Below are 57,671 nucleotides of genomic sequence, written 5' to 3' on the forward strand. Positions count from 1 at the left end.
CCGCCATACTGCCCGCAAAAACGGCACTACCACATCCCATAAGGACAAGTACCATTGTCCCGATCATTTCTGAAATGTACTTCTTCATAGTAAATCAAGATTGTTATTTGTTTATTTTTCAAAAATAAGCAATTAAGTCTGAAAATCAAAGTATATCTATACAATTATAGCTATCTTTGCAACATTTTTTAAACAAAGGAATTATTTCAAATGAAAAAAGGACTCTTTTATGCTATATTGGCCTCTGTTCTATGGGCTATCGTCAATCCCTTTATCAAACAAGGGCTGAGCTACGATTTCACTCCCATGAATTTTGCCGGACTCCGTTTCACGACTGTGGGGATTATCTTATTCGCATATACCTGGCACAAAGGAATGTGGCAGGAAATACGGCAACACAGCAAACTATTTCTGAACCTGGTGCTTATCAATATGTTTATGGGATACACGGCCTTTTATTTTGGCGTGGACTTTGTAAGCGGGGCCATCTCGTCTATCATCATGGGAATGACTCCCCTTATCAATGTATTGTTGGCTCATCTGCTCGCAAGCGATGACCGCCTAAACGCGCATAAGATTATCAGTCTCATTGTCAGCCTTATCGGACTGTTCCTTATCATCGGAATGGGAAGTGACGGCGAGCCGCTCGACTGGAAAGGAATTACGGGTATCGTGCTTCTGCTGCTTAGTATCATTTTTCAAGGCTATTCCGCCATCTCCGTTTCGGAAGATAAGGGAAAGGTGAATCCTATTTTCCTGAATGCCGTACAGATGTTTTTCGGAGGACTGCTTATATATATGGTAGGATTGGGCACGGAAGGTTATCATTCTTTCATCGGAAAGCCAAGCGGATTCTATATCAGTCTCGGCATTCTCGTATTTATCTCGGTCTTCGCCTTCAGCTTCTGGTTTATCGCCTTGCAAAGCAAAGGAGCGAAAGTCAGCGATATCAATATGTGCAGGCTGATCAATCCCATTCTCGGTGCAGTACTGAGTTGGGTTATGCTGCCGGACGAATATCCCACATTCAGTACAGTGGCAGGAATGATTATTATTGTCAGCTCCTTGATTATCTATTTCAAAGGAGCTGAAATAAGCCAATGGCTCAAGAATAAAACGGCGAAAGTAAGTTGATACGGCAAACACTGAGTTGACAGACTACAGTAAACACTGAACGGACTGCAACGTCAGCATTTCTTTAGGGACCGCTGATTTTATCTCTTCCTTGAGGACGCAAAGCAAAGTGTGGCGAACGAAATCTTTGCTTGTAGCCAACACAACCTGGCGTGTAGGACGCGGGATGGCGAACGGCCGCACTAGTTTACGTTGTTCTTCCGTCAACTGCACGACAGCCAGTTCGGGGATAAACGTGATTCCTTTTCCGTTTTCCACCATCCGCATGAAGGTTTCCATACTACCCAGACGATAGGCCATCTGACTGACTTTCACCGCTTCCATCTGGCAGAAGCGAACGAGTTGGTCGCGAAAGCAATGTCCCTCATCCAACAGCCAAAGCCGTTCACCGGTTATATCGGAGGTGCGGATAACATCATGTTTGAAGGAGGGTTCTTTCTTGGATACATACGCATAAAATTGCTCGTAAAACAATGTTTCTTCCGTCAGAAAACTATCCTCCAGCTTGCTGGCGATAATTCCCGCATCCAGATCTCCGGCGTGCAAGGCCTGCTGAATATCCTGCGTCTTCATTTCCGTCACCCGAATATCCAACTCCGGATACTTCTCCATCAATTGGGGGAAGAAACGCGGAAGCAGGTAAGGAGCTACCGTCGGCAATACTCCTAAACGGAATATGCCGGACAATGATTGTTTCTCTTCACTGATTATCTCTTTTACCTGAGCTGCCTGAGCTAAAATCACCCGTGCCTGATCAATCACTTTTTGCCCGATAGTAGTAGGGCAAACGGGTTGCACGGTTCGGTCGAACAGCTTCACACCCAGCTCGTCTTCCAACTTCTGAATCATGGCACTCAATGTAGGCTGCGTCACCCGGCAATATTCAGCCGCCCGGGCAAAATGCCGGAACTGATCTACCGCTAATATGTATTCCAATTGTTGTATTGTCATCTATCAAATTATTTAAAGTTATAGATTTCATCTATGCAAAGATAGAAATTTTCAGTTTGACAGCAAGCATTTTACGCCTTATCTTTGCAGTACAGAAAAAAATAAAACGAGTATAAATCATTAAAAATAAAATGAATATGAAAACTTTAGAATTTATCAAACTGAATGAATCGGGAGCAAACAACGTAGTAGCATCTTTGCAACAACTATTAGCGGACTTCCAAGTATATTACACGAATCTTCGCGGTTTCCACTGGAACATCAAAGGACATAATTTCTTCGTTCTCCATAGCCAGTTCGAGAAGATGTATGACGACACAGCCGAAAAGGTGGACGAAATAGCAGAACGAATCCTAATGTTGGGCGGAACTCCTGCCAACAAATTCAGTGATTATCTGAAAGTGGCTAATATCAATGAAGTGGACAAGGTGAGCAATGGTGACGAGGCTCTGAACAGCATTCTCCAGTCTATCAGCTATCTGATCGGTGAGGAACGCAAGATTCTGTCTATCGCTTCTCAAGCCGGAGACGAAGTAACCGTTTCGATGATGAGCGATTATCTGAAAGAACAGGAAAAACTGGTTTGGATGTTGGTGGCTTATAATAGTAAGTAATTGAAAATAAAAAAACTCTCGCTACAAATATTTGTGACGAGAGTTTTTTATTAGTATACATTTAAACAAATGATTATAAAATGTCCAATATACTAAATTATAATTGTTCAATTTCTTCGATCGCAAGTCCTGTATATTTAATAATACTGTTAACAGGCACTCCGTCATTCTTCATTTGACGAGCGATATTATACTGTTCTTCTTTTCTTCCTTCTTTTATGCCTTCTTTTCTTCCTTCTTTTATGCCTTTTTCAATCCCTTTTCTTGTCCCCTCCTCTAAAGCAATCCGGCACCTTTCTTCAGCCGCCCGACGTTCGTCTTCTTCCACAATCTGACTCACACTATAGCGGTCTACCGCTTTATCATAAGCGATACGATTCTCCTCCGACAGATTTGCTACTGCCGCCAATTTTGCCAAATGTTCAAACACCTGGTCTTTCAATGCATCAGGCATTCTACTCCAATTACTCATGTTCTTCAATGCATAAATTAATTTATCATATAAAGTATTACAATCCGCCAATTCTTTTGTAAAATAGGGAAACTGCAAATAGATTTGGCGAAAATGGGGATTTACCACAGCTCCCGAATCCTTATCCGAGACAACCGTATCCGTACGGAACTTTTCCTCCAATCCCGCTTCCTTGAAATTCATTAAGAAAACACCATAAACAGTAGAAAGTTGATAACGTTTTCCATAAGGAACAAATTCTTCTTTCACCAACATTCCATTTTCATCCCGATTCTCGGGTATCGGAATATGTTTGGGAAGAGGATTCTCTATCTGACGGCTCACGGCACGGCAAACATAATAAAGTGTACGGTCCAGAAAATGGCTATGCCAACGATTCTGCATTTCCACAATTATAAATTCACCGCTATCAGTACGACAATATAGATCATAAATAATTCCCTTGTCATGAACATTATCCGCACGATCCTCCTTATCCAGAAAAACAAGGTCCTCAATATGATGCTCTCCGGCAAGCAATTCATTCAGTAGAATTATAAGAAGCTCCTTACTGGCAGGCTGACCGAAAATTATCTTAAACCCTATATCTGTAAAAGGATTGACGTATCTAGACATATTACATAACTTTTGTATATGACAAAAATAGCACATATATTTGGATATCCATACATTGGGAGACTTTATTTTTCCGAAATACCTCCTGTTAGTATATAAACCAACATCGATTAAAATTAAAAAGAAGCCTAAAAGTCCCTTTATCTAACTTTTAGGCTTCACACTATTGTTTAAATATCTTCATTATAACTATTCAGCAGTATTATCAGGACAACGCACTCCTTCTACAAACCTAAGATTTCCCCAACCAGCAAAAGTAGCATTGTATCCATTACCAGTAAGATCGGTTACAACCTTAGCATTATCCTCAGCAGGTTCATTGAATCTCCAATAAGCAACCAACCCATCAGTTAAAGGATCCACCCAACATACGTTATTCTTCAAATCAGCAGCTGAACGGGCGACAGCCCATACACGTGCCTCGCTGACATACCCATTCATATAACGGTCATCAGCAGCTGATTGTCCAATATAGAATGCAGCATTTGCATCCTGCCCGTAAGCGTAGGTTAAATCAACAGTACCTCGTGTATCCGGAAGTTCTCCTTGTAATTCGCCATTAACATAAATAAACTTTTTACCTTGTGAACCATCATAAACACAAGCTAAGTGCACCCACTTATCATTAGGCAAAACATCTCTGGAATCGATAGCTGGACTTCCACCACTCAATTGCAGCTTCCAACCCTCTGTATTACTGCCTGCCGTACGCAAACAGAAGTTCTCTTCCAATCCCATAACAGAGAAGCACCATTTTCCACTTGTAGGTATCATCTTCTTAAAACGTACCCGAGCTTCAAACGTTACATTTGTCAATGCCGCGGTATTATATTTTGATTCTTTCCTAAAATCAACCTTAAAATATTCCCTACTATTAGACAAATCAGCCGCTTGTGTTATGATAACTTGATTAATAACGATGTATATAGTACGCGAGCCTTCTATGACAGAAAGATTCTTATCAGACACTCCCACAATACTTACCGGGAGCACATAAGTCGTACCCTCTTTCAATAGTTCGCGACTGATAATACTTAAACGTACACCTTCTGAAGAAATGCTTTTTCCATTTTCAATTATCAAGCTTGTATTTTCCAACTTATAAGATTTTTCAGGAAGTAATTCATAATTCTTCTTATACTCCTTATTAAACGATTCTACCAATTCCGGAGTAGACTTCATCATTACTTCCACATTATTCTCTATTGCATTAGATGAAGCAACCTTAATACCAATCACTGCCGGTAAATCATCAATCGTCAAATTAGCAACCGGAGATAATTTATCTGCTCCTACAATATACACTCCTTCATAATATTCCTGACTTTTCTGGCAAGACATCATTAAAAAGGAGAACAGAGTCAATAGTGCATATTTTATATTCTGTTTCATTTTTTTCAAATATTAATGTTCATTCATTATTCTGATAGCCTCACGTGTCCATTTGTAATTAGGATTAGAGCGGTAGTCATTTTCCATGTGATATGTACCACAACCTCCTTTACGAGTAGCCAATTTACCTTCATACATAGGAAGAAAACGTGCCATACCTTCCAGTGACGGTACTGTACCTCCCTCTCTTAAAGTATGCAAAACCCCTCCATTCACATATTTTCCACCTTCAAATGTCTCTGCAAAGATATACTGTTCTGGTTTCCAACCATTCCGAGCAGCATTATCAAAGCGACTCTGTAAATCAGAATACGATGGAGAATTATATGACTGCACAACACCATAATTAAAGTACTCAGCCAGTCCTTGTTTCAAATGATAAGGCACACCATCGATAATCAACAAGTTACGAGTTCCGGATTTTGGCCCAATATGCTTACCCAATGCTTTTACAAAAATTTCCATATTGTCCATATAGTCAGGCCACATAGATGAAGGTCCAACCAAAGGGCCATTGAACGGAACTCCCGGGAATTCTTGATATCCAGGCTCATAATCAAGGTCAATACCTTGATAACCATACTTATACATTGTATCAACTAATGCCTTGGCATATTCTTCTATTCCCTCCGAAGTTGCAATTTCATGATTCTCTCCAGACATAAATTCATCAGGAATTTTGTGAGCGAAGATCGTATATGTCACCCGAGTTCCTTTCACATCCTGCACATAACGCAAATCTTCTATTTGAGCCGGACTTAAATTCTTATAATCACCCCATATAGAAATAATATCCACACTATCAGGTACACTGCTCAAGAAGTTTATCATATCAGCAGAGTTAGCTGTCCATCCGCCAAACCAGCCAAAAAAGACTTCATGATCATTCCTAGCTTTATATGCTCTCAAATTTTCCCAATATTCTTCAGACATATTATCAGGAACTACTATATCCAAAGCTTCTATATCCGTATTGCACGATATAATCCCCGTGCCAATCATCACAGAAACAATTATATACATTAATAATTTCTTCATATCGTTTATTATAAATAATACTTATTACTATTTGTCTGCTAAATCCCACCATAAACGAGTTGCTCCGGTATCCGGACCGTTCAATAGTTTTATAGCCTTTTCTACTTCATCCTTATTCCCCAGATATTCAGAATAAGGGAAAGGAACACGGCGGATCTGTATAGAAGTACTAATAACACCGCCACTTTCGTTATTGACAATCTCATATATTTTAGGATATCCTGTACGACGGAATTCGCTCCATGCTTCCTGTCCTAATGGATACATTGCAATCCATTTCTGGGTAATAATCTGTTCTAACTGTTTTTTTGTACTGTTCGTATTCCAAACAACCGTAATATCAGATGGCGCAGGCGCGGAAGGGCTAGCCTTAAATCCAGGATATCTTGCCGGGACTTTAGTACTGACCAGATAATTTTCCACATTTTTGACTCCATGCTGTTCAAAAGAAGCACGTATTCCGGATTTATAAAGAGCCTCCGGAGTACCTTTCATATCCCATTGCTTTAAGGCTCCTTCCGCCCGTAAAAAGAAAACTTCAGCCGCAGTCATCCAGATGTAAGGTGTTCCTTGTTGTATATTAGGTTTAGACAACCCCTCGTCACCTTTAAAAATATCTCCATTCTTATGTCCATTACGCAACCCTCGATAATTGCCATTAGAAGACAACGCAAAAAACACAGCTCTACGAGGATCCTCAAAACCATTCAAATAAGCATCCATAGTGGCACCCATTACATCCTCTTCGTAACCTTCGGCACTACTAATACTGTGAATAGGATTGTTATAGGTAAACGAAAGGTTAGAATTGGACTGCATTGTCGGATTGTTGTCATTACTTTCAATCACCCCATACGGATGAGCAACTGCTGCTTCAGCTATTTTCTGAGCATCCTCATAAACAGCACTTATACGCATCGCCAAACGTAATTTCAGAGAATTTGCAAAACGAATCCAATTCGGGATATTACTATTAAAAATCAGGTCAAATTTAACAAGGGCTTTAGAACTCGGATTAGCCTGATCAAATTTAACCAAGATATCAATGGCATGATCAAGTTCCTTAAAGAATGATTCATAGATAGCCTGTTGTGAATCATAAGGGACGGGATTTGTCAATCCAAATTTCAAGTAGGGTAATGGACCATACATATCCGTAGCTTTATGCATAGCTTCCACCTTTACAATTTCACCAACAGCAAAAAGAACAGATGTAGAATCCACTTTCTGACGCAGAATATTCCAAGAAGACAAAAATTCCACAAACGCACTTTTAAAAGGAGCATCCTTCCATTCATCAGAAATAGCGTAAGTAGTACCATTTGCTCCCCCTCCCCAGTTCTGCGTTCCTGCAAAATATCCAGAATACATATTACCAAAAAGGTCCTCCGAGCGCTGAAACAAGTTAACATCTTCAGGAACTACCCTACGCTGCATCGTCGTGAGATAACTACCCCATAAATTGTCTTTGTCTAATTCTTCTTCCTGAATTTTATCAGGATCCAGATTAATCGTATCAGACATACAGCTTCCTAACAAAAAACAGGAAATAAGCATCAGGAAACAAATATGTGAGATATTATAGATTTTGTTTTTCATTTTCTTCTTTTTAAAAAATTAAAATCAAAAGTTAACTTTTACACCAAAACCGAAACTACGCAAACTAGGAGGCATAAAATAATCGAAACCTTGATAATAAGTCCCTGTATTAGCCGTAAGTTCCGGATCGAATGGAGCTTTATTGTAGAACATCAACAGGTTATGTCCCGTCAAAGAAAGAGAAATATTTAACTTTTCTCCAAACCATTTTGATGGAAGCATATATGATAATGACATTTCACGTAAACGAACATTGGTTGCACTATATACATAATGTGCCAGCAAACCGGTCTTACCTGAAGCAACAGTTCCATAATACTGTTCCGCATCCAGTTTTCCTTTATTCACCACTACACCTTTATTATCACGTGCATCTGCTGTTTGCTGAGACACTCCAAACTGATCCATCAGAGCCTGTGTAGCCGAGATAACTTCACCGCCAACACGTGCGTCAATCAAGAAATCAAGTTCCAGCCCCTTCCAAGAAAAGCTGTTTCTAAAACCTAAATTATATTTTGGAGCCGCAGAACCTACTTTGATGAAAGTATTTTCTTCTGCCGACACGCCCCCATTAGTAATAAGAATGTTTCCATGCAAGTCCTGTTTCAGTTTAGTCGCATAAATGTCAGACATACTACCACCTTCTTTCAAAATCATTCTATATGAATCAGCAGTGGCCACAGAAAACTCTGTCGGTGACTTTACGGTCATACCCGTAGTGCGGTCGGTTACATATTCAGGAAGTAATTCTTTAATCTCATTACGGTTCATTGAATAAATCAAGTTTGAATTCCACTGTACAGGTCCCAGATCTTGATTAAAACCAACACTCAATTCAATACCCCAGTTATTTACCTTACCGGCATTTTCATAAGCAAAAGCATACCCTGTACTAGGCGGTAGCTCATATTTAAACAATTGGTTATAAGTGTTTGAATTATAATATGTTGCTGCGATATTCAATTTATTTTGGAACAAGCGCAGGTCCATACCGAACTCGAATGCCTTGGTCATCTCCGGTTTTAAATGACTGGCAGGCGTAAAATTGGCACTTGTTGCATTACCATTCTCCAATGCTACCGTAGCATAAGGAAGGTATGCGCTTGGAGGATTACCAACTTGTGCATATGATCCACGAATCTTCCAGAAAGAAATGATTTTTTCCGGCAAAGGAAGTATTTCTGACAATATGACTGAAAGACCAGCTGAAGGATAACATACATATTCTTTAGATGTACCTACCAATGTAGAAAACCAGTCTATACGTCCTGTGACATCTGCATAAAGAAAGTTCCGATAACCGATTTCAGCTTTACCATAGATGGACTGTGTCTGGGTATGTAATTCGGATTTGTTATAATTACTTTCCGTAGAAGGTATATTACTCGGGTGAAAGAAATTAGGCACCCCTACTAAATTGCCTTCAAACGTATCCGATTTATATTTCTCATCATAAAAGCTCCCTCCCAAATTTACCAACAGATGATAATTTTCACCGAACTTCTTATCTACATTCACTAAGAAATCAAGATAAGTTGAAGTATTCTTATCTTCTTGATTCATATAATTTCCTTGAGATTTAGAGAATAACCCATCTGTAGATGCATACAGTTTACGTTCGAAATCAGTATAAGCATTATCAATACGGGCACGTCCGATAATATTAAGCCAATTGGTTATATTCCATTTCATTGACAATGAAATGATATAACGATCTCTGTCGGTATTGAACATATTACGGTTGATAATCCAATACGGATTTTGCATACCCAATCCCTGATTACCATAAGGCCAATATTGAGTCTTGAAATTTCTATCGGCATCATATCTTTCATAAACAGCATATTTATTTATATCGTCACTTGGTGGAAACAAATAAATTGGTACCAAAGGATTATAATACATACCCTGCCCATTACTGTTCTGATTATTCTGTTTAATATAGAATAATCCCATATCCATACTCAAAACATTCTTCACAATATCCCAAGAATTACGGAATGTAAAGTTGTAACGGTTGTATTTATTATTGTCAATAATACCCTCTGAGTTTACAGCTCCAAAAGATATATGAGTCTGATTAGTTTCCGTTCCGGTCGATACGGCAATAGAATTCATCGTATTGAAACCTGTCTGGAAGAAGTCCAATGGATTATATGTAGAAGGTTTCTCCAATTTATCTCCCCAACTCTTGAATTCACCTTCCTTACGTCCGTATGTATTCTGAAATTCAGGAGTAACGAAAGGTCTTGAGAAACTAGTGCTGTTAGAGTAACTTATTCTAGGCTTTCCAATTGCACCTTTTTTGGTTGTAATCAATATCACACCGTTAGCTCCTCTGTTACCATACAAAGCCGCTGCAGAAGCTCCAGTCAAAACTGACATACTTTCTATATCTTCCGGATTGATATTAGATATACCGTCACCATCGGCTACTTCAACAGACTCATAAAAATTATCGGATTGTTTGGTCCTTAACCCCTGCATTGGAATACCATCCAAAACATATAATGCATTATTTTCACCAAACAAAGATTTCGTTCCACGCATGACAACACGGGAAGAACCACCGGTTCCCGATGAACTCTGATTGATAGTCACACCTGCAATCTTACCGGAAAGACTATTTACAAAATTAGCATCTTTCACTTTTGTAATACCGGCTGCTTTTATTTCCTGCACATTGTACGTCAAAGCCTTAGCTTCTCTCTTGATACCCAATGCAGTTACTACCACCTCGTCCAGAGCTTGCGCATCTTCACTCAACACAATATCCAACGGGGTCGCATTTTTTACCGTTACCGACTGAGCTGCATAACCAACATACGAGAATTCAAGAATATCTCCAACGGAAACATTCAAAGAAAATCTCCCGTCCAAATCAGTCACCGTACCGTTAGAAGTACCTTTCACCAATACACTGACACCAATTAACGGCTCTCCCAAGGCATCTTTTACCGTACCTTTTATCTGAATAGCCTTAGCAGTCTGGTTAACTTTATTTGATTTAGACAATATTATTTGTTTATCAATCACAGTATACGATATATCCGTTCCTTTGAATATATCATCCAGAATATCAGTAATTTTTCCGGATTTACTTCTTACAGACACAATACGACTCTTTTGAATCGTCTCATCATTATAGAGGAATACGTAGTCAGAAGTCTCCTCGATTTTGTTCAGTACCTGTTCTACAGATACATTACTCATAGAAATGGCAATACGCATTCGTTGGGCGTAGCTATTTTCAGCAGAAAGCTGTAATACCACTAGGAAAAGTAGTGTAAGACTGATCCTCATAATTAAAGGAAGTTTTAGATTTAAAGCATATTTAGAACATAATGCAATAAATGAATGATTTTTTTTCATACATTTGCGGCTAACTAAAGTTTATTACTAAATGAACTATGGTTTGATTCCGGTTAGTGTTTGCAAGACCCCATACCGTGAATCTGTTTTCTGAGGAAGACAGTTGTTGGTAGCAACTTTCTTCCTTTTTTCATCTTTAATGCGTGTATCTCATAGGCTATTCTATTTTTAAAGGTTACTACTAATACAAATCCACTATAATTTTTTTCTTTGTAAACGTATCATCAGCTTGTTGCTGAGATTCTTCAATTTTCCATTTCATTTTTGCAGATTTAGCCATATAATCCAATATCTGCGACAAAGTCTCATCCCGGAAAGTAGCCCGATATCTATATTCTTTTTCACACCTATTATTATATTGAATATCCACATTGAAATGTCGTTCCAATCTCTTGAAGATTTCCTCTAACGGCGTATTTCTAAAAACTAACTTTCCATCTTTCCAAGCTATCTTTCCATAAACATCTACTTTATTCTTTACCGATTTCTGACTCTGTTTATCGTAAAGCAATTGTTCTCCGGGAGTCAAAACTATTGTTTCCCGATTGGGGGTTATCACATTTACTTTACCTTTCTCCAACACTGTTTCTATATAATCGTCATTTTCATAAGCGTTTACATTGAATCTTGTACCATAAACATAGACACTCAATCCATTCCGGGTATTTACATAAAAAGGACGTTCTTGATCTGCCTGTATCTCAAAATAGGCCTCCCCTTTCAGTTCTACACTCCGATTATCTTTTTTGAAGACCGTAGGATAACGTAAAGTCGTACCAGCATTCAGCCACACCACAGAACCATCCGGAAGCTCATAACGTATCACCGAACCGGTAGCAGCCGTAATTTCGGCATACTTTACTTCTTCTTCCGCTCCATCAAAATATAAATATCCCAGAACCAAAGATGTCATTAAAAGAGGAATAGCCAATAATGCCGCATATCGCATCAACTGACTATAAACAGTCTTTTTTCTTTCTATCTTATTTATATCAAATTTCGCTTTATGATAGGCCGCCAATGTATCGATGGACTCCATTTCTCTAATATCATCTCCCAATGCCTGTGCTTTGCGAAACAATGATTCCGGATTCATATTTTCCATATTTTCTTTTAAAATCTTTATCTGTTAATTGCAATTACATTTATAATACAATCAAAGCTTCCCAAAAGGGACAGGAAAAACGGATTTTTTTTATTTTATTTCCAAATTTCCCATCAAAAGAATAAAAAAAGAAATAGAAAAATTAAGGTTTAGCGATTATCTTATTATATATTTGCAGCGAAATGAAAAACAACAGAATCTCAAAATAATGAAAATATCTTTTCAAAAACAGCCTAAAGAACAGACCTTCAAGCAACTTTATGAAGAGTTTTATGCTCCATTCGTCCTATATGCAAAAAAATTTATTGATGATAAAGAGACACGGGAAGATATTGTTTCTGATGTATTTACTTCACTATGGGATAAAATAGATTCTTTTGATTTTCAATCGGACACAGCATTGGGATATATCAAAATGTGTGTAAAAAACAGCTGCCTGAATTATCTGAAACATCAAGAGTATGAATGGAACTATGCAGAAGTTGTTCAAAAGAAAGCTCCCATTTACGAAGTGGAACCGGACAGCGTATATACCCTTGACGAATTATACAGAATGCTGTACGAAACACTGAATAAACTCCCGGAAAGTTATCGCACGGTATTTATAAAAAGTTTCTATGAAGGAAAGACCCATACGGAAATTGCGGAAGAAATGAATCTTAGCGTAAAGTCCATCAATCGGTACAAACAAAAAACAATGGAGCTTATGCGAAATGAATTGAAAGATTATCTGCCCTTATTTCTGCTATTATTTGCAAAAATCTAATTCTTCATTGTTGTCCACCCCTACAACTTACACACTTTTTCCTGTCTCAAATGCCCTTCACCTTTTCGCTGAAACGCTTTGTTTATCAATATTTGCGGGTGAAGAGCAGCTCTTTCACCTTCTCCTCACCCATACAATCCGATAATATACTAACTCTCTATGTTTCTATTATAGTAGAACTTACTTTTCAATCCAACTAAACTTACTTTTGTTACAACCTAACTTGCTTTCTACTACAAACAATCTATAAACGAAGGTTCCGTTTTTATAAATGAAGGCTTCGTTTATATAAACCAAACCTTTGTTTTCACAAACGAAGCCTTTGTTTATAGAACACGTCTAATGAAATACAACTTTGTCTATACTAACAAGGAGTTTCTCTAATAAGGCACACGAAGTTATCCATTAGTCTCCCAGCAGTCTATTACCAATACAATAGACTAAAGCGACCGCATATTTGATTCGGATTCAAGGAAGGTGAAACAGCAAGTGAAAAGATTGCCCTTCACCCGCTAATTCCGATAAACAGGTCGATACAGAGAAAAGGTGAAGATCTTTTTTTATTTCATTCATCCTTGTGAGCATAACAATATCCACAGGAAAGTCTTTTCCCAAATACAAATTTCCGGCTTCATTTGTCTCATTTACACAAATAAAAACTATCTTTGCGTTTCAGAATCCCGAAAGACAAAAGAAATGAAGCAAATAGAAAACCTAAAAGAGCTTATCAATCAGGGGGATGTGGACACAGCGATTGAGCAATTGAACCAACTTCTCCTAGACACTTCTGTCGAAAACGAGAAAGATATTCTTTACTATTTACGGGGAAATGCCTACCGGAAAAAAGGAGACTGGAAGCAAGCGCTGGACAATTACCAATACGCTATCGACCTTAATCCTGACAGCCCCGCTGTTCAGGCCCGGAAAATGGCGATAGATATTCTAAACTTCTATCACAAAGATATGTATAATCAATAACCGTACTCAAAGATAACGTAATAAAATAAAGATTATGGCAAAAATCAAAGGAGCAATCGTAGTCGACACAGAGCGTTGCAAAGGATGTAACCTGTGCGTAGTGGCGTGTCCGCTCGATGTAATCGCCCTCAACAAAGAGGTAAACATGAAAGGCTATAACTATGCCTGGCAAGTGAAAGAAGATACCTGTAACGGATGCAGCTCGTGCGCAACAGTTTGTCCGGACGGATGTATCTCAGTGTATAAAGTAAAAGTAGAATAAAAGAAAAGAATATGGCAGAAGAAGTTGTATTAATGAAAGGAAACGAAGCCATCGCCCACGCAGCTATCCGTTGCGGTGCGGACGGATACTTCGGTTATCCTATTACTCCCCAATCGGAAGTGTTGGAAACACTTGCTGAACTGAAACCGTGGGAAACAACCGGCATGGTAGTACTCCAGGCAGAAAGTGAAGTGGCAGCTATCAATATGGTATATGGAGGCGCAGGCAGCGGAAAGATGGTAATGACATCGTCTTCAAGTCCCGGCGTCAGTCTGAAACAGGAAGGTATATCTTACATCGCAGGTGCCGAACTTCCTTGTCTGATTGTAAACGTGATGCGTGGCGGTCCCGGATTAGGAACCATCCAACCGAGTCAGGCCGACTATTTCCAGACTGTGAAAGGCGGTGGTCATGGCGACTACAAGCTAATCGCTCTTGCTCCGGCATCTGTACAGGAAATGGCAGATTTCGTGGCATTGGGATTCGAACTGGCTTTCAAATATCGTAATCCAGCCATTATTCTTGCTGACGGTGTGATCGGACAGATGATGGAAAAGGTTGTTCTTCCTGCACAAAAGCCACGCCGCACAGAAGCGGAAGTGATTGAGCAATGTCCGTGGGCTGCTACCGGAAAGGCTAAAGATCGCAAACCGAACATCATCACTTCTTTGGAACTGAAACCGGAAGCAATGGAAATCAACAACCTCCGCTTCCAGGCTAAGTATCGCCAAATCGAAGAAAACGAAGTACGTTTTGAAGAAATAAACTGTGAAGATGCAGAATATCTGATTATTGCTTTTGGCTCAATGGCACGTATCGGTCAGAAAGCCATGGAGCTGGCTCGTGAGAAAGGTATCAAGGTAGGTATCCTTCGTCCGATTACTTTGTGGCCGTTCCCTACAAAGGCCATTGCCGCTTATGCTGACAAAGTAAAAGGTATGCTTGTTACGGAGCTGAATGCCGGACAGATGATTGAAGATGTCCGCCTGGCTGTTAACGGTAAAATAAAGGTAGAGCATTTCGGACGTCTCGGCGGTATCGTCCCCGATCCGGATGAAATTGTAACTGCTTTGGAAGAAAAAATAATCAAATAACGAAACGATGAATCCCGATAAAATAAGAAACGTACTGAACATCCTTTTCATGATTCTGGCTGTTGCAGCCATTATCACCTATTTCGTTGTAGGAAAGGAAGATTTCAAAATGTTTATCTACGTATGCGGCGCGGCAATCTTTGTCAAGCTGATGGAGTTTTTTATACGGTTCACCAACAGATAAGGAGAAGAAGTTATGACTAAAGAAGAAATAATCAAACCCGAGAATCTGGTTTACAAAAAACCGACTCTGATGAACGACAACGCCATGCACTACTGTCCGGGCTGCAGTCACGGTGTGGTACACAAGCTCATTGCCGAAGTAATAGAGGAGATGGGTATGGAAGATAAAACGGTGGGAATCTCTCCGGTAGGATGTGCAGTTTTCGCCTATAACTATTTGGATATTGACTGGCAGGAAGCTGCACACGGACGTGCTCCTGCTGTGGCAACTGCTGTGAAGCGTCTGTGGCCGGATCGCCTCGTATTTACTTACCAGGGTGACGGTGATTTGGCTTGTATCGGTACAGCCGAAACTATACACGCTTTGAACCGTGGCGAAAACATCACGATTATCTTTATCAACAATGCCATTTACGGTATGACAGGCGGCCAGATGGCCCCGACTACACTAGTAGGTATGAAGAGCTCGACTTGTCCTTACGGACGTGACGTTGAACTTCACGGCTATCCATTGAAAATCACAGAAATCGCCGCCCAACTGGAAGGAACAGCTTACGTAAGCCGCCAGTCCGTACAATCGGTACCGGCCATCCGTAAAGCGAAGAAAGCTATTCGCAAGGCTTTCGAGAACTCGATGAACGGTAAAGGTTCCAATTTGGTAGAAATCGTTTCCACTTGTAGTTCCGGTTGGAAGATGACCCCGGAAAAAGCAAACAAATGGATGGAAGAACATATGTTCCCGTTCTATCCGCTGGGTGATTTAAAAGATAAAGAATAACGCTAAAAGTCAACAGAACAATGAAAGAAGAAATAATTATAGCAGGATTCGGTGGACAAGGCGTATTGTCTATGGGTAAGATTCTGGCTTATTCCGGTTTGATGGAAGGCAAGGAAGTGAGCTGGATGCCGGCATACGGTCCAGAACAACGGGGTGGTACTGCCAACGTTACAGTAATCGTTAGCGATGACAAGATATCTTCACCGATTCTTAGTAAATACGATGCCGCCATCATCTTGAACCAGCCTTCACTCGAAAAGTTTGAAAGTAAGGTGAAACCCGGTGGTGTCTTGATCTATGACGGTTACGGAATAATCAACCCTCCTACCCGCAAAGACATCAAAGTATACCGTATCGACGCAATGGATGCAGCCAACGAAATGAACAACGCTAAAGCGTTCAACATGATCGTATTAGGCGGTCTGCTGAAACTTCGTCCGATTGTAACTTTAGAAAATGTCATCAAAGGCTTGAAAAAGACTTTGCCAGAACGCCACCACCACTTGATTCCTATGAACGAGGAAGCTATCAAGAAAGGTATGGAGCTAATCCGCGAAGTTTAATTAATGGATAGTGAACAATGGATAATTGATAATTATTAGCTACGTGTTGTACGTATGCAACATAATTTTCAATTATCCATTATCATTAAATCAATTAAAGTAAGTATCTTTGCCTCCAATTATGAGACGAATCTTACTATTATATATATTACTTACCGTTATAGGTCTGACAAGTGTTCATGCACAGTTCGACAATGGTCGCCAGGTAATCGACGAAAACGGCTATGACCAATACGGCAACCAGGTAGACCCTGCTATGATTCCGGACAAGCTGGACAGTGCAAATGTTGAGATACAGGGATTGCCTCCTAAATTATATATGTGGCGTATCAAAAACCAGTTGGGCGACCGGACTATGATTCCGGCGGATACTGCATATCATCATTTCCAGAACACGAACCTGACTGACGGGCTGACCGGACATTACAATTATCTGGCCAATATGGGTTCTCCCCGTATGTCACGTATTTTCTTCGACCGTCGTGACCCTGAGCCAACTATTTTCATGGAGCCTTTCTCCAGTTTCTTTATCCGTCCTACGGAATTCAACTTTACGAACAGTAACGTACCTTATACCAACCTGACATATCACAAAGCCGGTAACAAGGTGAACGGGGAAGAACGTTTCAAATCATACTTCTCTGTCAATGTAAACAAACGTCTGGCTTTCGGCTTCAACATAGACTATCTGTACGGACGGGGATATTACAATAATCAAAGCACATCACATTTCAATGCAGCTTTTTTCGGTAGTTATATCGGCGACCGCTACCAAATGCAAGCCATATACAGCAATAACTATCTGAAAACAAACGAGAACGGAGGTATTACCGATGACAGATTTATCACTGCCCCAGAAGAAATGTCACAAGGAGGAAGGGAATATGAATCAACCAATATGGAAACGGTATTAAATGCCACAACCAATCGAAATCATGACTTTTACGTATTCCTGACCCAACGTTACAATCTGGGATTCAGACGCAACATACCACAGGCCGAAAATGACACTACTCCCGCCAAACAAGAATTCGTTCCGGTCACCAGTTTTATACATACCGTTCAAGTGGAACGTGCACGGCATAGTTTCCATTCTGAAGATGACGTGAAAGATTACTATCAGAACACTTATTTAGAACCTGATAATCCATTAGTAAAAGACAGTACGACCTATATAGGAATCAAAAACACCGTAGGTATTGCTCTGTTGGAAGGGTTCAATAAATATGCCAAAGCCGGACTGACGGCATTTGCCTCCTATAAAATCAGCAAATATACACTGATGAACCTGGAAGGCATAGGTAATGACAAATACAATGAGAATGAGATATTCGTAGGAGGCGAATTGTCCAAACGTGAAGGTAATGTACTCCATTATCATGCCATCGGTGAAGTGGGACTGGGAGGAAAAGCAATCGGACAGTTTAATGTAAAAGGCGATATAGACCTGAACTTTCCTCTGTGGAAAGATACGGTCAGTCTTATAGCCCGTGGAGAGGTCAGCAATAAACTGGCTCCGTTCTATATGCGCCACTATCACTCCAAGCATTTCTGGTGGGACAATGATATGGACAAGGAGTTTCGCACCCGCATTGAAGGAGAGTTGAGCATTGCCCGCTGGAGGACAAAATTGAAAGCAGGAGTCGAGAATATAAAGAACTATACTTATTTCAATCAACAAGCATTGCCCGAACAAAAAAGCGGAAGTCTGCAAGTGTTGTCAGCAAGTCTTAATCAGGACTTCAAATTGGGTATCTTCCACTTGGACAATGAGGTGACCTGGCAGAAGTCCAGCGACCAGACCGTGCTTCCCTTGCCGGACCTCTCGCTATATCATAACTTTTATATGCAGTTCAAACTGGCAAAAAAAGTGCTCAGCGTACAATTAGGTGCCGATTTGAGATACTTTACCAAATACAATGCCCCTGCATATATGCCCGCCATTCAGAACTTCCATCTGCAACCGACAGACGACCAGGTAGAGATAGGCGGCTATCCTATTGTAAATGTTTACGCGAACTTACATTTAAAGCGTACACGTTTCTATGTAATGATGTATCACGTGAATCAAGGAATGAGCAGACCGAATTATTTCCTGTCTCCTCATTACCCTATCAACCCACGTGTGCTGAAATTCGGCCTTTCATGGAACTTCTATGATTGATAAAACTTCTGCAGCTTATGGTGACACGCCCCAAAATAAGATTGCTCAGATATCTGATACCTGTAATTATCGTACTGGCACTACTCTTCTGTTTCCGTCGATGCGACAATCAGCAAAAACAACCGCTTCCCCCACACGACTATGCAGATATTATCAGAGAAGGTGTATTACGTGTAGCGACAGAGTATAATTCCATCAGTTTTTATGTAGACGGGGATACGGTTGCAGGGTTTAATTATGAACTGATACAGGCATTCGGCCGAGATAAAGGACTAAGAGTTGACATCAGCCCTTATATGAGTTTTGAGGATCGTCTGAGAGGATTGAGCGAGGACCGTTATGACGTAATAGCATACGGTATATTAGCAACCAGCAAATTGAAGGATTCCTTACTGCTCACCTCTCCCATCGTGCTTAACAAACAAGTGCTGGTACAACGGAAAGCAACCGTAGAAAACGATTCCCTTTACATACGCAGTCAATTGGATTTAGCGCAAAAAACACTCCATGTTATAAAGGGTTCCCCGTCAATCTTGCGTATTCAGAACTTGGGAAATGAGATTGGAGATACCATTTATATAAAGGAAATAGAAAAATACGGCCCGGAACAATTGATTTCGCTTGTGGCACATGGAGACATCGACTATGCCGTATGTGATGAAAGTATCGCACAGGCTGCCGCTGATTCTTTGCCGCAAATAGATATCAATACGGCAATCAGTTTCACACAATTCTACTCATGGGCAGTCAGCAAACAATCACCTGTCTTACTCGACAGTTTGAATGCATGGCTGGATAGATTCCAGAAGGAAGAAGAATATCAAAAGATTTACAAGAAATACTATGATAAAAAATAACCTTATCAATCTACTTACTAAACGAAAACAATCCTATACTTTTTTCCCCATTGGCATATTGTCCTTCATCCCCGGGCTTATCTCTACTCACCTGCCTTTATACTGCAAATAGGATATGCTTTCACAAGAGCAAAGGTCCTATCCACCCGAAACGGAAAATCTATTCCATACAAACAACATCTCCATTTTAGCAAAATAGAGGCTTTATTTTCCAAATTCCTCCACTAAGTTAATAATCAATAAAGTTGCTCTTGACAAAAAATTGCTTTATCTTTGGAGTTTATTAGAATAAGCAAATAGGTAATTGTATTATGAGTGAAAAGATAATCAAGTGGGGATTCATCGGTTGCGGAGAAGTGACGAAAACTAAAAGCGGCCCTGCTTTCCAAAAAGTAGAACATTCGGAAGTAGTAGCCGTGATGAGCCGTGACGGTGCGAAAGCAAAAGCATACGCCAAAGAGAGAGGTATCAAGAGATGGTATGACGATGCACAAGAACTTATAGATGATCCGGAAGTGAATGCTATCTATATCGCTACTCCTCCCTCATCCCATGCTACATACGCCATCATGTCGATGAAAGCAGGTAAGCCTGCCTATATTGAGAAACCGATGGCCGTCACATACGAAGAATGTACGCGCATTAACCGCATATCCAAAGAAACGGGAGTTCCCTGTTTCGTTGCATACTACCGCCGTTATCTTCCCTACTTCCAGAAAGTAAAAGAATTGGTAGAAAACGGAACTATCGGTAACGTAATCAATGTACAGATCCGTTTTGCCCAACCGCCACGTGACTTGGATTATAACCGTGAAAATCTTCCCTGGCGTGTACAGGCTGACATTGCAGGCGGTGGTTATTTCTACGACCTTGCTCCGCATCAGATTGATTTATTACAGGATATGTTCGGATGTATCCTCGAAGCAAACGGCTACAAGAGCAATCGCGGCGGGCTTTATCCTGCCGAAGATACGTTGAGCGCTTGTTTCCAGTTCGATAACGGATTGGTAGGCAGTGGTTCCTGGTGCTTTGTAGCTCATGATTCAGCTCGCGAAGACCGTATAGAGATTATTGGGGACAAAGGAATGATTTGTTTTTCTGTCTTCACTTACGAACCTATCGGCCTGCACACAGAAAAAGGAAGGGAAGAAATCTGTATCGGCAACCCGGAACATGTACAGCAACCTCTTATCCAAGCGGTAGTAGACCATTTATTGGGCAAATCTATCTGTTCTTGCGACGGTGAAAGTGCGACACTGACCAACTGGGTAATGGATAAGATTCTTGGAAAGATATAATCCTCATATTAAACTAACAATCTATTTTATACCATGACTAAAGAAGAATTGATGCGGAAAGCCATCGAGCTTTCAAAGGAGAATGTCGAGAACGGTGGAGGTCCTTTCGGTGCTGTGATTGCCACTAAAGAGGGAGAGATAGTTGCCACCGGAGTAAATCGTGTCACCGCTTCCTGCGATCCTACCGCTCATGCCGAAGTAAGCGCCATACGCGCTGCCGCTGCAAAGCTTGGTACATTCAATCTTAGCGGCTATGAGATATATACTTCTTGCGAACCTTGCCCCATGTGTTTAGGTGCCATTTACTGGGCACGGTTGGACAAAATGTACTATGGCAACAATAAAACCGACGCAAAAAATATTGGCTTCGATGATTCCTTCATCTATGATGAACTGGAACTGAAACCGGAAGAGAGAAAACTTCCTTCTGAGATTTTATTGCACGAGGAAGCTATTTCCGCTTTCAAAGCATGGATGAACAAGGAGGATAAAATAGAGTATTAGACGGACAACCGTTCATACCGGACGACTAATAGAAATCCCCGGAAGTGCTGTAGACACTCAGCATTCCAGGGATTCTTTACACACAAAAGTTATTATTGAAATTGAAAACTGATCTGGTTTAGAAACGCATACCGACTGTAAAAAGGACTTGGCTACGGGTGTTGGTTACTTTCGTAGCGTCCGGTGAAGCTATTAAAACACCTTCATCATCCACAGTTACATTAATGAATGGATAAAAATCTTCCTTATAAGTAGAGAATTTATATGCCAGGTCAGCATAAAATGTAGAACCCCGATACCCAATACCTAACGTATAGTTACTCAGCGATTTACTATTAGCGAAATCCGTATCCGTTTGAATAGAATTTATTGCCAAGTCCTTATAAGCGTCTTTCTTAAATGCCGCCGAACTGTAGTTATAACCTGCACGAAAAGCAAACTGAGGTACCACTTTATATTCCAAACCTAGTCGAGCTGTATGCACGCCTTTCAACATAGGTGTCGTACTATTCTCCCATTCGAAAGCGGAAGCATATCCATCAGGATCTCTAAATTTTATTGAAGAGTAGTCTTGATACTCATATTCCGCTCCTAAAGCTAAACTATTACCTACCGTATATCCCAAACTTACATTATAAGTCCACGGAGTCTGAAAACGAAAGCGCTGAACCATATCATCTTTACCAGGCAAATAATCACGAGAATCTATATCACGATAGGTAATCTCATTGGCTACCGGATCCCAAATATCTGATTGCATAAAAACACTTGTCTTATAATCCAGACTATAAAAAACAGGTGTATGAATAGCCAAACCTATACGGAAAGGTGAATACTCGAAAGGACGAAGAATCGCTCCGAATTTAAAATCAAAACCTGATCCGGTAATTTTATTCCAACCTTGCAGTTTATATCCTGTTTCATTACCATAATCTTCATCATACGAGGTGTACTTATTATAATCAATGGAATAAGCCCCAATTGTTAGCCCCAGATAAAAACGGTCACTGAAATTAAAAGCGATATTAAAATCATATTGATCTATGCCACCACGTTCTTCCGAATGAAAGCGTGCGTATGGACTTACTCCATCCGGAACGATTGTATTATAATAATCATAATCATAAAACAGAGGCTTTCCCTCATTATCTACTACCTGATTACCTTCCTTATCTTTATACGGAAATTCATTCTGCGTAGTTGTAAGGCTCGGACTGATTACATATCCCTCATATCCCACCGCAGAAAGCCAACCTATATCATTAGTATCAAACGGATTTCCCCAATTTGATATTCCGTCAGACAGAGAAGCCATCAAGAAGGCCTGTGAATAATTACCAAGATCACCGTTCATTTCCATATTCTTATAGAAAGACTTTGCTTTATGATAGTTAAATCCAAAATTCACATAGCGTAAGGGAGTAGTGTTTCCGATCTTTGATGAAAATACAAATCCGATATTATCAAATGAAGCCCTGTTTTTATCCGAATTCCACTTACTGCCTAAATACTTGCTTTCACTTCCATAAGATGAGAAACCGAAAGAAGTCATTATATCACTGCTACGATAGAGCCCAATACCGGCCGGATTGGTCCCTATGGTAGAAATATCTCCACCAAGTGCCCCCATAGCACCTCCCATTCCGACAAACCGGGCAGTTCCATTTAAATCTTTTCCTGTCAGTTTAGCACCATCATAAACAGTCTGTGCTAATCCCGAAGCTGCAGAAACAAATAGTCCCAATACAGCTACCATAACTATTTTTTTCATACCTTTCATTCCATTTAATTAATACCCTTCGTTTTATCTTCTACCACCGCTACGAGAAGAACCTCCTCCGCCAGAAGATCTGCCGATTCCCCCACCGGAAGAATAGCTGCCGCGCGAACTACCACCTGAAGAGGCAGGTGAATAACTGCGGGAAGATGATGAACGAGAAGTTCCATAAGATGATGAACGACGGCTACTATTACCGTTAGAATAGTTGCTGCGTGGAGTGGAAGAACTACCGCGATTGTAAGTAGATGTTCTCGTTCCACTACTGCCACTTCTCACTCCAGAAGAACGGGAATAAGAAGAACCGGTTCCTGTTCCACTAGTCCGAGTACTACTTGGCCGAGAATAAATACTGCCACGACGTGATGAATTTCCCGTACGAGTACTTGAGCCATAACGCTCATCCGAAGAACGCGTACCTACCACGCGTCTTGTTGTGCTTGTTCCCCTGCCATAAGCTGATCCGGAGGTACGAGACGAGCTAGCAGTTGACCGAATAGCAGAACCACCAGAACGAGTGGCGCTTGAACCATATCGACGTACAGTAGAAGAATTTCTGTAACTGCTTTGTCCATACGAACGACGGTTTGTATAAGTCGGACCAGTCCAACGGCCTCCACCGCCCCAGCCCCAGCTAGGACCGCCGTGCCAATGATGATGATGTCCCCAATATCCACCACCATACCAGCCACCCCAGTAGCCGCCATGCCAGCCGCCCCAATAGCCCGGATAATATCCCCAAGCATAATAAGGACGACTCCAGCCCCAACCATAGTTCCAGCCCCAGCCGTATGAACCATAACGCCAATCCCACCAAAGTGGATTACTGAATGTCGGGAATGCGTAAGCATACATACCATCGGTATATATATTCCAGTCCCAAGAATTCGGTCCGTAGACTACATCCCAATATAACGGACTGCTGATACTGATAGCGAAACGCGGATTACGGAAACGGATGATGCGTTCGGCATATTCATAGTCGTCCTGCGTACCATTGAATTCGCCGGTCACCCATTCCCCGTCCAAGTCCGGAGTAGATTTTTCCTTTATATATAAGGTATCATTATCCATTACGAATTCATTATCACGTGCATCGTAACGGCGGTTATATTCATCCACATCCCGTGTTCTCCCCCTACGGTCCTGAACCACAACTGTAGTTCCCGGTGAAGTATAGATGTTTGTCACCTGTTTCTTCGGTTCCTTCCTCACCGGAGTTTCTTTTTTCTCCTTTTTGTCTTTGGAAGGTACGAAGTAAAGGTCGTCATCAACGCTTTGTGCCATCAAGCCTATCGGGAGACACAAGGCAACTAGCAAGAAGTAAACAATCTTTTTCATATCATCTGGGTTTATGTAATTACTTAAACTTATTCACGTTACAAAGATAAGGAAGAGATTTATCGCCTTGGGGAGATTTTCCCCAAAGGATAGTAGGGATTTCCCTAAAATTGTGATTATCTTTGCACATTATTCACCAGCATTAGAAACAACTATGAAGTATTTTGAGTTCACTTTTCATACGAATCCGTCCACAGAGATTGTAAATGATGTATTAGCTGCCGTATTAGGCGAAACCGGTTTCGAGAGTTTTGTTGAAAATGAGAACGGATTAACCGCATATATCCAACAAACTTTATGTGACGAAACCTCCATAAAGAATGCAATCGCCGGATTTCCCCTATCCGATACGGAAATCACCTATACATATGCAGAAGCAGAAGACAAGGATTGGAACGAGGAATGGGAAAAGAATTTCTTTCAACCGATTATCATCGGTAACCGTTGTGTAATCCACAGCACATTTCATCAGGATATTCCTAAAGCAGAATACGATATCGTAATCAATCCGCAAATGGCTTTCGGCACAGGACATCACGAGACTACCAGCCTTATTATCGAAGAACTGTTGGATAGCGAGCTGAAAGATAAATCATTGCTGGATATGGGTTGTGGAACTTCTATTCTCGCCATCCTTGCACGAATGAAAGGCGCACATCCATGTACCGCTATCGACATAGACGAATGGTGTGTACGAAACTCTATCGAAAACATCGAATTGAACCACGTAGATAATATTGCCGTTTCTCAAGGAGATGCCTCTTCACTTTCCGGAAAAGGGCCGTTTGATGTGGTTATAGCTAATATTAACCGCAATATCCTACTGAATGACATGAGACAATATGTCACTTGTATGCATCCCGGAGCGGAACTATACATGAGCGGATTTTATGTGGATGACATCCCTGTTATCCGCGAAGAAGCGGAAAAGAACGGACTGACTTACATCCATCACAAAGAAAAGAATCGCTGGGCGGCAGTGAAATTCATTTATAAAGTTTAATACTATTACTCTGCCAACAGAAACAAAGAATACAGGGATAAAAATAGAGAGTGTCAAAACGCAGATTATTCATTATGACACCCTCATAATATATAATAGCTTATAAAAGGAGTTACGCAAACTCCTTTTTTACTTGTTCACACCAATCCTTGATTTTCTTTTTTGCCTGGTCCGACTGATTATCCAAGTCGATAACCAACCCACAACACTGATTGCCACGCAATGCTCTGGAACGCTCAAAAGTATATCCTTCCGAAGAAGTAAAGCCCACCAATGCCGCCCCGTCTTCTTCGAATACTTCTGCCAATAGCCCGATACCATCAGCAAAGTTTTCCGGATAGCGTACCTGATCTCCCAATCCAAAGATAGCGACCTTCTTTCCTTTCAAATCCATCGTTCTAAGCTCCGGCAACAGCTCGTCCCAATAAGTAGGCAACTCTCCGTCAAACCAAGTGGAGGCTCCGACAATAAAACAATCATAAGCAGCAAAATCGTTCTGCCAAGCCTGTTCTATCGGTACCACTTCTATATGACTTTCACCGAATTCTTTCTGTATTCTTTCCGCCACCCAACTCGTTTTTTCAGCTTTGGCAGCATAAAACAAACCTATCTTCTTCATAATCCATACTGTTTAATATTCTAATAACTTCCTGGCTGCTTCATAGATCTTAGCTTCATCCGGCAAAATCTCCTTTTCCAAAATAGGATTGAAACCGACGGGTGTAAAGGTAGAGCCGACACGTTGCACAGGTCCGTCCAAATAGCGAAACATCTCTCCAGCTATCATTGCGGCAAGCTCCGCCCCAAAGCCGGAGAAAACTTTATCTTCATGTACAACCAACGCCTTACTCGTCTTTTTCACCGATTCGAATATCGTTTCCTTGTCCAAAGGAACCAAAGAACGGATATCTATAACCTCTACTTTCCACCCCTTTTCTTTCTCCAACCGTTCCGCAGCATTCAGACAGAAATGCGTTGTATTTCCATACGTAATGATACTTAGATCTGTCCCTTCACGACGAATACGTGCCTTTCCGAAAGGAACTTCAAAATCTTCCGGTACGATTGCAGCAGCCTCAACGGAATTATACAATGCTTTCGGCTCAAGGAATAAAGTAAAGCCTTTGGAACGCATACTGGTACGGAGTAGCCCGGCTGCATCATCCGCAAAAGACGGACAGACAATACGTGCTCCGGGCAAAGTGGTCAAAGCGCCTTCTATGTTTTGAGAATGATAAAGTCCTACGCCAATATTCATGCGTACATTCCACATATTGTTCGACAGCAGGCCAAAAATAATCGGCAAACTCCGCTCCTTCTATCACAACATGAATCTTTGGATCAAAGCGGCTCATTCCATCAATAATAGCTATATCAAAGTTCATAATCGTATATTTTTAATAATAATACGATTATAACAAATAAGAGAAGAGATAAGTTGTTTGAAAAAGAAACAGCTGCTATTTTATTGTCAGCTTCTTGAGATCTTCCAATGTACCGTTGAAGACATTCAGATCCACCTCTTCTTCAATGCCGGGTACATTTCCCACATCCGTATGTTGCCAGAAATCCCATTTACCTTGATATTTCACAGAGTCCACATAATAGTGGGCAATCCAATAAGGATATGCGTTAAAGATAGAATCGTCCAGATAACGGGTTTTAAATTTATAAGAAGTATAAAGAATAGGTTTTACCCCATAATAAGCCTCCACACGGTCGAGCCAGCGCTTGATACCTTGCTGCAATTCTGTCTTATTCTTTCTTCCGGTCATTTCTACATCAAGCACAGGGGGCAAATCTCCGGTATCCAATTTTACCGTACGAATAAAAAAGTCGGCTTGCTTCAAAGCATCTGTACTCGGAATATAAAAATGATAAGCTCCACGTATAAATCCATGATTACGCGCATTGGCAAAGTTTGCCGAGAAAGTAGTGTCACCATGATCGCCTCCTTCTGTCGCCTTCATAAAGACAAAATGCAAAGGAGTCACTGTCTCCTTGTTTTGCCGAAGTTTCTGCCAGTCTATTTTTCCCTGATAATGAGAAACATCAATTCCATGAACATCGTAGCCGTCAGGAATACAAACTCCATATTCTTTTAATCCGTGGCAAGGCTTCCAACGATAAGCATAAGGGCGGATAAAGAAATAATAGAAAGCAACAGAGAAACAACCCACAATCAGTACTGCCAGAATATTACGCAACCAGACAGGCATACCATGGCTCGTCTTCATCTGCACCCTTTTCGGAGCACGGGAAGATTTAGAAGAAGTAGTTCCCTTTTTTCGAGTGGCGGAAGCAGTCTTTTTCTTTTGAACTGCAGCTATCGGATTATTACGTGACGACAAATGACTGAATGATTAAGGGTTAGTGAAAAACGATGAACGATAATCTGTCATACGACACCTACCGTCCATCGTTAATTAATTATTTACCGTTAATCGTTAACCGCTAACAGTTAAGATTATTTCTGTTGTTCCAACTGCAAAGTCTTTGTTGCCTGGTCGCAAACTTCCGTAGGACCAAAGTACTGAATCGGACCCGGATATACATAATCCGTTTCAATAGCCCAACGGTCACGTTGTGCGGCAAATGCTTTGAAAGGAGCACCATCCAGTTTTACCAATGCTTTCTGGATAACCGGTTTCATTTCACCGTGACGGCGTTCCATATTCATCATCATTGTGATAGGCACACCACCTGCAATCCATTCGGCAGCAGGAGCAGTGGTATTGCGTACAGAAGACATATAACCTGTCTTACCGTTAGCAATCAGCATAGAAGCTGTGTAACCCAAAGAATAGCAGTAATCCGCATCGAAGTTTGACGGAGCAGCGCAACGTCCTTCGTAACCGAAGAAGTGGTGCTGAGCAGCAAACTTACCTACATACTTGCCTTCTTCTTTCCAAGCCGCCAACTTCGTAGCTACCATTTCAGACAACAGTTTTTCTGTTTCGATCAATGATACCTGAACGTTTCCGTGAGGGTCACGGTCCAAAGTCAACTGACGGGCAACACCTTCCGGCAGACTTGCATAGATAGCAGAGTTCTCCGGAGAAAGTTTGCGGATGATATAATCACGCTGGTGAGACTTTTTAATCTGAGCGAATTCTTCTGCGTTAGCAGCCAGGAAGTCATTCAGCTCAGCAATCAGACGTTTCATAGCCGGAATGAACTCAACCAAACCTTCAGGAATCAATACTGTACCGAAGTTATGTCCCTGTGCAGCACGTTCTGCCACCACTTTAGCGATGTATGTTACCACATCATCCAAAGACATATCCTTAGCTTCAACTTCTTCTGAAATGATACATACGTTCGGTTGTACCTGCAAAGCGCATTCCAGTGCAATGTGAGAAGCCGAACGACCCATCAATTTGATGAAGTGCCAGTATTTACGTGCAGAGTTACAGTCACGTTGGATGTTACCGATTACTTCAGCATAAGTCTTACAAGCTGTATCGAAACCGAAAGAAGTTTCAATCATATCGTTCTTCAAGTCACCGTCGATTGTTTTCGGACAACCGATTACCTGTACACCATACTTCTTGGCGGCATAGTATTCAGCCAAAACACAAGCGTTTGTGTTAGAGTCGTCACCACCAATGATAACCAATGCTTTGATACCGAGTTTCTTGATAATCTCAAGTCCTTTTTCAAACTGATCTTCCTTTTCCAATTTCGTACGACCGGAACCGATAATATCGAAACCACCAGTGTTACGATATTCATCGATGATGTCAGCAGTCAGCTCCATATAGTTATGGTCTACCAAGCCACCGGGACCTAAGATGAAACCATACAATTTGTTTTCCGGATTCAGTTTCTTGATACCGTCAAACAAACCGGAAATCACATTGTGTCCACCGGGAGCTTGACCACCCGAAAGAATCACACCTACATTCATAGCAGGAAGAGCTACCGCTTCACCGGCTTCAAATGTAATCAACGGCATTCCGTACGTGTTGGGAAACAAAGCTTTGATAGCTTCCTGATCGGCTACAGATTCAGTAGCAGTACCTGCCACTGCTTTAACAGCTCCTGATGCCAATGCTTTTGGAAGTTTGGGCTGATAAGCAGCCCTTGCGATTTGCAATGCACTTTTAGTCATTTTCTCTATTTTTATTTAAAGGTGTTAGTAAGTTTCTTATCAAACTTGAAAAGCGTTGCAAATTTCGCACTTTTTTCCGAATTATGAAAATTCTTCTTTCTTTTGTTTAGGGATTTTGTTTCCAACCTCCACCTAAAGCCTTATAAAGTTGTACTACAGTTATCAATTCGTCGCGAATCGCATTACTCAAGCCAATCTGCGCATCGAAATATCCACGTTGCGCATCCAACACGTCCAGATAATTAATGACACCGTTAATGTATTGAAGCTGTGCAAGTTCCATATAGCTCTTCGCCGAACGTTCCAGATTCGCACGAAGCTCATATACCTCTTTTATCTTGTTGAAATTCACTATCGCATTACGTGTCTCTTTGAAAGCCTGCAATACAGACTTCTCATAATTGTGTACTTCAACTTCATAGGCCGCCTTTTTCGCTTTCAGTGCGGCACGGTTCTTTCCCCAGCCAAAAATTGGAGTCAATAAAGCCCCTTCCATAACCGCATAAGGAGATTTCAACAGTTCCGATAGAGACGTGCTTTCCGAGCCAAATCCTCCTGTCAGGGCAAGACGCGGAAACATATTCGTATAAGCCACCCCTACTTTAGCATTGGCTGCAATCAGCTTTTGTTCAGCCTGACGGATGTCGGGACGACGTTCCAATAAAGTGGACGGTAATCCGATAGGAAGCGTTTCCGGTGACTTAAACTCCTGAAGCAAACGTGAACGGGCAATCTTGTTTGGATATTCACCTGCCAGAAAAGCTATATCATTTTCTTTCAAGGAAATCTTCCGTTCCAAGTCCGGAACCAAAGTTGCCGTACGTGCCAATTCCACCTGCGACTGACGGTACGACGTCTCCGAAGTCAATCCTCCGGCAAAACGGATACGAGCCAAACGGACTCCTTCTTCACGGGCTTTCAAGGTTTGTTTTACGATATCCAATTCCGTATCCAAAGCCACCAACTCATAATATGCCTGTGCCACCTCCGCTACAATAGTCATTCGTAGTGCCCGTTGTGCCTCTACCGACTGTAAATACTCTGCAATGCTAGCCGAACGCGCCCAACGCAAATTTCCCCAAAGGTCAAGTTCCCAAGAGACTAGAAACTGCGCTTCAAAGGTATCCGACCTCTTAAAAACCTCTCCTCCATGATTTTCGAGTTCACGTTCTGCCGTCACTTTCCCTTTTATATCAGGAAGCAATGCTGCCGTAGAAATCCTCTTCTGTGCAGCCATCTCTTTCACACGGGCAGCAGCTATCAGCATATCCTTATTATGATCCAATGCCCGTTCTATCAAGCTTCTCAATGTAGAATCCGTATAAATATCTTTCCAGTCCTGATCACCAAAGCTAACTGAGTCCTGATGTTGAGCCAAACTGTCGGGTAGATGAAGATCGGGACGGACATAACTTTTTCCTACCTTGCAGGAAGTCAATATTCCTACAAATAACAATATGACAATATATAGTTTCTTTCGTTTCATCATTTCTTCTGTTTTAAGAGTTTAGACTTCGTCTTATATACCATCACAAAGAAGAACGGTACAAGAATGATACCAAATACAATAGCAAATATCATTCCGAAAAAGACACCTGTACCGATTGCCTGCCGACTTGCCGAACCGGGTCCGCTAGCCAAAACCATTGGAAGCATACCGAGCACAAACGCGAGCGAAGTCATCAAGATCGGACGGAAACGTAAACGGGCCGCATAAATAGCCGACTGCACCAAGTCTTCTCCCTTGTCAACCTGCACTTTAGCAAATTCAACAATCAAAATTGCATTCTTGGCGGCAAGCCCCACCAACATGACCAGACCAATCTGAAAATACACATCGTTCTCCAATCCGCATACCCATACCCCAAGATAAGCACCCAAAGCGGCAACGGGCAAAGAAAGCAATACGGCAATAGGTACTGTCCAGCTTTCATATTGCGCAGCAAGAAAGAGAAATACGAAAAGGAATACCAATGCCATCACCATGCCTGTCTGACCTCCGGCCTGTTTTTCTTGGTAAGAAAGTCCGCTCCATTCCAAACCTATATTGTCTGGAAGATGTTCACGAGCAATCTGTTCCATGATCTCCATCGCTTGTCCGGAACTGTATCCTTGCGCAGCTGCCCCACGAATGACTGCCGTAGTAAACATATTGAAGCGCTTGATACTACCCGGTCCTGTGGTATAAGAAGCGTTTCCTAAAGATGTTAACGGTATCATAGCTCCATTAGAGGCCTTGACGAAGAATAGATTGATATTATCCTTATGCTCACGGTAAGGAGCTTCCGCCTGAATGTATACCTTATATATACGGTTGAACATATTGAAGTCATTTACGTATACCGAACCGGTATAGGCTTTCATGGTAGAAAATACATCAGCCAAAGGTACACCGAGCATTTTCACTTTGTCCCGGTCTACATCAAAATAGAGCTGCGGTATCTCCGATTGCAAAGAAGAAGACAAACCCGTCAATGCCTTATTTTTAGAAGCGTAATACATTAATGTATCCGCCGCATCCACCAGATTGTCAAAAGTGGCTTCCCCACGAGCTTCCAACTGCATTTCAAAGCCTCCCGAAGTACCTAAACCCGGTATCACCGGCGGAGTGGAAAGATAGACTTTGCATTCCGGATATTCCTCAAGATGTCTCTCCACTGTATCCATAATCTTTTCGATACTTGTGTTCTTGCGCTCTTCCCAAGGTTTCAGTATAACCGTCAACTCGGCACGTCCCTGATTACTGCCTACACGCGGACTGCTTCCCGTCACATTCTGAATATATTCTATGTATGGATTCTTTTCCAGATAAGCAATGGCACGATCGGTCACTATGCGCGTACGTTCCAAAGTTGCTCCCTCCGGCAATTCCAATTCAATCTTGAAGTAACCCTGGTCCTCTACGGGCAAAAAACTAGTCGGAATAATACGATGAACCAACATTATGGCTATCAACACCATACCGAAAGCACTCAACACCCGGCGAGGATGCTTGATAGTCCGGGTAACGGCAGCTACATATTTATTACCGCCAATACCTAACCATTCATTGATTTTCCTGAAAACAATATTTTTCTTCTTCCCACTATCCGGTTTTAAGATCAGAGAACACATGACCGGACTCAATGTCAAAGCTACGACTGTGGAAATGAGCACGGACACTACAATCGTCACTGTAAACTGACGATATAACTGTCCTGTAATTCCGCTCAAGAAACTGACAGGCACGAACACGGCAGCCAATACCAATGAAGTGGCAATCAAGGCGCTCGCCAGTCCGTTCATCGCTTTCTTGGTAGCTTCATAAGGACTCAGCTTTTCCGTTTCCATAATATGCTCTACTCCTTCCACCACTACAATTGCATCGTCCACCACAATACCGATGGCAAGAATCAATCCGAGCAAAGTCAAGATATTCAAAGAGAAACCAAAGATCAACATAAAGCCGAAAGTTCCGATCAATGAAATAGGTACCGCCACTACAGGAATCAACGTCGCACGCCAGCTCTGTAAAGAAAGATATACTACCAACACCACCAGTACTAAAGCCTCAAATAAAGTTTTATATACTTCATGGATAGATTCTGAAATATAGGTTGTCATATCAAACGGAATCTCGTAGCTCAATCCTTCCGGGAAGTTCTTGCTAATTTCCGCCATCGCTTCCTTCACTCTTTCAGCCACCTCCATCGCATTGGCACCCGGCAACATATAGATACCAAGCACAGCGGCATTCTCACCGTTGATACCACTCTCTGTATTGTAGGAAGAAGCCTCCAAAGAAACACGTGCCACATCCCTCAACCGAATGATGGAACCGTTTGCATTGGCACGCACCACAATATCCTCAAACTGCCCAACCGTAGAAAGACGTCCTTGAGTTGTAATAGGAATCGTTATATCCAATCCCTGCACCGGTTGTTGCCCTAGCACACCTGCCGCAGATTCACGGTTCTGATCTTTCAAGGCATTTTGCAAGTCTTGCACGGTCAGACCGAAATTCGCCAATTTATCAGGCTGTGCCCATATCTGCATTGCATAATAACGGCTACCAATATTTGAGACACGTCCCACTCCCGGAATACGGCGAATCACATCAAGCACATTGATGGTAGCGAAGTTACTCAGATAAATTTCGTCAAACTTCGGATCGGTGGAAGTCAGACAGAGTGTCATCAACTGGCTGGGAGCCTGCTTTTCTACCGAAATACCATTCTGGATCACCTCTGCCGGCAAACGGGATTCCGCCAGTTTCACACGATTCTGAATTTCGACTGCCGCCAAATCCGGATCAGCAGAAACATCAAATGTAACCGTTGCCGAAAAACCTCCGGAATTAGAACTGTTCGACTCCATATAAAGCATTCCCGGCGTACCATTGATCTCCTGCTCAATCGGAGTAGCTACTGCCTGAGATACGGTAAGCGCACTCGCACCCGGATAAGAAGCACTGATCTTCACCACCGGAGGAGTGATCTGCGGATATTGATCAACCGGAAGCATTGTCAGACCGATAATACCGACAATCACAATCACGATAGAGATTACAGCCGAAAAAACCGGCCTATCTATAAAAAACGTAACTTTCATCGCCTATTCTCCTTTTGTGTTATCCTTCGTTTCCATCTCCTGCTGACTTACCCGCACTTTCATTCCCGGCGTCAACTTATGGAAACCTTCCACTACAACAATTTCTCCTGTTGCCAGTCCTCTTTCCACCACTACATTATTCCCTACTTCCGGTCCTAATTCAATAAAACGTTTCTCTACCGTATTATCCTTACGCATGGTATAAATATATGCTCCTCCTTTTTCAATGGTAACCGCTTTCATCGGAACAACGAGTGCACCTTCACGAACATCCAACAATAGTTTGACCTTAGTAAACTGTCCCGGCAACAAGACTTGTTTCGGATTCGGCATTTCGGCACGGACGGAAAAAGTTCCCGTCTGAGGATCGACCTGCGGTTCGGCAAAATCTACATATCCTTTATATGGATAAACGGTATTATCCGCCAGCGTAATAGTGATATTGGGTTGCCAGGAACGGGTAGAGTCCTGTTGTCCCAAATTAATATTTCTTTCTTTACTTTTCAGATAATCGAGTGCCGTCATACTAAAATCCACCAATACTGTGTCACTTTTCACAATGGTAGCAAGCAATGATTTTCCACCGGGACCGACCAACGTACCTAAATCCACGTTTCTTTCACTGATATGTCCCGACAGAGGAGAACGGACAATAGTATAACCCAATTCCAATTCCGCCTGTGCCAAGTCTGCTTCGCTCATAGCCACCGTTGCTTCGGCACTTTCAAAAGCAGCTTCCGCATTATCCAAATCCAACTGACTTGCAGCGTTTTGTTCAAACAACGGACGGATACGCTTTAAATCACGTTCCGCTTTCAAAGCCTGCGCCTCATCTTTCTTCAACTGCGCTCTCGCCTTGTCCGCTTTGGCACGATATTGATCCTGATTGATTACAAATAAAACCTGATTCTTATTTACATACGTACCTTCGGCAAAAAGCATATTCTCCAAATAGCCTTCCACACGCGCACGTACTTCGACAAACTGTTGGGCACGGATACGCCCGACATATTCCCCGTATATTTCCACATCATCTTTAACTACCGGTTCCACAATGACTGTCGGCATTTCCGGCTCAATCTTCTGAGGCCGGGTTAGTATCCAATACGCCCCCAACACAATTACCACACAAATTATAGCAGCAATGTTTCTCTTTCTTCTCAGTTTCAACTCATGTTTCGAAAAGAATAATCTCATATCGAATCTTATTATTAAATTTAACTTATGCTTGTTCTATCTTCCTCTCAAGCAAATAGTATGCCAAAATCATTACATTTATTATTCGCTGTCTATCAGCTCATTATACTTTGTCATGCTAAATGCGGAAATGTAGAATTTATCGGAAATATGTAGAAATAATCCACAATTCCGACTTTTGGAACATTTTTTCCATTTCCCAATTCAACAACTAAACAAAATATACCCTACATTTGTAGTATATATAAACACCTGTCTGATGAAAAAACAAATACTTTCAACATTGGTTTTATTAACCTGCTTAATATTTCCTTTTTCTTTGCATTCTCAAGAGCAACAACGCAAAAAAGTAGGAGTAGTCCTAAGCGGCGGAGGTGCCAAAGGTATGGCTCATATCAAAGCCTTGAAAGTGATTGAGGAGGCCGGAATTCCTATTGATTATATAGCCGGGACCAGTATGGGAGCCATCGTAGGAGGGCTTTACGCCATAGGCTACACACCTGAGCAGTTGGACAGCATGGTGCGAAAGCAAAATTGGACATTCTTGTTGAGCGACCGGGTAAAACGGAGTTCCATGTCACTAACGGAGCGTGAACGTTCCGAAAGGTTTATTGTTTCCATCCCTTTTACAAAAACACCCAAAGACGCAGCTTCAGGAGGAATCGTAAAAGGGCAGAATCTAGCCAATCTATTCTCGGATTTGACAATGGGGTATCATGACTCCATCAACTTTAATAAACTGCCCATTCCCTTTGCCTGTGTGGCAGCCAATGTAGTGAACGGAGAACCTATTGTATTCCATGACGGAATACTCTCCACCGCCATGCGTGCCAGTATGGCCATTCCCGGGGTATTTACTCCGGTACGGAAAGACAGTATGGTATTAGTGGACGGCGGAATCGTAAACAATTATCCGGCAGATGTAGTGAAAGCTATGGGGGCGGATATTATTATCGGAGTAGATGTGCAGAATGCTTTAAAAAAGGCAGACAAGCTGAACAGTGCACCCGATATTCTGGGACAGATTGTCGACCTTACCTGCCAGTCCAATCATGAGAAAAATGTAGATATCACAGATACCTATATCCGTGTGAATGTGGAAGGATATTCCTCCGCCAGCTTTACTCCGACCGCCATTGACAGTTTGATGCGAAGGGGTGAAGAGGCGGCAAGATCGCAATGGGAATCCCTGCTTGCCTTAAAAAAGAGAATAGGGATACCGGAAGATTATAAGCCCAAGCAGCATGGCCCCTACTCTTCCCTCTCCAATGTGCGCACCATTTACGTCACAGATATTTCTTTCTCCGGAGTAGAGACTGACGACAAAAAATGGTTAATGAAGAAATGTAACTTAAAAGAAAACAGTAACATTACGACGCAGCAAATAGAACAGGCCTTAGACCTGTTACGCGGTAGCCAGTCTTACTCTAGTGCCAGTTATACACTGACAGATACTCCCGAAGGCTACCATCTCAACTTCCTGTTGCAAGAGAAATATGAAAGAAGAATCAATCTGGGTATCCGCTTCGATTCGGAAGAGATTGCCTCTCTGTTACTTAATGCCACTGCAGACCTCAAGACTCATATTCCTTCCCGCCTATCCCTCACCGGACGGTTGGGTAAGCGATATGCCGCACGCATCGACTATACACTCGAACCCATGCAGCAGCGTAATTTCAACTTCTCGTATATGTTCCAATACAACGACATCAACATCTACGAGAAGGGAAACCGCGCCTACAATACAACCTATAAATATCACTTAGCCGAATTCGGCTTCTCTGATGTATGGTACAAAAACTTCCGTTTCGGGCTCGGACTCCGTTTTGAATATTACAAATACAAAGATTTCCTGTTTAAACAACCGGAACTGATTGATTTGAAAGTAGAATCGGAACATTTTCTGAGTTATTTTGCCCAAATACATTACAACACATACGATAAAGGATATTTCCCCGCCAAAGGCAGCGACTTTAAGGCTGCCTATTCCCTCTATACGGATAATATGGCGCAATATAACGAACACGCTCCTTTCTCTGCATTGAGTGCTTCATGGGCAAGTGTTCTTCCGATCACCCGCCGCTTCTCCGTCATTCCTTCCATCTATGGACGTATCCTGATCGGGAGAAACTTTCCCTATCCTCTGCAAAATGCAATCGGAGGTGAAGTTCCCGGCTTCTATATACCTCAGCAATTACCATTTGCCGGAGTCAACAATATAGAACTGATGGATAATGCAATTATGATTGCGTCTTTAAAATTCAGACAACGGATGGGAGCCATCCATTACCTCATCCTGACCGGAAACTACGGACTGACGGACAGTCATTTTTTCAAAATATTAAAAGGCAAGCAATTGTTCGGTATCAGTGCCGGTTATGGAATGGACAGCGTCTTCGGGCCATTGGAAATCTCATTGGGCTACTCCAACCAGGCGGATAAAGCAAGTTGTTTTGTGAATCTAGGGTATTACTTTTAACAGGATGAATCATTCAGAAGTTGTAGCAGGCGCTGTGCCAAAATACGACAATCCGCACGATTGACTTTTCCATTTCCCGTTTGCGGAATACAATCCGCTACCAGAATGTGCTTGGGACGATAATATGGTTCCAATATCGTTTGTATTCCTTTTTCCATCTCTTGTATATCCGGCTGTTCCGCCAGCAATAAAACCACAGCCTGCCCCAAGCGCTTGTCCGGAACAGAGGTAATAACAAACGGTATCGGAATCAACAGGCGAAGTTTTTTTTCTATTTCTTCCGCTTGAATTTTAATTCCCCCGCTATTTATCACATTATCTTTCCGTCCCAAAATAGAAAAACTTCCATCGGGATGGATGCGTGCAATATCATTGGTTTGCAGAATATCAGCGCAAACCAAAGGTGCTTCAATCACTAAAGTATTTTCTGGAGACAAAGACAAATGCACCGAAGAGAAAGGATGATAGTGTTCGGAAGCCGCAGGACCGTTCAGACGGCGAAGAGCGATATGGGATAAAGTTTCAGTCATCCCGTAAGTAGAATAGACAGCTCCCGGAAGAGATTGAATGTCCGCTTCCAGTCCGACATCAACCGCTCCCCCGCCTATTATCAAAATATCCGTTTGCTTCAACCGTTCCTTTTCTTCAAGAACCTGAAGAGTATTATAAACTTGTAGCGGAACCATTGCCGCAAACTTCAACGGTTCGTGTATATCGGACAATGGATGACCGGAAGCAGGACGCACAATCAAATTCAAACCTGCAACTAAAGAGCGCACCACTACCATCATTGCTCCGATATAACGGAGGTTCATACATAACAAGGCCGTATCTCCCGCCTGCAAATTCAGGTATTCACAAGTCAGACGCGCACTCTGCATCATTTGTTCTTTACGTACCATTAATTTTTTCGGCATACCGGTAGACCCGGATGTATGAACCGCAAGTAAAGGGGAATCGTTGAACCACTCCTGTAGAAAAAGGAATAAATCCCATATGGCGGAAGGATAGTTTTCTACTCCCCGCACCATACATCTGCGTATATCATCAGGTGTATATTCCTTTCCTTCCAGCAACAAGCGTTGCTTTTGTCGATTGAATACCATCATCTGTCAAACCACAAACAATCTTTTCTTATTTCAAGCGGCATTTCTACGTTATCAGTAAAAAGCAATCCTGTCCCTAATCCCTGAGGCAACGGATTGTCGAAAGTAGCGCACCATTGTGCAATGGCGTTCAGACCGATATTAGACTCCAAAGCAGAGGTAATCCACCAACCGATACGCTGACGTTCGGCCTCCGCAATCCATTCGTTTCCACCACTTATTCCACCATGCAACGAAGGTTTGAGGATGATATACTGCGGTCGAATGGCAGAAAGCAGTTTCCGTTTCTCTACCAGAGTATTACACCCTATCAACTCTTCATCCAAAGCTATCGGCAAAGGAGACTCGGAGGTAAGACGCGCCATCTCCTCCCATTGTCCGGCACGGATAGGCTGCTCAATGGAATGCAAATCCAATTCAGACAACCGTTTCAGTTTCTCCATAGCGTCAGCCGGAGCAAAAGCCCCATTCGCATCTACACGGAGCTCAATCTCATTGGAAGAAAAGTGCGCACGGATATGACGGAGCAGAGCCAATTCTTCTTCAAAGTTGATCGCACCGATTTTGAGTTTGATACAACGGAAACCTACATTCATTTTCGTTTCTATCTGCGCCAGCATTTTATTGAAGTCACCCATCCAGATAAGGCCGTTAATAGGAATCCCTGTTTCTCCGCGAGAGAAAGCGGTATCCCACAAAGCCCAATCTCCCGTATGATAGTGACGGATGGCGGTTTCAAGTCCGAAAAGGATAGAAGGATACTTACGCAAAGCGCCCACATCCAATCTCCCATTTTGCTTTTCCACTTCCCGACAGGCTGCTCCTAATATATCTTCATAATCGGGAAGATCGTCACAGCTCAGTGCAGGCAGAGGAGCACACTCCCCTATTCCCACCCGACCGGGAAATTCGGAAGAGGTAAAATGGAGATACCACACTTTCCGGGTGGAGTATGTACCTCGCGAAGTTCCTGCCGACTGCTTGAAATGGAGCAATCGGGGAATGATCTTAATCTTGCAATCCATTGAATGTAAATAATATATCAAAGTATCATTTTTAGGGGAACTTCGGATATTGCTTGAAGTTCGGTTTACGCTTTTCCAAAAAGGCATTCTTTCCTTCCTGAGCCTCATCCGTCAGATAATAAAGCAATGTCGCATCTCCCGCCAGTTCCTGAATACCGGCCTGACCGTCCAATTCGGCATTCAGTCCTGCCTTAATCATACGCAAAGCCAACGGACTAAGCAACATCATCTCTTCTGCCCATTGCACATATTCGTCTTCCAATTGTTCCAAAGGAACTACTTTATTGACCAGTCCCATATCCAACGCTTCCTGCGCATTGTATTTCCGGCAGAGGAACCAGATTTCCCTGGCTTTCTTCTGACCTACCACACGTGCCAGATAAGAAGCACCGAATCCGGCATCAAAACTTCCCACACGAGGTCCCGTCTGACCGAAAATAGCATTCTCGGAAGCTATAGACAAATCACATACCACATGAAGCACGTGCCCGCCACCAATCGCAAATCCGTTCACGGCAGCAATCACCGGCTTCGGGATACTGCGTATCTGCTTTTGCACATCCAGTACACTCAAGCGGGGAACCCCGTCTTTTCCGATATATCCGCCACGTCCTTTCACATTCTGGTCACCTCCCGAACAGAAAGCCTTATCACCTGCACCGGTAATAACAATCACATCAATATCCGCTTCCTCGCGACAAATGCGTAGCGCATCACTCATTTCGGCAGTAGTAGTCGGAGTAAACGCATTCCGATAGCGTTCACGGTTAATCGTGATACGGGCAATTCCATTATAATAATCAAAAAGAATATCATCGTATTCTCTGATCGTAGTCCACTCTCTTTGTGTTGACATAACCTATTTTTCTTTTATTTGATAATAATAATTCTTCAACATACGCGCATCCTTGTTTTTGTTGGTAAACACCTCCAACAACACAGGTTGTTCCATCTCTTCGGGCTGAGTAAAAATTTTCATTGCCTCCGCCAGTTCATCCCCATCTTCAACTTTCATATAGAGAAATCCGCGCTCTTCCGCCCAGCCTTTGGCGGAAGTCTTATGAACGGCTGCGATAAACTTATGGGATGTGCCCGACATATCCAATCCCGGCAATGTATGAAAAATCTCTCCTCCGCCATTATTCAACAAAAGGATACGCAGGTTGGGACGAACATTGACATTCCACAAAGCATTCATATCATAGAAGAAACTCAAATCCCCGATAGCGATAAAATTCAGTTTATCGGAAGCTGCCGCATAACCGACCGCTGTAGACAAAGACCCTTCAATACCACTCGTGCCCCTATTACAGCAAACTTCAATAGTTGAAGGTATCGAATAAAGCTGGGCATAACGAACTACCGAACTATTTGCCAAGTGCAATGCGCACGACTCTGGCAAAGCTTTCACCAATGCACCGACAACCGACATTTCGGAATAAGCAAAGTCCGGTTCAGGAATAGTGTTGCAATAATTCTCCCACACACGGGGATATCCGGGCACACGATTATCCAGCAAACTTGCTATCTTCTCCAGAAACTCAAACGGGTCCATTTCAATCACGGTAGTCAACGAACCGTATAAATCGACCACCTCACCATCCGGCGACACATGCCAATGTTCTTTAGGCGGGTGTTGGCGGAGAAATTTCTTCAGTCGTTTGGAAACAATATGCCCCCCATAAGTAATCAGCAATTCGGGAACCATCTGCTCCATCTTATCTTCCGGAACAGCATAAAGAGCCGCATCGAAATTCTTGACCGGAATGCCAGGTATGGTCTGATTGCCTATATGCTCCGTCAACCAGGCAAAATGTCTGTATAACAGTTTGGTATGCCGTTTCTCAAACAAATAAATAAGATTCATCTGCCCGACAATGACCATCCGCTTCTGGTATTTATTCATCCGTTCAACCAGACCGTTATAATCACGGTCATAAACATTCAATCCCTGATAACGGGTGATAACACGCACTTCCGGCAATTTGTCCACTGTAAACTGAAACAGCGGTTCGGAAACAGGCACATTGATATGTACCGGTCCTTTCCCATGATGATGTGTCTCCAATAAAGCCTCATTAACCAGACGATTACAATACCATTCGTCTTCCTCTGTATGAATCTCGGGAAGATTCACGGACTTCTTGACCAACGTCCGGAATACATCAGGCTGCGGCAAAGTCTGTCCGTCCATCTGCCCGATCCAGGCAGCGGGACGATCCGCAGAAATGACAACCAAAGGAACATTCTGATAAAAAGCTTCCGCAACAGCCGGGTGAAGATTCAGCAACGCCGTGCCGGAAGTACAGCAGATTGCAGCAGGTTTGCCACCATTCAACGTAAGCCCGATAGCAAAATAACCCGCACTCCGTTCATCAGTCATCGCATAACAGGTAAAGCCCGGATGATTGGACAAAGTATGCACAATAGGCGCGTTACGGCTACCGGGACACAACACAACCTTAGTAATGCCGTGCGCCTCAAGCAACGCAACCAGTTGGAGTATGTTTTTCTTGTCTGTATACATGATGATTAGTGATTAGCTTGTTAATGATTAGTGATTAGCGATAATGGAGGTGGAAGTAATCAGACGTTTCATTGTCTGCAACTTTTTTTCCGTTTCCAGCCATTCATCATTCAGCTCCGAAGAGGGCAATAGTCCGCCACCGGCATAAAGAGTCAGTCGTTCATCCTCGATATGCATACAGCGTAAGTTCACATATAAATCAGTCCTTCCATTCGGATCCAGCCATCCGATAAAACCGGAATAATAACGACGGTCATACCCTTCGTTTTCCAATATAAAGCGATAGGCCTCTTCCTTTGGCAAACCACACACCGCAGGCGTCGGATGCAACACTTTCAGGAGATCTCCCAAACCATTATTATCTCTCAAAGAGAAATGAAAATCTGTTTTCAAATGTGACAAAGCTCCAGCGTATGCAGGATAAGGTCCGCTTTCAGTAGAATGGATGCCCAAAGAAAGAAGCCGACTACGGATATAAGCAGTTACGTAATCCTGCTCTTTCCTGTTTTTTTCATCCCATACTTGCGGCAATTTGCCATCCTGCAAAGGCTGTGTTCCGGCCAGTGCAACCGTATTCCATTCATCTTTCTCACCCGATAAAATAATTTCGGGAGTACTTCCCAACCAAATGCCGGTCTGGGGAGTGTAACATAGGTATATATATGAATGAATATAACGTTTGCAGGCCGCACGAAATACGAATGAAAGAGAAAAGTCCGCCCCCTTATCCATCGTAATACACCGGGAAAGTACCAACTTGTCAAAAGTCCCGTCATGTAAGGCATTGATAAATGCTTGAAAACAGTCGGCATACTCCTTCGTGTAAGAGGTCTGAAAAATTTCTTGCTCTTGTATTTGCAAAGAAGCCTCATATTCTTCCTCCGTATCATCGTCAAGAGAAAGGGATTGCCCCCAGCCATCAGATTGTATCAGTACAACCGGACACATCTCACTCACCCGAAAGGGAGCGATAACAAATCCTTTCTGTCCGTTCAACTCTTGCAAATCGTATATCAAACGGATCTCCTCCGCCTGTGTCAACAGACGGGGAAGTTTCTCTCCGGGAATACGGTATACCACAAAAGGTCGCTTTTTCCGAATAAGCGCATCAATAACTGTCAGATTACTTATTTCTTCGTCAATCATCTTTTTTTCATAACACTGTTGACTACCCGTACGGAAGACACCAGTTTGTTTGTTGAAGTAAAGACATCCACATTCCATACATGAGATGAGCGTCCTTTGTGTACAATGGTTCCCACTGCCCGCACGGTATCTCCTTCGTGGGCGGAAGATATATGATTTCCGCTGACCTGCATTCCCACTACTATTTCATCAGGCTGGCAAAGAATCATAGAACCCAGTCCTGCAACCGTTTCAGCCAATGCAAGCGTAGCACCGCCATGTAGAATGCCGAAAGGCTGGCGAGTACGGTGATCGACAGGCATTGTCGCCTCTACTCTGTCCTCAGACGCATACGTATATTGGATACCCAGATTTCCCATCAATGCGTGACGCGCCTGCGCATTCAGTTGGTCTAACGGAATTTCCGCCGCACGGACTTCGGCTATGATTGCTTTTTCAACGGCAAGGGCTACCCCGTCTTCTTCATTCGACGCTGTCACATAATCGGCACACGCTTTCACCGAGTCTTGAGAATGCCCCATAGCTATTCCCAACCCCGCTAACTGAATCATAGTCACGTCGCATACACCGTCACCAATAGCAATGACCTCATCACGTGTCAGGTTCAACGCTTCCAACAAAGCTCCCAAAGTATTCGCCTTGTCGATAGCACACGGAACGACCTCAAGGAAATAGGGTTCGGAACGGAAAACATCCAATGCTCCGTTCAGCCGTCTTTTCCAATGATCTTCCAAACCGACAAGTGCTTCTTCATCATCACTGACAAGCATACATTTGCAAGGAGCAAAGTCAATGGCTGAGGAGAATTCCTCTTCCTTTATCACCCGCAAATTATTCAATTCGGCTTCATCCCGGATATGTTTATTCCCGGGAGAATCGGTTATAATGGTATCATCGTGGTACGTGAACAGCGCAAATCCATTCTTACGGGCTTTCTTTTCCAGATAAGGCAGCATTTCCGGATTTATGCGACGTTCAAACAGAATCTCTCCGTTCTGTGCATTGATAATCTGACAACCATTATAGGAAAGGATAAAACCTCCGTAATTTCCAAGTTCAAGAGATTTTGCCAACGGCAGCAAACCATAGGTCGGCCTGCCGGAAGCCAAAACAATACGTACTCCCATCTGTTGAATCTTCAACAAAGCGGCCAGCGTACGTTTACTAATTTCTTTCGCATCATTCAGTAGTGTTCCGTCTACATCCAAGACCAATAATTTATACTTCATGGCTACACGATTTTGATTTAGATTACAAAGGTAGGAAATTGAGTGAACGACAGAAAGCGTAAGCAGATAAAAATTACTTTAATTTCACTCTTTCAAACGCATTTCCAGATAATCGCGGAGTATTCGGGCATGATTATATACAGGTTCTTTAGAAGCGTAAACAAGTGTTACTACCGGATACGGTTTGATAAGGGCCAGAAAATCGGTCGCTGCCTGAGAAGCATCCAGTTCTTTCTGATACAGTACGACGAAGTCATTCCAGTGTCCCGGTATATCATCGTGAAAACATTTGCGCAAAGCGGCGGATGGAGTGATATCTTTTGCCCAATAATCATATCTTAACCATTCCTTTTTTATTCCGCGCGGCCATAATTTGTCAACCAATACCCTATATCCGTCTGCCTCCGAAAAGTCTTCGTATACTCGCTTTATCCTAACCTGTATCATGATTATTTATATTGATTACTTATTAGAATAAACCGATAAGGCTGGAAATTGTTTAACCATACAAGAACATTGTACGACCTAATTCTTAAAGAGATTCTTGCGCTTTCTTAAACTCGTACGGAGTCATGCCCGTCTTTTTCTTGAAAAGATTATATAATATCGGGGTACTGTTGAATCCGACTTCATCAGCTATGGCACGTATCGTATAATTAGGATGCAGTTTTAATAATTTAATTGCATAATCTATACGCAAATCATTGATATATCCATTAAAATTAGTACCGGTACATTCTTTTATCATTCGGGCAAAACGTGCGTTATTCAAATGTACGAGTTGTGCCAAATCTTCTCTCGACAATTCTGAAGAAAGATATAACTGGTCTTGAACAACAATACGATTCAGTTCAATAAATATTTTTTTATTCTCTTCTTCTTCCCCACTCGCTTTGCCGGTTCCATCAGATATCTCCTCTTGGTCGTCAAACAAAATACTTTCATCTTCTATATCTTGTGAGATCATAAGCTGTTCATCAATATCCAATGACTGACTGTCTTTCTTCCTGGCCAATCTCTCGTTTATAAACTTAGCAAGGATTTTATTCTTATATCTGATAATATGGTTGAAACGCCACATACGCCATAATACAAACAAAGTCAACAGCGTAATACACGTCAAAAAGGTCAATGTTATGTTTCTGACTTTTAATTGGAATGCTTGTTTGGCTATATAGTCCTCTTTTTCAGAAGTATCATACATCGTATTCAACTCTAATGCCGCATTCTCTTTATCCCTGTTATTAATACTATCCGTTATAGCTATAATAGCTCCTTGCAAAATTGCCGCTTCCTTATAGTTTCCCATCCCCATATGGGCTTGCACTTCCCTTTCAAGCACATTCATATATTGCGCATTGATAGTATCTTGCTGCTTCCTCATCAGTTCTTTAAACTCCTGACTGTTGTCAATCACCTGCTTGTAATGCTTGGAAGCCAGCAAATAAGGAATTGAATACATTTTTCCATCAGGTGTACGAGAGTATTCAGTCGATTGATACATCGCAAAGTACTTTTCAGCCTGCTCATATTTCTTTTCCATATAGCAATTATATGCCCATTTAGAGTACAGATAACCATATTGCATATCAACCAATCCTTTCGGAACATCAGGTAAAGTTTCCAATTTTTTTATCTGCTTTTCACGTTCCAAAGCCATAACAGATGCATCCTCATACAAAGAGTCAGTCATTAAATAACTCATTTTCCCTCCATAGAAAGAAGAGAGCATTCCTATCTCTTTTACGCCTTTTCTCCCTTTCAACAAATCGATAGCAGAATCAAAATAATCATACGCTTTATCTTTAAATGACAACATACGGTTATTCTCTCCAATGCAGTATAGCAACCGGGCTTCGGACACGCGGTCCTCCAACCTTTTTGATTGGGCAATCCCGTCAAGCGCATAATTCATACTCTCGTTATATTTACTCATCAAGAAAGATAATTCCGCCAAATAAACAGTCATTTTCAATAAGTGTTCAGGGTCCTTTTGATATACGGAATCAAGCACATAAGATTTTCTTGCATATACATAAGCAAGCTTATTCATAAACAAATTACGATATGACAAGCTACGTAACTCGTCTATAACTCGTAAAGGCATAGACTTTTTATTCTCCGCTACATCTAAAAGTTTCAAAGCACATTTCGGCTTCTCAATATAAATACTTCTTATATATTCAGTAGTTATAGAATCTGCATTTGTGGCCTCATCAGCCATTAAAATTTGGTTATGCACAAATAAAAGAATACATATACATACACCAAGTCGTATATACCTCATAGCGTTTACCATCATTTTATCCGTCAAAGGTAATTCTTATTATTAAAAAGTCAAGAAAATATTTTGTTTCACAAGGTAAAAATAAGAAACATTAGCATTTTATTATTCAAGCAATGCAAACAACGCTTACATATGTGTATCATTTTGTTTCAGTTACATCTTAATTAAAAAAACTATTGGAAGTATCTACCCGCTTTTACCCGGCAAGTCTGGCTTATCTCTTGAACAAACGTGACTCTAACGCCTATATTTTTCATTTATCATTAAAATGATAAGATATTATCACTATTGTGATAAGTAAGTATCATAAATATGATAAGTACAATACATCAAGAGAAAATCTAGCTGCTTTTTGGAACATAATATTGCTATGTATACTTGCTGAAGGAGCCTCCCTTCACCCGCTAACATCCATGAATAGGAGATAGCAGTGAAAAGGTGAAGGCTATTTTAATAAAACGGTATAGACACTATTTAAGAGCATATACGGAAATCGATGTTAAATAATAACAATAGCCAATTCTAATCCAGAATCAAATTAAGAAAAAGAATTACTTCAAACAATTGTTATCTATAAAATACTTGTATAAAAGAAAGAATAAATATGAATAGGAGATAATGGTTTCATCCGTATCGGGAACACCGCTTCTGCAACGTACAGAAACCGAAAGGATCATCAACAATGCCAATATGGTGTATATAAATCTTGTTTACAACTTCTCATTCGGAAAGTCCAAGTCAGACGTGAAACTGAAGATGCAGAATAAAGATAAAGATTCAGGAATACTGAATAGATACTAATTTACTCTTCAAAAAATATCCAATATAGTCCATAAAGATTTCATAAGATGTAGATTTCTATGGACTTTATCGTTATATAAATCTTAATTTATACAAAAACACCCAACTTTACATTATTGGGGTGTAAAGCTAGGTGTTTATTTTGCAATTCGCTGATTTTCAGCGTTTATTGCGGAGAGACAGGGATTCGAACCCCGGGAAGTGTTACCTTCAACGGTTTTCAAGACCGCCGCAATCGACCACTCTGCCACCTCTCCAAAACTTCTTTATCAGAAGTGCTTTCCGTTGAAAGCGGTGCAAAGGTACGAATCATTTTTAAATCTGCAAACATTCTGATATTTTTTTCGCGAATAAATCGTATTTTTGCAGTCCATTAGCAAGATAGAAATATGATATATCCTCAAAATTTTGAGCAAAAGATAGGATTCGACCAGATAAGACAGCTACTAAAGGATAGATGTCTCAGCACTTTAGGCGAGGAACGAGTCTCTGATATGGTCTTTTCCGACCAATACGAAGAAGTAGAAGAAAAATTAAATCAAGTAACTGAATTTATCCGCATCATTCAAGAAGAAGACGGATTTCCCGATCAGTTCTTCTTTGATGTCCGTCCTTCATTGAAACGAGTACGGATAGAAGGCATGTATCTGGACGAACAAGAACTGTTTGACTTACGCCGTTCATTGGAAACGATCCGCGATATCGTACGCTTCCTACATCGGAATGAAGAGGAAGAAGAAAGCGATACCCCTTACCCCAGCCTGAAACGATTAGCCGGAGATATAGCCGTATTTCCGCAATTGATCGGAAAAATAGACGGTATTCTCAATAAATACGGTAAAATCAAAGACAACGCTTCAACCGAATTAGCACGCATACGTCGTGAACTCTCCAGCACAATGGGAAGCATCTCACGATCTTTGAACAGTATCTTGCGTAGCGCACAATCCGAAGGATACGTAGATAAGGATGTAACTCCAACTATGCGCGACGGCCGTCTGGTCATCCCTGTAGCTCCGGGACTGAAACGGAAAATCAAAGGAATCGTACACGATGAATCCGCTAGTGGAAAGACTGTATTTATAGAACCCGCAGAAGTAGTAGAAGCCAATAATCGTATCCGTGAACTTGAAGGAGACGAACGACGGGAAATCATTCGTATTCTTACTGAGTTCTCCAATACCCTTCGCCCGTCTATTCCGGAAATCTTACAGTCGTATGAATTTCTGGCAGAAGTCGATTTTATCCGCGCAAAAAGTTATTTTGCAATACAGACGAACTGTTTGAAACCAGCTATAGAAAATGAGCAACTATTGGATTGGACAATGGCTGTTCATCCCCTGTTACAGCTATCATTAGCCAAACATGGGAAAAAAGTCGTGCCCCTGGATATCGAGCTTAACCAAAAACAACGCATCCTTATTATATCCGGTCCGAATGCCGGTGGTAAATCCGTCTGTCTGAAAACGGTAGGATTACTGCAATATATGCTTCAATGCGGAATGTTGATCCCGCTGCACGAACGCAGTCATGCAGGTATATTCAGCAGTATTTTTATCGACATCGGTGACGAGCAGTCCATTGAAGATGATCTTAGTACCTACTCTTCACATCTGACCAATATGAAAATCATGATGAAAAACTGCAATGAACGCAGCCTCATCTTGATTGATGAATTCGGAGGGGGTACGGAACCCCAGATAGGAGGCGCCATCGCCGAAGCCGTATTAAAACGTTTCAACCGGAAACAAACTTTCGGAGTGATCACCACTCACTATCAAAACCTGAAGCATTTCGCTGAAGACCATGAAGGAGTAGTAAATGGAGCCATGCTTTACGACCGTCATCTCATGCAGGCACTATTCCAATTGCAGATTGGCAATCCCGGAAGTTCGTTTGCCGTAGAAATCGCACGAAAAATCGGATTACCCGAAGATGTCATTGCAGACGCTTCGGAAATTGTGGGAAGCGAATACATCAACGCTGATAAATACTTGCAAGACATTGTCCGCGACAAACGTTATTGGGAGGGTAAACGTCAAACCATCCGACAACGGGAGAAACAGATGGAAGAAACCATTGCCCGTTACCAGACGGAGATGGAAGAGCTGCAAAAGTCAAGAAAAGAGATTATCAAACAGGCAAAGGAAGAAGCGGAACGAATACTGCAAGAATCAAATGCCCGTATTGAAAATACTATCCGCACCATCAAAGAAGCACAGGCCGAAAAAGAAAAGACCCGTCTGGCACGTCAAGAACTGACTGACTTCCGCACTTCTTTGGACGCATTAGCCTCCAAAGAACAAGAAGAAAAACTGGCACGGAAAATGGAAAAGTTGAAAGAAAAGCAGGAACGGAAGAAAAATAAAAAGAACGAACCGAAAACTGCCAATGCCTCAACAATCATTGTTCCCAAAGTGGCTCCCATTGGTATTGGCGAGAATGTAAAAATCAAAGGACAGACAAGTGTTGGGCAAGTCATGGAAATAAACGGCAAAAATGCAATTGTCGCTTTCGGAAGTATCAAAACGACTGTAAAGATAGACCGTCTCGAACGCAGCAATGCTCCTCAAAAGACGGAAGGGATTGCCAAGAGTACATTTGTCAGCAGCCAGACACATGATCAGATGTACGAAAAGAAACTCAGTTTCAAACAAGATATCGATGTGCGGGGTATGCGTGGCGATGAAGCACTGCAAGCAGTCACCTACTTTATCGACGATGCTATATTGGTAGGCATGGACCGCGTGCGCATTCTTCACGGAACAGGTACGGGAATACTCCGTACGCTTATCCGCCAATACCTCTCTACCGTACCGGGGGTCAGCCATTATGCTGACGAACACGTACAATTCGGGGGTGCCGGAATCACTGTAGTTGATTTTGACTAACCTATAAATAAAAACGTCTAAATACGAGAACAAAGCATGAAGAATAACCTATTAAGCGAAAAGCTGATTTATACCGGAGACAGTCTCACTCCTACCCATTTGCACCTATGCACGTATAGTACGACAGAAATACAGGAGTCGTCCGGTAATACCTTCCAATCAATCAAAGATACATTGGACAATACGCACATCAATTGGCTGCAAGTACACGGGATGAAAGATACGGAAACCATCCGTGAGATTTGCAGTCATTTCGAAATAGACTTCCTTGTATTACAGGATATTCTAAATGCAAACCACCCCACCAAAATCGAAGAGCATGATAAATATATTGTCCTGATCTTGAAATTATTCTATCCCAATACACATAAGGGAGAGGACGAGTTGGACGAACTGCTCCAACAACAAGTATGCATTATTCTCGGAAGTAATTATGTACTTACCTTCCTCGAAAAAGAAACCGACTTCTTCGACGATGTCAATACAGCCTTGCGCAATGACGTTCTGAAAATACGCAGCCGCCAAACAGACTATTTGTTCAGTGTGCTGCTGAATAGTGTAATGGGAAATTATATTTCAACCATCTCTTCTATCGATGACGCTCTCGAAGATCTGGAAGAAGAACTGCTCACCATCACCGAAGGATATGATATAGGCATTCAAATCCAGGCACTCCGCCGCCAATATATGCTGATGAAGAAAGCAATACTTCCGCTAAAAGAACAATATGTAAAACTGTTACGTGCGGAAAACCTGCTTATCCATAAAGTCAACCGTGCTTTCTTCAACGATGTGAACGATCATCTCCAGTTTGTACTGCAAACCATCGAAATCTGCCGGGAAACGCTTTCTTCATTGGTAGACCTTTATATTTCCAACAATGACCTGCGCATGAACAACATTATGAAACGCCTGACTATCGTATCCACTATCTTTATTCCCCTAACTTTTCTGGCCGGGGTATGGGGAATGAATTATAAATGGATGCCGGAGCTGGATTGGCGATATGGTTATTTATTTGCCTGGTTAGTGATGGGAATTATCGGTATTATCGTATATTTGTTCTTCAAAAAGAAAAACTGGTATTAACGAAAATATATCATCAGTCATGAAATCAATTAAAGAGTTATATAGAATAGGTACAGGTCCTTCCAGCAGCCACACTATGGGACCGCGTAAAGCCGCAGAAATGTTTCTGGAACGCCATCCGGACGCAGTTTCTTTTAAAGTAACCCTTTATGGCAGCCTAGCCGCTACGGGGAAAGGGCACATGACAGATGTGGCCATTATAGACACCCTGCAGGCGGTTGCTCCTGTAGAAATCGTGTGGCAACCCAAAGTTTTCCTACCGTTCCATCCGAATGGAATGACATTTGCTGCTTTCGACACCAGTAACAAAGTACTCGAAAATTGGACAGTTTATAGTATCGGTGGCGGTGCACTGGCAGAAAACAACGATAGCCCGACTATCGAAAGCCCGGAAGTATATGGGATGAACAACATGACCGAGATTCTGCAATGGTGTGAACGTACAGGAAAAAGTTATTGGGAATACGTAAAAGAATGTGAGAACGAAGATATCTGGGATTATTTGGCAGAGGTATGGACTACAATGAAAGACGCCATTCATCGTGGCCTGGAAGCGGAAGGCGTGCTGCCAGGACCGTTAAATCTCAGACGAAAAGCTTCTACCTATTATATACGTGCCACCGGATACAAGCAATCTCTCCAATCCAGAGGGCTTGTTTTTTCATACGCATTGGCAGTAAGTGAAGAAAATGCTTCCGGTGGCAAGATTGTAACTGCACCTACCTGTGGTTCCTGCGGTGTAATGCCTGCAGTACTTTATCACCTTCAGAAAAGCCGTGATTTCAGTGATATGCGCATTTTACGCGCATTGGCAACAGCAGGGCTTATCGGTAATATCGTCAAATTCAATGCATCCATCTCCGGTGCGGAGGTCGGTTGTCAAGGAGAGGTAGGCGTTGCCTGTGCTATGGCTTCAGCCGCTGCCAACCAACTATTCGGAGGTAGCCCCGCACAAATTGAATATGCAGCAGAAATGGGATTGGAACACCACTTGGGAATGACTTGCGACCCGGTATGCGGATTAGTACAAATTCCCTGTATCGAGCGAAACGCTTATGCCGCAGCACGTGCGCTGGACGCTAACCTCTATTCTGCTTTTACAGACGGTATGCACCGCGTTTCTTTCGATAAGGTTGTACAAGTGATGAAACAAACTGGTCATGACCTTCCCTCCCTCTATAAAGAAACAAGCGAAGGAGGATTGGCTAAAGACTACCAACAGATGTAACAATTCACCTACTCAGTCGGCGGCCAATTGGTATCATCTCCATTACTAATATTTTTTTCATGGAGCAATCCGCCTTCCTGTGAAAAATAAAGTGAATAGCGCTGGCTACCCTGTTTTACTTGAATGACAGAGGTAGTCGGGTTCAAAGGATAAGTCAAAACATACACATCCGTCACTACCCATGTGTTATAGTTAGAATCCATAAAGGCAGTATAAACAGCCGGTACCAACTGATTAACATTATCCAATTCATTCTCCGTCATCACCCAATTGGCATTCACATCAAACCAGACTTCCAGTTCATCACCGGTCACCCAACAATCAGCTACATAATAAACACCTTTCACTTCCCATTCTATATTCTGCGCACCCGGATACAATTGTTTCAAAGCTACCTCAATATTAGCAGGAGGAACAAAAGTATCATTATCATCATCATCACCACATGCGCTGAAAGAAAAGACAGAGGTTATCAAAACCACTGCCCATAAGCCAAACTTAAATTTCCACATAACAATCTTCCGGTTTAGGTTTATCTACATATAACTACTCAATCATCCGCTTTCAAAAATTTGCCCTTCTTGTCAAACTTGAAAGATATTCCAGTAGACAATTCGATTTCGTACCCCTTACGGTCACGTTCTACTTTCGTCACACCTTCACTCACAAAATTATGAGTCTTCAGATAATTGGCAGCAAATCCCGGAACAACAGTTGCAGGAACAGTCTTTCCTTTCTTAGCGCTAATTTCCTCCCAATTCCCCCTACTGTCAAAATCGATCTCCGTACCGTCCATTAATAAGACTTCATACTTAGTAGACTCCATCAGATCCTTATCAATCTTAATCTGAACAACCTCAGGCTTTGTGAAATGACGATTGATAAAATTCCGCGCAGGAAGCGGCAATTGGTTGATGTCTTTAGTTATCACATCAGCTGCAAACGAGAACTGCACGGCCACTATAGCCAATACAAGTAAAGATAAAATCTTCTTCATAATCGTTATCCTTTTAGCATTAATATTACACTTTGTTTTTATAATGCAAATAACGATATAGAACCTAAAAAGATTCTGGAATATTATGAGTTTGCCAATCTTTAACTTTCTCTAACAGCAGCTTGTTATCCGGAGTTACTTTTCCGAATAACCTGCCAAATTGTAACACACCGGTTTGGTGCTGTTACCTACCCTATAAATACCAAATTTAAAATAGTAGCCATCTTTGTCGTTACGTCCAATCAGAATCTGCTCATTGTCTACAAGGTGTTTACTAACCTTTTTACCTTTATCCTGATAATCCATCTGTACATCAAGCATACCCGGCTTTACAATTGTCTCAGCCTCTTTCCCGTAGACAGTCCAATCAATATGGATACGGAATGTAATCCAACAATCTTTCGGGAAATCGGCAAAAGGCATTTTGTAAGCGATAGTCGATGACTTGTATTCAGAAGTCACCGGTTTCATGACAGGTGTTTTTTCTACATTTGCATTGCAACGGTCATCTTTGTCGGTCAGCCATCTACGGTCAGAGTTTGCTTTGATATAAAACCATCCTCCGGAGAATCCGAATGCCAATGGAGGATAGCCCCCTTGTTCAACCAACCATCCATTAGCTTTTCCGGCTGTATATACAGGATTGCCATATTTATCTTTTACGGGGTTACCTTGCTTGTCCAACTTGGCCTTTTTCTCGTGGCCCACATTTTTCTTAAAAATGGTAGTCTTTTCCAATTCTATAAATTCATCGACTGTCAATGTCTTCACTTCTCCTTGCGGAGTCTGAACCAATGTACGGTCCGGCATTCCATGCCATTGAGCAAAAATAGTGGAAACATCACTGCCCAATGTAGAAGGGATGTATACCGAAAACTCATAATCACGTGAAGAGCCTTGCGGGCAAGCTCCTTTTCCGTGATGATACACGGTTTTCATAATTTGCGCTTTCTTATAGGTATCGGCAGGTTTCCCTTTAAAATCATCGGATGTTGCATAACAGTATGAGAACTCCGCACGTCCCTTGGTCTCGCCTTTGGCATATCCCGACAGTGTATTATCGTCTTCTTTCAGTTCAAAACGATAAGAAGGCTTTCCGTTAAACATACGAGTAAAGTCCCTCTGAATGGCATGGGACTTTTTAGATCCGACTGCTACCCAGCAACCGTCTATAATCTGATTAACACGTGCCGAATCTGCCTGTACGTTTACCCGTTCAGTCAGCGGAATCAATGTTTGCGTATTCTTTGTTTGAGCGTTCAGTGCCGTACAGCTTACTGCTACCACGCAGATAGCCAAAATGTATTTCTTCATTCTATGGTTGGTATTAAGTTTTTAACGGTGCAAAAATACAAAAGGCAACCATATAGGTCGCCTTCCGTTTGTCTCAAATGTTTTCACATTTGTGCAATTCCATTGTCGATATCTATCCCAAGAGCTAATTAGACGGGATATCATCATATTCTTCTTCAAGCATATCCACTTTCTTTATATTCATTTTCCCGTCTGAAGTGATTGTTATAGAGAACGGCATATACAAATCTGTCTGCGGATAACAGACACTTGCGGCATACACTATCCCTTGCGAAGTAGTCTTATCATATACGATTCCTTCCAGAATAGAGTTCGACAGGAATTTCGCGTCTACCACAGAAGAGAAATCATTCTTGGTAAACGTCTTATCAAAAACTTTCTCGTTTCCGCGCATCAGACGCAGTACGATCTTATTGTCTACATAAGTATCTCCCATTTCATTCTTGATATGAGGCAAACTTTCGTCCGGAGTACGTGAAACAATGGAATGGTAATCTTTTCCTTTAAATTTAAAGTCCGTTTCGCTTTTGGAAGTCTGCATACGTTGCAATCCGTGAGCATCCACACTATCCATTGTCGCTAATACCGACTCTTTGTCTGAAGCTCCTTTTTTGCCGCCACAGGCAACCACAACCACCATTAATGGCAACAAAAGCAAATAAATTAGTATTCTCATATATAAGCTTTCCGTTTATAAATAGGTAACAAAGGAACAAAAAGAAGCGGATATTTACAAGTGTAACCGACATTTTTTCCTACATTTGCAACGTAAAACTTGCAAACCTGATATCATGTACCTACGAATTAAATTGATACTTCTACTCATTTGCATATTCTGCATCCATCGTGATGTGTATGGGCAAAAAGTGAATTATCAGCAGTTCGAAAACATTTATCTCGGTACGGAAGCTTCAGTTATCAGCTGCTTTTTGCAAGACAGCGAAGGGATGATATGGATAGGTTCCAATAAAGGTTTATTCAGTTACGACGGCTATTCCACCCAACAACATTTCACTTATGGAGAACTGACGAACACATGTATCTATTGCGGCATTATCATTGACAATACATATCTGTATCTGGGGACGGATAATGGAATACTTGTTTACAACTACCGTACAGACAGATATGAACAGCCAGAGGTAGATTTTCCTACCGATGTCCGTACAATGGCGCTCCGTGACCGAATCTTATGGATAGGTTCTCTGAACGGGCTCTATACCTATCAATTAGAAAACCGGAAATTAACCCGTTTCGACAGTAAGCATAGTGGTTTATCCCATAATACAATCTATTCGATTATCCACACGAAAGAGAAGCAGACCTATGTGGGTACTTACAATGGTTTATGTCGTTATATAGCGGAAAGTGGAAAGTTTGAAGATATTTTTCTACCTGTCACTCATGGGATAAGTAATTTATTCGTCAACTCTTTATTGGAAGATACCGTCCGACAGTGTATTTGGATCGGTATGGAAGGATATCTTCTCCAATATACTCCCGAAACAGAAAAAATGGTTGCAATCGAAGTTTTCCACAATAATTCCATCAAATCATTGGCATTGGATGGAAACGGAAACTTATTAGCCGGTACAGATAACGGACTTTACGTGTACCAAAACAATGAGGAACCTTTGCAACATATCATCCACGATTCACGTAATATCCAGTCGCTGACAAACAACATCATTTGGAATATCTTTTCCGACCAGGAACATAATATCTGGCTGGGAACTGATTATGGTATCTCCTTGTCGCGTTATAACAGTGCCTTGCAATTCGTACCAATCT

At 41.8% G+C, this 57,671-nt stretch carries 48 protein-coding genes, 1 tRNA gene and 1 pseudogene (2 of these 50 running past the window's edge); 20 read left to right on the forward strand and 30 right to left on the reverse strand.

The features are described from left to right. Positions 1-88, reverse strand: the beginning of a protein-coding gene (locus tag H8S63_RS06730; RefSeq protein WP_143868758.1) for an MIP family channel protein. The gene continues 593 nt to the left of window position 1, outside the view; 88 of the gene's 681 nt are visible here — the first part of the coding sequence; its start codon is at positions 86-88; its stop codon lies beyond the left edge, outside the window. Positions 89-210: 122 nt separating this feature from the next. Here H8S63_RS06730 and H8S63_RS06735 point away from each other — a divergent pair, with 122 nt between their 5' ends. Beyond that, on the forward strand, positions 211-1,134 hold the full coding sequence (locus tag H8S63_RS06735) for a DMT family transporter (RefSeq protein WP_007754063.1): 924 nt from the start codon (positions 211-213) through the stop codon (positions 1,132-1,134). 24 nt (positions 1,135-1,158) lie between these two features. On the opposite strand, the gene H8S63_RS06740 is transcribed toward H8S63_RS06735, so the two are convergent. Then, complete coding sequence (locus H8S63_RS06740; protein WP_186926248.1) at positions 1,159-2,085, reverse strand: hydrogen peroxide-inducible genes activator; 927 nt, start codon at positions 2,083-2,085, stop codon at positions 1,159-1,161. A 137-nt stretch (positions 2,086-2,222) separates the two neighbouring features. Here H8S63_RS06740 and H8S63_RS06745 point away from each other — a divergent pair, with 137 nt between their 5' ends. After that, positions 2,223-2,699 (forward strand): Dps family protein, encoded by a 477-nt coding sequence (locus tag H8S63_RS06745; protein ID WP_007754058.1) that lies wholly within the window; start codon positions 2,223-2,225, stop codon positions 2,697-2,699. Between the two features lie 97 nt (positions 2,700-2,796). On the opposite strand, the gene H8S63_RS06750 is transcribed toward H8S63_RS06745, so the two are convergent. From H8S63_RS06750 to H8S63_RS06775, 6 genes are all read right to left on the reverse strand, one after another. Then, positions 2,797-3,786 (reverse strand): PD-(D/E)XK nuclease family transposase, encoded by a 990-nt coding sequence (locus H8S63_RS06750; protein WP_186926249.1) that lies wholly within the window; start codon positions 3,784-3,786, stop codon positions 2,797-2,799. A gap of 189 nt (positions 3,787-3,975) precedes the next feature. After that, the gene (locus tag H8S63_RS06755; RefSeq protein WP_186926251.1) at positions 3,976-5,178 is read right to left on the reverse strand and encodes a DUF1735 and LamG domain-containing protein; all 1,203 of its coding nucleotides are present in this window, start codon (positions 5,176-5,178) and stop codon (positions 3,976-3,978) included. 12 nt (positions 5,179-5,190) lie between these two features. Beyond that, the gene (locus tag H8S63_RS06760) at positions 5,191-6,216 is read right to left on the reverse strand and encodes a glycoside hydrolase family 18 (protein WP_186926253.1); all 1,026 of its coding nucleotides are present in this window, start codon (positions 6,214-6,216) and stop codon (positions 5,191-5,193) included. Positions 6,217-6,243: 27 nt separating this feature from the next. Further along, the gene (locus H8S63_RS06765; RefSeq protein ID WP_022275023.1) at positions 6,244-7,815 is read right to left on the reverse strand and encodes a RagB/SusD family nutrient uptake outer membrane protein; all 1,572 of its coding nucleotides are present in this window, start codon (positions 7,813-7,815) and stop codon (positions 6,244-6,246) included. A gap of 24 nt (positions 7,816-7,839) precedes the next feature. Then, entirely contained in the window at positions 7,840-11,118 is a 3,279-nt protein-coding gene (locus tag H8S63_RS06770; RefSeq protein WP_186926255.1) for a TonB-dependent receptor, read from the reverse strand. A 250-nt stretch (positions 11,119-11,368) separates the two neighbouring features. Next, positions 11,369-12,292, reverse strand: a complete 924-nt coding sequence (locus tag H8S63_RS06775) for a FecR family protein (protein ID WP_186926257.1) — start codon at positions 12,290-12,292, stop codon at positions 11,369-11,371. 208 nt (positions 12,293-12,500) lie between these two features. On the opposite strand from H8S63_RS06775, the gene H8S63_RS06780 reads away from it, so the two are divergent. The 11 genes from H8S63_RS06780 (at position 12,501) to H8S63_RS06830 (ending at position 21,739) form a co-directional block, all read left to right on the forward strand. Further along, positions 12,501-13,058: an RNA polymerase sigma-70 factor gene (locus tag H8S63_RS06780; RefSeq protein WP_186926259.1), complete on the forward strand. Its 558-nt coding sequence runs from the start codon at positions 12,501-12,503 to the stop codon at positions 13,056-13,058. Positions 13,059-13,754: 696 nt separating this feature from the next. Continuing rightward, a complete protein-coding gene (locus tag H8S63_RS06785) occupies positions 13,755-14,036 on the forward strand; it encodes a tol-pal system YbgF family protein (protein WP_186926261.1) in 282 nt (93 codons plus the stop codon). A 34-nt stretch (positions 14,037-14,070) separates the two neighbouring features. After that, complete coding sequence (locus H8S63_RS06790; RefSeq protein WP_004297419.1) at positions 14,071-14,298, forward strand: ferredoxin family protein; 228 nt, start codon at positions 14,071-14,073, stop codon at positions 14,296-14,298. Between the two features lie 11 nt (positions 14,299-14,309). Continuing rightward, positions 14,310-15,392 (forward strand): 3-methyl-2-oxobutanoate dehydrogenase subunit VorB, encoded by a 1,083-nt coding sequence (locus tag H8S63_RS06795; RefSeq protein ID WP_007757399.1) that lies wholly within the window; start codon positions 14,310-14,312, stop codon positions 15,390-15,392. A gap of 7 nt (positions 15,393-15,399) precedes the next feature. After that, the gene (locus H8S63_RS06800) at positions 15,400-15,576 is read left to right on the forward strand and encodes a hypothetical protein (RefSeq protein WP_007757400.1); all 177 of its coding nucleotides are present in this window, start codon (positions 15,400-15,402) and stop codon (positions 15,574-15,576) included. A 12-nt stretch (positions 15,577-15,588) separates the two neighbouring features. Then, positions 15,589-16,353 carry a thiamine pyrophosphate-dependent enzyme gene (locus H8S63_RS06805; RefSeq protein ID WP_007757401.1) on the forward strand — a complete coding sequence of 255 codons (765 nt, stop codon included), beginning with the start codon at positions 15,589-15,591 and terminating at the stop codon, positions 16,351-16,353. Positions 16,354-16,373: 20 nt separating this feature from the next. Then, the gene (locus H8S63_RS06810; RefSeq protein WP_007758949.1) at positions 16,374-16,916 is read left to right on the forward strand and encodes a 2-oxoacid:acceptor oxidoreductase family protein; all 543 of its coding nucleotides are present in this window, start codon (positions 16,374-16,376) and stop codon (positions 16,914-16,916) included. A 121-nt stretch (positions 16,917-17,037) separates the two neighbouring features. Then, complete coding sequence (locus H8S63_RS06815; protein ID WP_186926263.1) at positions 17,038-19,080, forward strand: putative porin; 2,043 nt, start codon at positions 17,038-17,040, stop codon at positions 19,078-19,080. Between the two features lie 17 nt (positions 19,081-19,097). Next, positions 19,098-19,937 carry a transporter substrate-binding domain-containing protein gene (locus H8S63_RS06820; protein ID WP_186926265.1) on the forward strand — a complete coding sequence of 280 codons (840 nt, stop codon included), beginning with the start codon at positions 19,098-19,100 and terminating at the stop codon, positions 19,935-19,937. A gap of 311 nt (positions 19,938-20,248) precedes the next feature. After that, positions 20,249-21,235, forward strand: a complete 987-nt coding sequence (locus H8S63_RS06825) for a Gfo/Idh/MocA family protein (RefSeq protein ID WP_007757406.1) — start codon at positions 20,249-20,251, stop codon at positions 21,233-21,235. Positions 21,236-21,268: 33 nt separating this feature from the next. Next, positions 21,269-21,739: a nucleoside deaminase gene (locus tag H8S63_RS06830; protein ID WP_007758945.1), complete on the forward strand. Its 471-nt coding sequence runs from the start codon at positions 21,269-21,271 to the stop codon at positions 21,737-21,739. Positions 21,740-21,857: 118 nt separating this feature from the next. On the opposite strand, the gene H8S63_RS06835 is transcribed toward H8S63_RS06830, so the two are convergent. Next, the gene (locus H8S63_RS06835; protein ID WP_186926267.1) at positions 21,858-23,510 is read right to left on the reverse strand and encodes an OmpP1/FadL family transporter; all 1,653 of its coding nucleotides are present in this window, start codon (positions 23,508-23,510) and stop codon (positions 21,858-21,860) included. 33 nt (positions 23,511-23,543) lie between these two features. Continuing rightward, entirely contained in the window at positions 23,544-24,857 is a 1,314-nt protein-coding gene (locus tag H8S63_RS06840; protein WP_186926268.1) for a hypothetical protein, read from the reverse strand. Between the two features lie 154 nt (positions 24,858-25,011). Here H8S63_RS06840 and prmA point away from each other — a divergent pair, with 154 nt between their 5' ends. Further along, positions 25,012-25,860, forward strand: coding sequence for a 50S ribosomal protein L11 methyltransferase (gene prmA, locus H8S63_RS06845; protein ID WP_186926270.1), 849 nt, complete (start codon positions 25,012-25,014; stop codon positions 25,858-25,860). Between the two features lie 112 nt (positions 25,861-25,972). Here the strand turns inward: prmA and H8S63_RS06850 are convergent, their stop codons facing one another. The 7 genes and pseudogenes from H8S63_RS06850 to H8S63_RS06880 form a co-directional block, all read right to left on the reverse strand. Continuing rightward, complete coding sequence (locus tag H8S63_RS06850; RefSeq protein WP_186926272.1) at positions 25,973-26,479, reverse strand: flavodoxin; 507 nt, start codon at positions 26,477-26,479, stop codon at positions 25,973-25,975. Between the two features lie 12 nt (positions 26,480-26,491). Beyond that, positions 26,492-27,218 (reverse strand): annotated as a pseudogene (locus H8S63_RS06855) (alpha-ketoacid dehydrogenase subunit beta); the annotation flags it as partial. Between the two features lie 102 nt (positions 27,219-27,320). After that, entirely contained in the window at positions 27,321-28,211 is an 891-nt protein-coding gene (locus H8S63_RS06860; protein ID WP_022275034.1) for a glycoside hydrolase family 25 protein, read from the reverse strand. Between the two features lie 116 nt (positions 28,212-28,327). Then, entirely contained in the window at positions 28,328-29,974 is a 1,647-nt protein-coding gene (locus H8S63_RS06865) for a diphosphate--fructose-6-phosphate 1-phosphotransferase (RefSeq protein ID WP_143867880.1), read from the reverse strand. Between the two features lie 106 nt (positions 29,975-30,080). After that, positions 30,081-31,460 (reverse strand): efflux transporter outer membrane subunit, encoded by a 1,380-nt coding sequence (locus H8S63_RS06870; protein ID WP_186926326.1) that lies wholly within the window; start codon positions 31,458-31,460, stop codon positions 30,081-30,083. Beyond that, complete coding sequence (locus H8S63_RS06875; RefSeq protein WP_143867878.1) at positions 31,460-34,564, reverse strand: efflux RND transporter permease subunit; 3,105 nt, start codon at positions 34,562-34,564, stop codon at positions 31,460-31,462. The genes H8S63_RS06870 and H8S63_RS06875 overlap by 1 nt, the downstream gene beginning before the upstream one ends. Positions 34,565-34,567: 3 nt before the next feature. After that, entirely contained in the window at positions 34,568-35,761 is a 1,194-nt protein-coding gene (locus tag H8S63_RS06880; RefSeq protein WP_186926274.1) for an efflux RND transporter periplasmic adaptor subunit, read from the reverse strand. A 259-nt stretch (positions 35,762-36,020) separates the two neighbouring features. Here H8S63_RS06880 and H8S63_RS06885 point away from each other — a divergent pair, with 259 nt between their 5' ends. Next, positions 36,021-38,240: a patatin-like phospholipase family protein gene (locus H8S63_RS06885; protein WP_186926276.1), complete on the forward strand. Its 2,220-nt coding sequence runs from the start codon at positions 36,021-36,023 to the stop codon at positions 38,238-38,240. Here H8S63_RS06885 and H8S63_RS06890 read toward each other — a convergent pair. From H8S63_RS06890 to H8S63_RS06925, 8 genes are all read right to left on the reverse strand, one after another. Continuing rightward, entirely contained in the window at positions 38,237-39,346 is a 1,110-nt protein-coding gene (locus H8S63_RS06890) for an AMP-binding protein (protein WP_186926328.1), read from the reverse strand. The genes H8S63_RS06885 and H8S63_RS06890 overlap by 4 nt on opposite strands. Next, entirely contained in the window at positions 39,346-40,371 is a 1,026-nt protein-coding gene (locus H8S63_RS06895) for an o-succinylbenzoate synthase (protein ID WP_186926278.1), read from the reverse strand. Before H8S63_RS06895 ends, H8S63_RS06890 begins: the two co-directional genes overlap by 1 nt. A 31-nt stretch (positions 40,372-40,402) precedes the next feature. Then, the gene (menB, locus tag H8S63_RS06900) at positions 40,403-41,227 is read right to left on the reverse strand and encodes a 1,4-dihydroxy-2-naphthoyl-CoA synthase (protein ID WP_004310001.1); all 825 of its coding nucleotides are present in this window, start codon (positions 41,225-41,227) and stop codon (positions 40,403-40,405) included. A gap of 3 nt (positions 41,228-41,230) precedes the next feature. After that, entirely contained in the window at positions 41,231-42,898 is a 1,668-nt protein-coding gene (gene menD / locus H8S63_RS06905) for a 2-succinyl-5-enolpyruvyl-6-hydroxy-3-cyclohexene-1-carboxylic-acid synthase (RefSeq protein ID WP_007757440.1), read from the reverse strand. Positions 42,899-42,925: 27 nt separating this feature from the next. After that, complete coding sequence (locus H8S63_RS06910; RefSeq protein WP_186926280.1) at positions 42,926-44,044, reverse strand: isochorismate synthase; 1,119 nt, start codon at positions 44,042-44,044, stop codon at positions 42,926-42,928. Then, on the reverse strand, positions 44,041-45,273 hold the full coding sequence (locus H8S63_RS06915; protein ID WP_186926282.1) for a Cof-type HAD-IIB family hydrolase: 1,233 nt from the start codon (positions 45,271-45,273) through the stop codon (positions 44,041-44,043). Before H8S63_RS06915 ends, H8S63_RS06910 begins: the two co-directional genes overlap by 4 nt. A gap of 84 nt (positions 45,274-45,357) precedes the next feature. Continuing rightward, positions 45,358-45,720, reverse strand: a complete 363-nt coding sequence (locus tag H8S63_RS06920) for a DUF488 domain-containing protein (RefSeq protein WP_186926284.1) — start codon at positions 45,718-45,720, stop codon at positions 45,358-45,360. 85 nt (positions 45,721-45,805) lie between these two features. Then, positions 45,806-47,560, reverse strand: coding sequence for an AraC family transcriptional regulator (locus H8S63_RS06925; RefSeq protein WP_186926286.1), 1,755 nt, complete (start codon positions 47,558-47,560; stop codon positions 45,806-45,808). A gap of 618 nt (positions 47,561-48,178) precedes the next feature. On the opposite strand from H8S63_RS06925, the gene H8S63_RS06930 reads away from it, so the two are divergent. Then, complete coding sequence (locus tag H8S63_RS06930) at positions 48,179-48,361, forward strand: hypothetical protein (protein ID WP_255467633.1); 183 nt, start codon at positions 48,179-48,181, stop codon at positions 48,359-48,361. Between the two features lie 172 nt (positions 48,362-48,533). Here the strand turns inward: H8S63_RS06930 and H8S63_RS06935 are convergent. After that, positions 48,534-48,618, reverse strand: a tRNA-Ser gene (locus tag H8S63_RS06935). Positions 48,619-48,750: 132 nt separating this feature from the next. Here H8S63_RS06935 and H8S63_RS06940 point away from each other — a divergent pair. From H8S63_RS06940 to H8S63_RS06950, 3 genes are read left to right on the forward strand one after another with little or no spacing between them, the layout of a single operon-like run. Next, positions 48,751-51,252, forward strand: a complete 2,502-nt coding sequence (locus H8S63_RS06940; protein ID WP_186926288.1) for an endonuclease MutS2 — start codon at positions 48,751-48,753, stop codon at positions 51,250-51,252. A 36-nt stretch (positions 51,253-51,288) separates the two neighbouring features. Next, positions 51,289-52,341 (forward strand): magnesium/cobalt transporter CorA, encoded by a 1,053-nt coding sequence (gene corA, locus H8S63_RS06945; RefSeq protein ID WP_022275164.1) that lies wholly within the window; start codon positions 51,289-51,291, stop codon positions 52,339-52,341. Positions 52,342-52,360: 19 nt separating this feature from the next. Next, positions 52,361-53,569, forward strand: coding sequence for an L-serine ammonia-lyase (locus H8S63_RS06950; protein ID WP_186926290.1), 1,209 nt, complete (start codon positions 52,361-52,363; stop codon positions 53,567-53,569). Positions 53,570-53,577: 8 nt separating this feature from the next. Here the strand turns inward: H8S63_RS06950 and H8S63_RS06955 are convergent, their stop codons facing one another. The 4 genes from H8S63_RS06955 to H8S63_RS06970 form a co-directional block, all read right to left on the reverse strand. Then, positions 53,578-54,081 carry a PepSY-like domain-containing protein gene (locus H8S63_RS06955; protein ID WP_186926292.1) on the reverse strand — a complete coding sequence of 168 codons (504 nt, stop codon included), beginning with the start codon at positions 54,079-54,081 and terminating at the stop codon, positions 53,578-53,580. A gap of 38 nt (positions 54,082-54,119) precedes the next feature. Beyond that, entirely contained in the window at positions 54,120-54,566 is a 447-nt protein-coding gene (locus H8S63_RS06960; protein ID WP_186926294.1) for a PepSY-like domain-containing protein, read from the reverse strand. Positions 54,567-54,701: 135 nt separating this feature from the next. Beyond that, positions 54,702-55,880, reverse strand: a complete 1,179-nt coding sequence (locus H8S63_RS06965; RefSeq protein ID WP_186926296.1) for a heparin lyase I family protein — start codon at positions 55,878-55,880, stop codon at positions 54,702-54,704. 124 nt (positions 55,881-56,004) lie between these two features. Beyond that, positions 56,005-56,556 carry a DUF4738 domain-containing protein gene (locus tag H8S63_RS06970; protein ID WP_186926298.1) on the reverse strand — a complete coding sequence of 184 codons (552 nt, stop codon included), beginning with the start codon at positions 56,554-56,556 and terminating at the stop codon, positions 56,005-56,007. Positions 56,557-56,671: 115 nt separating this feature from the next. Between H8S63_RS06970 and H8S63_RS06975 the strand changes: the two genes are divergently transcribed. Then, positions 56,672-57,671, forward strand: the beginning of a protein-coding gene (locus tag H8S63_RS06975) for a two-component regulator propeller domain-containing protein (RefSeq protein WP_186926300.1). 2,525 nt of this gene lie beyond the right edge of the window; the window shows 1,000 of its 3,525 coding nt (coding positions 1-1,000); its start codon is at positions 56,672-56,674; its stop codon lies beyond the right edge, outside the window.

This window comes from Bacteroides sp. NSJ-39, from assembly GCF_014287315.1.
Taxonomy (GTDB): Bacteria; Bacteroidota; Bacteroidia; order Bacteroidales; family Bacteroidaceae; genus Bacteroides; species Bacteroides finegoldii.

Coding starts and splice junctions, on each gene's coding strand:
- H8S63_RS06890 (WP_186926328.1), bottom strand. CDS start 39,346: ATGGTATTCAATCGACAAAAGCAACGCTTGTTGCTGGAAGGAAAGGAA.
- H8S63_RS06960 (WP_186926294.1), bottom strand. CDS start 54,566: ATGAAGAAGATTTTATCTTTACTTGTATTGGCTATAGTGGCCGTGCAG.
- H8S63_RS06780 (WP_186926259.1), top strand. CDS start 12,501: ATGAAAATATCTTTTCAAAAACAGCCTAAAGAACAGACCTTCAAGCAA.
- H8S63_RS06785 (WP_186926261.1), top strand. CDS start 13,755: ATGAAGCAAATAGAAAACCTAAAAGAGCTTATCAATCAGGGGGATGTG.
- H8S63_RS06870 (WP_186926326.1), bottom strand. CDS start 31,460: ATGAAACGAAAGAAACTATATATTGTCATATTGTTATTTGTAGGAATA.
- prmA (WP_186926270.1), top strand. CDS start 25,012: ATGAAGTATTTTGAGTTCACTTTTCATACGAATCCGTCCACAGAGATT.
- H8S63_RS06825 (WP_007757406.1), top strand. CDS start 20,249: ATGAGTGAAAAGATAATCAAGTGGGGATTCATCGGTTGCGGAGAAGTG.
- H8S63_RS06795 (WP_007757399.1), top strand. CDS start 14,310: ATGGCAGAAGAAGTTGTATTAATGAAAGGAAACGAAGCCATCGCCCAC.
- H8S63_RS06930 (WP_255467633.1), top strand. CDS start 48,179: ATGGTTTCATCCGTATCGGGAACACCGCTTCTGCAACGTACAGAAACC.
- H8S63_RS06800 (WP_007757400.1), top strand. CDS start 15,400: ATGAATCCCGATAAAATAAGAAACGTACTGAACATCCTTTTCATGATT.
- H8S63_RS06770 (WP_186926255.1), bottom strand. CDS start 11,118: ATGAGGATCAGTCTTACACTACTTTTCCTAGTGGTATTACAGCTTTCT.
- H8S63_RS06805 (WP_007757401.1), top strand. CDS start 15,589: ATGACTAAAGAAGAAATAATCAAACCCGAGAATCTGGTTTACAAAAAA.
- H8S63_RS06740 (WP_186926248.1), bottom strand. CDS start 2,085: ATGACAATACAACAATTGGAATACATATTAGCGGTAGATCAGTTCCGG.
- H8S63_RS06920 (WP_186926284.1), bottom strand. CDS start 45,720: ATGATACAGGTTAGGATAAAGCGAGTATACGAAGACTTTTCGGAGGCA.
- H8S63_RS06880 (WP_186926274.1), bottom strand. CDS start 35,761: ATGAGATTATTCTTTTCGAAACATGAGTTGAAACTGAGAAGAAAGAGA.
- H8S63_RS06875 (WP_143867878.1), bottom strand. CDS start 34,564: ATGAAAGTTACGTTTTTTATAGATAGGCCGGTTTTTTCGGCTGTAATC.
- H8S63_RS06835 (WP_186926267.1), bottom strand. CDS start 23,510: ATGAAAAAAATAGTTATGGTAGCTGTATTGGGACTATTTGTTTCTGCA.
- H8S63_RS06760 (WP_186926253.1), bottom strand. CDS start 6,216: ATGAAGAAATTATTAATGTATATAATTGTTTCTGTGATGATTGGCACG.
- H8S63_RS06965 (WP_186926296.1), bottom strand. CDS start 55,880: ATGAAGAAATACATTTTGGCTATCTGCGTGGTAGCAGTAAGCTGTACG.
- menD (WP_007757440.1), bottom strand. CDS start 42,898: ATGTATACAGACAAGAAAAACATACTCCAACTGGTTGCGTTGCTTGAG.
- corA (WP_022275164.1), top strand. CDS start 51,289: ATGAAGAATAACCTATTAAGCGAAAAGCTGATTTATACCGGAGACAGT.
- H8S63_RS06815 (WP_186926263.1), top strand. CDS start 17,038: ATGAGACGAATCTTACTATTATATATATTACTTACCGTTATAGGTCTG.
- H8S63_RS06955 (WP_186926292.1), bottom strand. CDS start 54,081: ATGTGGAAATTTAAGTTTGGCTTATGGGCAGTGGTTTTGATAACCTCT.
- H8S63_RS06755 (WP_186926251.1), bottom strand. CDS start 5,178: ATGAAACAGAATATAAAATATGCACTATTGACTCTGTTCTCCTTTTTA.
- H8S63_RS06745 (WP_007754058.1), top strand. CDS start 2,223: ATGAAAACTTTAGAATTTATCAAACTGAATGAATCGGGAGCAAACAAC.
- H8S63_RS06895 (WP_186926278.1), bottom strand. CDS start 40,371: ATGGATTGCAAGATTAAGATCATTCCCCGATTGCTCCATTTCAAGCAG.
- H8S63_RS06840 (WP_186926268.1), bottom strand. CDS start 24,857: ATGAAAAAGATTGTTTACTTCTTGCTAGTTGCCTTGTGTCTCCCGATA.
- H8S63_RS06765 (WP_022275023.1), bottom strand. CDS start 7,815: ATGAAAAACAAAATCTATAATATCTCACATATTTGTTTCCTGATGCTT.
- menB (WP_004310001.1), bottom strand. CDS start 41,227: ATGTCAACACAAAGAGAGTGGACTACGATCAGAGAATACGATGATATT.
- H8S63_RS06970 (WP_186926298.1), bottom strand. CDS start 56,556: ATGAGAATACTAATTTATTTGCTTTTGTTGCCATTAATGGTGGTTGTG.
- H8S63_RS06850 (WP_186926272.1), bottom strand. CDS start 26,479: ATGAAGAAGATAGGTTTGTTTTATGCTGCCAAAGCTGAAAAAACGAGT.
- H8S63_RS06775 (WP_186926257.1), bottom strand. CDS start 12,292: ATGGAAAATATGAATCCGGAATCATTGTTTCGCAAAGCACAGGCATTG.
- H8S63_RS06790 (WP_004297419.1), top strand. CDS start 14,071: ATGGCAAAAATCAAAGGAGCAATCGTAGTCGACACAGAGCGTTGCAAA.
- H8S63_RS06810 (WP_007758949.1), top strand. CDS start 16,374: ATGAAAGAAGAAATAATTATAGCAGGATTCGGTGGACAAGGCGTATTG.
- H8S63_RS06915 (WP_186926282.1), bottom strand. CDS start 45,273: ATGAAGTATAAATTATTGGTCTTGGATGTAGACGGAACACTACTGAAT.
- H8S63_RS06910 (WP_186926280.1), bottom strand. CDS start 44,044: ATGATTGACGAAGAAATAAGTAATCTGACAGTTATTGATGCGCTTATT.
- H8S63_RS06830 (WP_007758945.1), top strand. CDS start 21,269: ATGACTAAAGAAGAATTGATGCGGAAAGCCATCGAGCTTTCAAAGGAG.
- H8S63_RS06885 (WP_186926276.1), top strand. CDS start 36,021: ATGAAAAAACAAATACTTTCAACATTGGTTTTATTAACCTGCTTAATA.
- H8S63_RS06865 (WP_143867880.1), bottom strand. CDS start 29,974: ATGACTAAAAGTGCATTGCAAATCGCAAGGGCTGCTTATCAGCCCAAA.
- H8S63_RS06750 (WP_186926249.1), bottom strand. CDS start 3,786: ATGTCTAGATACGTCAATCCTTTTACAGATATAGGGTTTAAGATAATT.
- H8S63_RS06940 (WP_186926288.1), top strand. CDS start 48,751: ATGATATATCCTCAAAATTTTGAGCAAAAGATAGGATTCGACCAGATA.
- H8S63_RS06925 (WP_186926286.1), bottom strand. CDS start 47,560: ATGAGGTATATACGACTTGGTGTATGTATATGTATTCTTTTATTTGTG.
- H8S63_RS06820 (WP_186926265.1), top strand. CDS start 19,098: ATGGTGACACGCCCCAAAATAAGATTGCTCAGATATCTGATACCTGTA.
- H8S63_RS06950 (WP_186926290.1), top strand. CDS start 52,361: ATGAAATCAATTAAAGAGTTATATAGAATAGGTACAGGTCCTTCCAGC.
- H8S63_RS06735 (WP_007754063.1), top strand. CDS start 211: ATGAAAAAAGGACTCTTTTATGCTATATTGGCCTCTGTTCTATGGGCT.